This is a genomic window from Psychromarinibacter sediminicola (assembly GCF_029168335.1).
GTDB classification, from domain to species: Bacteria; Pseudomonadota; Alphaproteobacteria; order Rhodobacterales; family Rhodobacteraceae; genus Psychromarinibacter; species Psychromarinibacter sediminicola.
The window spans coordinates 1-54,024 of sequence record NZ_JARGYC010000021.1 but is presented as its reverse complement, the minus strand read 5'-3'; the positions used below and the strand labels follow the sequence as shown (position 1 = coordinate 54,024).

The 54,024-nt window shown below is 70.0% G+C and carries 58 protein-coding genes (1 of these 58 only partly in view); 32 read left to right on the top strand and 26 right to left on the bottom strand.

Annotation, left to right across the window (positions count from 1 at the left end):
• Positions 1–119, bottom strand: the 5' portion of a protein-coding gene (locus P1J78_RS10020; RefSeq protein ID WP_275567208.1) for a hypothetical protein. Its footprint begins 52 nt before the window's first position; 119 of the gene's 171 nt are visible here — the first part of the coding sequence; its start codon is at positions 117–119; its stop codon lies off the left edge, out of view.
• Between the two features lie 130 nt (positions 120–249).
• Between P1J78_RS10020 and P1J78_RS10015 the strand changes: the two genes are divergently transcribed.
• Complete coding sequence (locus P1J78_RS10015; protein WP_275567207.1) at positions 250–1,134, top strand: LysR family transcriptional regulator; 885 nt, start codon at positions 250–252, stop codon at positions 1,132–1,134.
• 48 nt (positions 1,135–1,182) lie between these two features.
• Here the strand turns inward: P1J78_RS10015 and P1J78_RS10010 are convergent, their stop codons facing one another.
• Positions 1,183–3,162, bottom strand: coding sequence for a copper amine oxidase (locus P1J78_RS10010; RefSeq protein WP_275567206.1), 1,980 nt, complete (start codon positions 3,160–3,162; stop codon positions 1,183–1,185).
• A gap of 218 nt (positions 3,163–3,380) precedes the next feature.
• Between P1J78_RS10010 and P1J78_RS10005 the strand changes: the two genes are divergently transcribed.
• From P1J78_RS10005 to P1J78_RS09985, 5 genes are read left to right on the top strand one after another with little or no spacing between them, the layout of a single operon-like run.
• Positions 3,381–4,919, top strand: coding sequence for an RdxA/RdxB/FixG family protein (locus P1J78_RS10005; RefSeq protein ID WP_275567205.1), 1,539 nt, complete (start codon positions 3,381–3,383; stop codon positions 4,917–4,919).
• Positions 4,916–5,392 carry a FixH family protein gene (locus P1J78_RS10000; protein ID WP_275567204.1) on the top strand — a complete coding sequence of 159 codons (477 nt, stop codon included), beginning with the start codon at positions 4,916–4,918 and terminating at the stop codon, positions 5,390–5,392. The genes P1J78_RS10005 and P1J78_RS10000 overlap by 4 nt, the downstream gene beginning before the upstream one ends.
• Positions 5,389–7,575 carry a heavy metal translocating P-type ATPase gene (locus P1J78_RS09995; protein WP_275567203.1) on the top strand — a complete coding sequence of 729 codons (2,187 nt, stop codon included), beginning with the start codon at positions 5,389–5,391 and terminating at the stop codon, positions 7,573–7,575. The genes P1J78_RS10000 and P1J78_RS09995 overlap by 4 nt, the downstream gene beginning before the upstream one ends.
• Positions 7,575–7,736: a cbb3-type cytochrome oxidase assembly protein CcoS gene (gene ccoS / locus P1J78_RS09990; RefSeq protein ID WP_275567202.1), complete on the top strand. Its 162-nt coding sequence runs from the start codon at positions 7,575–7,577 to the stop codon at positions 7,734–7,736. Before P1J78_RS09995 ends, ccoS begins: the two co-directional genes overlap by 1 nt.
• 32 nt (positions 7,737–7,768) lie before the next feature.
• Entirely contained in the window at positions 7,769–8,437 is a 669-nt protein-coding gene (locus P1J78_RS09985; protein WP_275567201.1) for a DNA-3-methyladenine glycosylase I, read from the top strand.
• 75 nt (positions 8,438–8,512) lie between these two features.
• On the opposite strand, the gene pyrC is transcribed toward P1J78_RS09985, so the two are convergent.
• The 6 genes from pyrC to P1J78_RS09955 form a co-directional block, all read right to left on the bottom strand.
• Positions 8,513–9,793 carry a dihydroorotase gene (gene pyrC, locus P1J78_RS09980; RefSeq protein ID WP_275567200.1) on the bottom strand — a complete coding sequence of 427 codons (1,281 nt, stop codon included), beginning with the start codon at positions 9,791–9,793 and terminating at the stop codon, positions 8,513–8,515.
• Between the two features lie 9 nt (positions 9,794–9,802).
• On the bottom strand, positions 9,803–10,393 hold the full coding sequence (locus P1J78_RS09975) for an aspartate carbamoyltransferase catalytic subunit (protein WP_275567199.1): 591 nt from the start codon (positions 10,391–10,393) through the stop codon (positions 9,803–9,805).
• A gap of 25 nt (positions 10,394–10,418) precedes the next feature.
• Positions 10,419–10,982, bottom strand: a complete 564-nt coding sequence (locus tag P1J78_RS09970; RefSeq protein WP_275567198.1) for a hypothetical protein — start codon at positions 10,980–10,982, stop codon at positions 10,419–10,421.
• Positions 10,979–11,434, bottom strand: coding sequence for a hypothetical protein (locus P1J78_RS09965; protein WP_275567197.1), 456 nt, complete (start codon positions 11,432–11,434; stop codon positions 10,979–10,981). The genes P1J78_RS09970 and P1J78_RS09965 overlap by 4 nt, the downstream gene beginning before the upstream one ends.
• Positions 11,427–12,383 (bottom strand): aspartate carbamoyltransferase catalytic subunit, encoded by a 957-nt coding sequence (locus tag P1J78_RS09960; protein WP_275567196.1) that lies wholly within the window; start codon positions 12,381–12,383, stop codon positions 11,427–11,429. Before P1J78_RS09960 ends, P1J78_RS09965 begins: the two co-directional genes overlap by 8 nt.
• A gap of 68 nt (positions 12,384–12,451) precedes the next feature.
• Positions 12,452–12,811 (bottom strand): VOC family protein, encoded by a 360-nt coding sequence (locus tag P1J78_RS09955; protein ID WP_275567195.1) that lies wholly within the window; start codon positions 12,809–12,811, stop codon positions 12,452–12,454.
• Between the two features lie 121 nt (positions 12,812–12,932).
• Here P1J78_RS09955 and P1J78_RS09950 point away from each other — a divergent pair, with 121 nt between their 5' ends.
• The 8 genes from P1J78_RS09950 to P1J78_RS09915 all read left to right on the top strand — a co-directional run bounded on the left by P1J78_RS09950 (position 12,933) and on the right by P1J78_RS09915 (position 21,235).
• Complete coding sequence (locus P1J78_RS09950; protein WP_374213232.1) at positions 12,933–13,739, top strand: uracil-DNA glycosylase; 807 nt, start codon at positions 12,933–12,935, stop codon at positions 13,737–13,739.
• Positions 13,740–13,787: 48 nt separating this feature from the next.
• Positions 13,788–14,387 carry a metallophosphoesterase family protein gene (locus P1J78_RS09945; protein WP_275567193.1) on the top strand — a complete coding sequence of 200 codons (600 nt, stop codon included), beginning with the start codon at positions 13,788–13,790 and terminating at the stop codon, positions 14,385–14,387.
• Positions 14,384–14,998, top strand: coding sequence for a LysE family translocator (locus P1J78_RS09940; RefSeq protein ID WP_275567192.1), 615 nt, complete (start codon positions 14,384–14,386; stop codon positions 14,996–14,998). The genes P1J78_RS09945 and P1J78_RS09940 overlap by 4 nt, the downstream gene beginning before the upstream one ends.
• Entirely contained in the window at positions 14,995–15,534 is a 540-nt protein-coding gene (moaB, locus tag P1J78_RS09935; RefSeq protein ID WP_275567191.1) for a molybdenum cofactor biosynthesis protein B, read from the top strand. The genes P1J78_RS09940 and moaB overlap by 4 nt, the downstream gene beginning before the upstream one ends.
• A 221-nt stretch (positions 15,535–15,755) precedes the next feature.
• A complete protein-coding gene (locus tag P1J78_RS09930; protein WP_309568124.1) occupies positions 15,756–17,186 on the top strand; it encodes an efflux RND transporter periplasmic adaptor subunit in 1,431 nt (476 codons plus the stop codon).
• Between the two features lie 23 nt (positions 17,187–17,209).
• Positions 17,210–20,632, top strand: a complete 3,423-nt coding sequence (locus P1J78_RS09925) for an efflux RND transporter permease subunit (RefSeq protein WP_275567189.1) — start codon at positions 17,210–17,212, stop codon at positions 20,630–20,632.
• Positions 20,633–20,697: 65 nt separating this feature from the next.
• Positions 20,698–20,946 (top strand): type II toxin-antitoxin system ParD family antitoxin, encoded by a 249-nt coding sequence (locus P1J78_RS09920; RefSeq protein ID WP_275567188.1) that lies wholly within the window; start codon positions 20,698–20,700, stop codon positions 20,944–20,946.
• Positions 20,939–21,235: a type II toxin-antitoxin system RelE/ParE family toxin gene (locus tag P1J78_RS09915; protein WP_275567187.1), complete on the top strand. Its 297-nt coding sequence runs from the start codon at positions 20,939–20,941 to the stop codon at positions 21,233–21,235. The genes P1J78_RS09920 and P1J78_RS09915 overlap by 8 nt, the downstream gene beginning before the upstream one ends.
• Before the next feature lie 5 nt (positions 21,236–21,240).
• Here P1J78_RS09915 and P1J78_RS09910 read toward each other — a convergent pair whose 3' ends face one another.
• Positions 21,241–22,050, bottom strand: coding sequence for a protein-disulfide reductase DsbD domain-containing protein (locus P1J78_RS09910; RefSeq protein WP_275567186.1), 810 nt, complete (start codon positions 22,048–22,050; stop codon positions 21,241–21,243).
• A 115-nt stretch (positions 22,051–22,165) separates the two neighbouring features.
• Here P1J78_RS09910 and P1J78_RS09905 point away from each other — a divergent pair, with 115 nt between their 5' ends.
• Positions 22,166–22,741: a YqgE/AlgH family protein gene (locus P1J78_RS09905; protein ID WP_275567185.1), complete on the top strand. Its 576-nt coding sequence runs from the start codon at positions 22,166–22,168 to the stop codon at positions 22,739–22,741.
• Between the two features lie 149 nt (positions 22,742–22,890).
• A complete protein-coding gene (locus tag P1J78_RS09900) occupies positions 22,891–23,184 on the top strand; it encodes a DUF1330 domain-containing protein (RefSeq protein WP_275567184.1) in 294 nt (97 codons plus the stop codon).
• Between the two features lie 111 nt (positions 23,185–23,295).
• On the opposite strand, the gene P1J78_RS09895 is transcribed toward P1J78_RS09900, so the two are convergent.
• Positions 23,296–24,231: an L-threonylcarbamoyladenylate synthase gene (locus P1J78_RS09895; protein WP_275567183.1), complete on the bottom strand. Its 936-nt coding sequence runs from the start codon at positions 24,229–24,231 to the stop codon at positions 23,296–23,298.
• 103 nt (positions 24,232–24,334) lie between these two features.
• On the opposite strand from P1J78_RS09895, the gene P1J78_RS09890 reads away from it, so the two are divergent.
• The 5 genes from P1J78_RS09890 to P1J78_RS09870 all read left to right on the top strand — a co-directional run bounded on the left by P1J78_RS09890 (position 24,335) and on the right by P1J78_RS09870 (position 28,418).
• A complete protein-coding gene (locus P1J78_RS09890; RefSeq protein WP_275567182.1) occupies positions 24,335–26,050 on the top strand; it encodes an acyl-CoA dehydrogenase in 1,716 nt (571 codons plus the stop codon).
• On the top strand, positions 26,050–27,090 hold the full coding sequence (locus P1J78_RS09885) for an MBL fold metallo-hydrolase (protein ID WP_275567181.1): 1,041 nt from the start codon (positions 26,050–26,052) through the stop codon (positions 27,088–27,090). The genes P1J78_RS09890 and P1J78_RS09885 overlap by 1 nt, the downstream gene beginning before the upstream one ends.
• Positions 27,091–27,095: 5 nt before the next feature.
• A complete protein-coding gene (locus P1J78_RS09880) occupies positions 27,096–27,569 on the top strand; it encodes a DUF6173 family protein (RefSeq protein WP_275567180.1) in 474 nt (157 codons plus the stop codon).
• Between the two features lie 94 nt (positions 27,570–27,663).
• Positions 27,664–27,798: an aa3-type cytochrome c oxidase subunit IV gene (locus P1J78_RS09875; RefSeq protein ID WP_275567179.1), complete on the top strand. Its 135-nt coding sequence runs from the start codon at positions 27,664–27,666 to the stop codon at positions 27,796–27,798.
• 23 nt (positions 27,799–27,821) lie between these two features.
• Positions 27,822–28,418 (top strand): hypothetical protein, encoded by a 597-nt coding sequence (locus tag P1J78_RS09870; protein ID WP_275567178.1) that lies wholly within the window; start codon positions 27,822–27,824, stop codon positions 28,416–28,418.
• A 133-nt stretch (positions 28,419–28,551) separates the two neighbouring features.
• Here the strand turns inward: P1J78_RS09870 and P1J78_RS09865 are convergent, their stop codons facing one another.
• From P1J78_RS09865 to greA, 4 genes are read right to left on the bottom strand one after another with little or no spacing between them, the layout of a single operon-like run.
• On the bottom strand, positions 28,552–28,881 hold the full coding sequence (locus tag P1J78_RS09865; protein WP_275567177.1) for a branched-chain amino acid transport AzlD family protein: 330 nt from the start codon (positions 28,879–28,881) through the stop codon (positions 28,552–28,554).
• Positions 28,878–29,582 (bottom strand): AzlC family ABC transporter permease, encoded by a 705-nt coding sequence (locus P1J78_RS09860; protein ID WP_275567176.1) that lies wholly within the window; start codon positions 29,580–29,582, stop codon positions 28,878–28,880. Before P1J78_RS09860 ends, P1J78_RS09865 begins: the two co-directional genes overlap by 4 nt.
• A gap of 4 nt (positions 29,583–29,586) precedes the next feature.
• Positions 29,587–30,603, bottom strand: coding sequence for a hypothetical protein (locus P1J78_RS09855; RefSeq protein WP_374213231.1), 1,017 nt, complete (start codon positions 30,601–30,603; stop codon positions 29,587–29,589).
• Between the two features lie 22 nt (positions 30,604–30,625).
• A complete protein-coding gene (gene greA / locus P1J78_RS09850) occupies positions 30,626–31,096 on the bottom strand; it encodes a transcription elongation factor GreA (protein ID WP_275567175.1) in 471 nt (156 codons plus the stop codon).
• Positions 31,097–31,349: 253 nt separating this feature from the next.
• Between greA and P1J78_RS09845 the strand changes: the two genes are divergently transcribed.
• The 3 genes from P1J78_RS09845 (at position 31,350) to P1J78_RS09835 (ending at position 35,651) form a co-directional block, all read left to right on the top strand.
• On the top strand, positions 31,350–32,996 hold the full coding sequence (locus P1J78_RS09845; RefSeq protein WP_275567174.1) for an electron transfer flavoprotein-ubiquinone oxidoreductase: 1,647 nt from the start codon (positions 31,350–31,352) through the stop codon (positions 32,994–32,996).
• Positions 32,997–33,115: 119 nt separating this feature from the next.
• Positions 33,116–34,825: a tetratricopeptide repeat protein gene (locus P1J78_RS09840; protein WP_275567173.1), complete on the top strand. Its 1,710-nt coding sequence runs from the start codon at positions 33,116–33,118 to the stop codon at positions 34,823–34,825.
• Positions 34,818–35,651: a 4-(cytidine 5'-diphospho)-2-C-methyl-D-erythritol kinase gene (locus P1J78_RS09835; protein WP_275567172.1), complete on the top strand. Its 834-nt coding sequence runs from the start codon at positions 34,818–34,820 to the stop codon at positions 35,649–35,651. Before P1J78_RS09840 ends, P1J78_RS09835 begins: the two co-directional genes overlap by 8 nt.
• A 113-nt stretch (positions 35,652–35,764) precedes the next feature.
• On the opposite strand, the gene P1J78_RS09830 is transcribed toward P1J78_RS09835, so the two are convergent.
• Complete coding sequence (locus P1J78_RS09830) at positions 35,765–36,760, bottom strand: polyprenyl synthetase family protein (protein ID WP_275567220.1); 996 nt, start codon at positions 36,758–36,760, stop codon at positions 35,765–35,767.
• A gap of 61 nt (positions 36,761–36,821) precedes the next feature.
• Here P1J78_RS09830 and P1J78_RS09825 point away from each other — a divergent pair, with 61 nt between their 5' ends.
• From P1J78_RS09825 to P1J78_RS09815, 3 genes are all read left to right on the top strand, one after another.
• Positions 36,822–37,037 (top strand): putative signal transducing protein, encoded by a 216-nt coding sequence (locus P1J78_RS09825; protein ID WP_275567171.1) that lies wholly within the window; start codon positions 36,822–36,824, stop codon positions 37,035–37,037.
• Positions 37,030–37,815: a tRNA1(Val) (adenine(37)-N6)-methyltransferase gene (locus tag P1J78_RS09820; RefSeq protein ID WP_275567170.1), complete on the top strand. Its 786-nt coding sequence runs from the start codon at positions 37,030–37,032 to the stop codon at positions 37,813–37,815. Before P1J78_RS09825 ends, P1J78_RS09820 begins: the two co-directional genes overlap by 8 nt.
• Before the next feature lie 85 nt (positions 37,816–37,900).
• Positions 37,901–38,065, top strand: coding sequence for a YdcH family protein (locus tag P1J78_RS09815; protein ID WP_275567169.1), 165 nt, complete (start codon positions 37,901–37,903; stop codon positions 38,063–38,065).
• Between the two features lie 107 nt (positions 38,066–38,172).
• On the opposite strand, the gene phbB is transcribed toward P1J78_RS09815, so the two are convergent.
• The 4 genes from phbB to P1J78_RS09795 all read right to left on the bottom strand — a co-directional run bounded on the left by phbB (position 38,173) and on the right by P1J78_RS09795 (position 41,994).
• Positions 38,173–38,895 carry an acetoacetyl-CoA reductase gene (gene phbB / locus P1J78_RS09810; protein ID WP_275567168.1) on the bottom strand — a complete coding sequence of 241 codons (723 nt, stop codon included), beginning with the start codon at positions 38,893–38,895 and terminating at the stop codon, positions 38,173–38,175.
• A gap of 58 nt (positions 38,896–38,953) precedes the next feature.
• Positions 38,954–39,784, bottom strand: a complete 831-nt coding sequence (locus P1J78_RS09805; RefSeq protein WP_275567167.1) for a patatin-like phospholipase family protein — start codon at positions 39,782–39,784, stop codon at positions 38,954–38,956.
• 40 nt (positions 39,785–39,824) lie between these two features.
• Positions 39,825–41,000, bottom strand: coding sequence for an acetyl-CoA C-acetyltransferase (locus tag P1J78_RS09800; RefSeq protein ID WP_275567166.1), 1,176 nt, complete (start codon positions 40,998–41,000; stop codon positions 39,825–39,827).
• Positions 41,001–41,154: 154 nt separating this feature from the next.
• Positions 41,155–41,994: an EAL domain-containing protein gene (locus P1J78_RS09795; protein ID WP_275567165.1), complete on the bottom strand. Its 840-nt coding sequence runs from the start codon at positions 41,992–41,994 to the stop codon at positions 41,155–41,157.
• Positions 41,995–42,119: 125 nt separating this feature from the next.
• On the opposite strand from P1J78_RS09795, the gene P1J78_RS09790 reads away from it, so the two are divergent.
• Positions 42,120–42,692: a DNA-3-methyladenine glycosylase I gene (locus tag P1J78_RS09790; RefSeq protein WP_275567164.1), complete on the top strand. Its 573-nt coding sequence runs from the start codon at positions 42,120–42,122 to the stop codon at positions 42,690–42,692.
• A gap of 4 nt (positions 42,693–42,696) precedes the next feature.
• Here P1J78_RS09790 and P1J78_RS09785 read toward each other — a convergent pair whose 3' ends face one another.
• Positions 42,697–43,260, bottom strand: coding sequence for a TlpA family protein disulfide reductase (locus P1J78_RS09785; RefSeq protein WP_275567163.1), 564 nt, complete (start codon positions 43,258–43,260; stop codon positions 42,697–42,699).
• A gap of 27 nt (positions 43,261–43,287) precedes the next feature.
• Between P1J78_RS09785 and argH the strand changes: the two genes are divergently transcribed.
• From argH to P1J78_RS09770, 3 genes are read left to right on the top strand one after another with little or no spacing between them, the layout of a single operon-like run.
• Complete coding sequence (gene argH / locus P1J78_RS09780; protein ID WP_275567162.1) at positions 43,288–44,691, top strand: argininosuccinate lyase; 1,404 nt, start codon at positions 43,288–43,290, stop codon at positions 44,689–44,691.
• On the top strand, positions 44,688–44,825 hold the full coding sequence (locus P1J78_RS09775) for a hypothetical protein (RefSeq protein ID WP_275567161.1): 138 nt from the start codon (positions 44,688–44,690) through the stop codon (positions 44,823–44,825). The genes argH and P1J78_RS09775 overlap by 4 nt, the downstream gene beginning before the upstream one ends.
• A gap of 4 nt (positions 44,826–44,829) precedes the next feature.
• A complete protein-coding gene (locus tag P1J78_RS09770) occupies positions 44,830–45,156 on the top strand; it encodes a DUF2834 domain-containing protein (RefSeq protein WP_275567160.1) in 327 nt (108 codons plus the stop codon).
• Here the strand turns inward: P1J78_RS09770 and P1J78_RS09765 are convergent.
• The 5 genes from P1J78_RS09765 to P1J78_RS09745 all read right to left on the bottom strand — a co-directional run bounded on the left by P1J78_RS09765 (position 45,147) and on the right by P1J78_RS09745 (position 50,993).
• Positions 45,147–45,881 carry a glutamine amidotransferase gene (locus tag P1J78_RS09765; protein ID WP_275567159.1) on the bottom strand — a complete coding sequence of 245 codons (735 nt, stop codon included), beginning with the start codon at positions 45,879–45,881 and terminating at the stop codon, positions 45,147–45,149. The genes P1J78_RS09770 and P1J78_RS09765 overlap by 10 nt on opposite strands.
• A gap of 328 nt (positions 45,882–46,209) precedes the next feature.
• Entirely contained in the window at positions 46,210–48,294 is a 2,085-nt protein-coding gene (locus P1J78_RS09760) for a methyl-accepting chemotaxis protein (RefSeq protein WP_275567158.1), read from the bottom strand.
• Positions 48,295–48,460: 166 nt separating this feature from the next.
• Positions 48,461–49,228: a LamB/YcsF family protein gene (locus P1J78_RS09755; protein WP_275567157.1), complete on the bottom strand. Its 768-nt coding sequence runs from the start codon at positions 49,226–49,228 to the stop codon at positions 48,461–48,463.
• Positions 49,225–50,238: a 5-oxoprolinase subunit C family protein gene (locus P1J78_RS09750; protein ID WP_275567156.1), complete on the bottom strand. Its 1,014-nt coding sequence runs from the start codon at positions 50,236–50,238 to the stop codon at positions 49,225–49,227. The genes P1J78_RS09755 and P1J78_RS09750 overlap by 4 nt, the downstream gene beginning before the upstream one ends.
• Positions 50,238–50,993 (bottom strand): 5-oxoprolinase subunit B family protein, encoded by a 756-nt coding sequence (locus P1J78_RS09745; protein ID WP_275567155.1) that lies wholly within the window; start codon positions 50,991–50,993, stop codon positions 50,238–50,240. The genes P1J78_RS09750 and P1J78_RS09745 overlap by 1 nt, the downstream gene beginning before the upstream one ends.
• A gap of 479 nt (positions 50,994–51,472) precedes the next feature.
• On the opposite strand from P1J78_RS09745, the gene mtnA reads away from it, so the two are divergent.
• Complete coding sequence (mtnA, locus tag P1J78_RS09740) at positions 51,473–52,549, top strand: S-methyl-5-thioribose-1-phosphate isomerase (protein ID WP_275567154.1); 1,077 nt, start codon at positions 51,473–51,475, stop codon at positions 52,547–52,549.
• 112 nt (positions 52,550–52,661) lie between these two features.
• On the opposite strand, the gene P1J78_RS09735 is transcribed toward mtnA, so the two are convergent.
• Positions 52,662–53,873: an alpha/beta hydrolase gene (locus P1J78_RS09735; protein ID WP_275567153.1), complete on the bottom strand. Its 1,212-nt coding sequence runs from the start codon at positions 53,871–53,873 to the stop codon at positions 52,662–52,664.
• Between the last annotated feature and the right edge of the window lie 151 nt (positions 53,874–54,024).

Sequence of the window (54,024 nt, the reverse complement as noted above, 5' to 3'; positions counted from 1 at the left end):
CGGCGGCCCGGCCGGGCCTTGGGCGCCGCGACGAGGCGGGGCGCGGGCGGCTCTGCGCGATGCGGGTTGCGGCGCCGTTCCTCCCAGGTCGGGCGGGGCGAGGTCCGGGTGGCGGTCATGAAAGTTTCTGCGAAGGGGTTGATCATCGGTCCAGCTCCTGTTCGGCGTTGCGGATGCCTGTAATGTTGCGTTTCCGACCGAAAATTGCGAATCAGGAATAATTCCGACGTGTAAGCCAGGGTTACGGATATGTTCGGCGACCTGCCCCCGCTCAGCCAGCTGCGCGCCTTCGCCGCGCTGGCGGATACCGGTTCGATGTCCGGCGCCGGCGCGCAGCTGAATGTCAGCCACGCGGCGGTCAGCCAGCAGGTGCGCGCGCTGGAGGACCGGCTGGGCCTGAAGCTGGTCACCCGCGAGGGCCGCAGCGTCGTGCTGACGCCGGAGGGCCAGCGGCTGGGCGCCACGTTGTGCGACTCGTTCGGCGCCATGGCGCGCGAGATCGAGGTGCTCACCGGCGCCGACGCCGACCGGCCGCTGCAAGTCACCTGCACGCCCAGCTTCGCCGACCGCTGGCTGATGCCGCGGCTGGCCGGCTTTTCCGAGGCGCATCCCGACATCCACCTGATGCTGAACCCCACGGCGCAGCTGGCCGACCCCGCCCCCGGCGGCATCGACCTGGCGATCCGCTTCGGGGCGGGCAAGTGGCCCGGGCTGGAGGCCGAGCTGCTGCTGGAGACGCGCTTTGCCATCGTGGCCGCCCGCGATCTGCTGGGCGACCGGACGATCACCGAGCCCGGCGAGCTCTTGGACTTTCCGTGGCTGCAGGAGGTGGGCACCAACGAGGCCAAGGAGTGGCTGGCCGAGAACGGCGTGACCGAGGCGCGGGTGCGGCGGATGACGGACCTGCCCGGCAACCTCTTGCAGGACGCGGTGCGCCGGGGGCAGGGCGTGGGCGCGACGGCCCGCGCCTTCATCGAGCCAGAGATCGCCCGCGGCGAGATGGTGGTGCTGTTCGAGGACGAGCGGCGGGGCGAGGGGTACTGGCTGGTCACCCGCCCGGGGCCGCAGCGGCCCTCGCTGAAGGCGTTCTGCCGCTGGCTGCGGCGCCAGGTCAAGCGCGACGGCGCGGCGTGAAGAGAAGGCGGCGCCCGCCCCGCGCGAAAGGGGCGGGCGCCTGTCGCGTTACTCGGCGGAGAGCGGAATGGTGATCGCCGGGTTGTGGTCGAAGAAGTTGAACGGCGCCAGCGTGATCCCCTTCCACATCAGCGGCATCACCGGCCAGTCCTCCATCCGCGGGATGTGGTGGAAGCCCATCGTGTACCAGGTCACGATGTCGGTATCCGCGATCGGCCGGTCCTGCTGCATCCAGGTGGCCAGCGTGTCCGAGCCGTCGCTCTGGAAGGCGTATTCGCCGCCGGCATAGCGCTGGTCCCGGTCATAGGGCGTCACGTACATCGTGTACTCGATATAGGGGTTGCGCATCGCCGGCGGGTCCATGGTGACGTCGAGCGGCGAATAGGCGACCGAGTTGCCCGGCTGGATCATGTAGGACGGGTGATGCCCGAGGCCCGAGGTCACGCCCATATTGCCCACGTGGTACATCGCCGGGGTGTCCGGGTTGACCTTGTAGCGCGCCTCGCCCTCGGTCTGCGGCATCTCCTGTTCGGTGACCCACATGGTGCGGCGCGGCACGTCCTCGGGCGCGGTGGCCGGGACGATGCCGGTGCGCATGAAGCTGTTGGACCGCCCGTCGATGTCGAAGTCGAGCCGGAAGTTGAAGAAGTGGTCGTGGTTCGGCGCCACGAGGTTCGGCGCGATGAGCGTGCCGTGCTGCGTGTCCTCGACGGCCGTGTCGTCGGCCATGCTGGTCGCGGCGACGCCCTTCAACGCGTCGAGCCCCGTGGAGCCGACCATCACGTTCATCCGCCCCGACTGATCGAAGCGGTAGTCGATCAGGTAGTCGTAATTGCCGACCTCGGAGGCGGAGCGCACGATCAGCTCGGTCGCCGGGCGGCCTTCGGCGGGGGTGAAGGTGTCGGGCCCCTGGGCGAAGATCTCGAAGTGGCGCCAGGCCGGGTCGCCGATCTGCCGCTCGAAGATGCAGACGGCGCCGGGGATCTCCAGCGGCGTGCCGTCGTCGGCATGGACGAGCGCCGGCAGGTAGGTGGCGTAGGTCGGGCAATCGACGCCCGGGCGCAGCGGCGACAGGAAGATGCCGAAGCCGTATTCGCCGGAATCCATGTAGGTGCGCCAGTACCAGCCCTCGGAGGGGTCCATGTAGGGCACGAAGACCTCGGACAGATGCGCCTGGTACAGCACCTCGCGCCCGTCGGCGCGGATGTCGGACAGCACGACGCCGGGGCGCTTGTCGATGCGCCAGCGGAACGACCACATGTCCCAGGTGACCAGGCTGCCGTAGACGCTCACGTTACGTTCGGCGGGCGGTTCCAGCCCGGCGCGCTCGGTTTCCTCGCGCAGCTCCATGTCCGGCCGCGCCGCGATCTCCTCGGTGGTGTAGCCCCAGCTGTCCTCGGGGACCGGGACGACGCCGGTGTCGATGACCTCGACCACCTCCTCGCCGCGCAAATCGACGGTGGCGTAGAGCCCCTCGATCGGCTTGGCGTACCAGTTCGAGCCTTCCGGCAGGACGTAGCAGGGCACCTTCATCAGCCGCCGCCCGGCCTCGTCCGGGTCGCCGAAGGCGCCGGCGGTCAGCGGCAGGCAGAACACGTCGTCGGGGGTGAAGCCGCGCTCCTCCAGCCCGGCGACGAAATCGGGATGGCTGAGCGCCAGCTCCATCGCCTGCACGAATTCCTCGACCAGGATCATCGGCTCGCCCTCGGCCGGTTCCCAGCTGACGACGGTGCGTTCGGTGAGGTCGACGATGCCCTTGAACGTGCCCTCGGCGGTGTTGACGTTGACGATGGCCTGGCGCTGCTCGGGGTCGCCTTCCTGCCAGTTCAGCACGAAGTCCTTGGGCGGCTCGTAGAGCTCGATCAGCGGCCAGCGGCTGTCCTCGGTGGTGTGCCCGGCCTCGGCGAGAATCTCGCCGACCGCCGTGATCTCCTCGGGCGTCAGGCCGTCGAGCGGATGCGCCGCCGCGGCGGTGGCGAGCGCGGCCGCCGCAACGCCGGACAGAATGGCGAGGGGGGTGCGTGGCATGGTCGTCTCCCTGTGTTTTCGGTTGATTCGACAACAGTGTAGCAGAGAACCGGCGCGCGCCGGCGCCGCGGCAGGGCGGGCCGCCTGCAACCCTGCGTCAAACCCGTCGCCCTGCGTCAAAAAGGTGCGCCGGACTTACTTGATACAGGTCAAGGACGTGAACAATTGCGACTGCGAGAAGCATTCCCAACCGCGCATATCTCCGCAAGGTCCGATCCATGAGCTCCACCGAACCCGAAGCCCTTTACGCCGCGCGCGAACCCGTGTTCCCGCGACGGGTGAAGGGCAATTTCCGCACCTTCAAATGGGTGGTGATGATCCTGACGCTGGGCGTCTACTACCTGACGCCCTGGATTCGCTGGGACCGGGGGCCGGAACTGCCGGACCAGGCGGTGCTGGTGGATCTGGCGAACCGGCGGTTCTTCTTCTTCTGGATCGAGATCTGGCCGCACGAGTTCTACTTCGTCGCCGGTCTGCTGATCATGGCCGGCCTCGGGCTGTTCCTGTTCACCAGCGCGCTGGGCCGCGTCTGGTGCGGCTATACCTGCCCGCAGACGGTCTGGACCGACCTGTTCGTGCTGACCGAGCGCTGGATCGAGGGCGACCGCAACGCCCGCGTCAAGCTGTGGAAGCAGAAGATGGACGCGCGCAAGCTGCGGCTCAGGGCGACGAAATACGTGGTCTGGGCGCTTATCGGGCTGGCGACCGGCGGGGCGTGGGTGTTCTATTTCACCGACGCGCCGACGCTGGCGGTGGATCTGGTGACCGGCGATGCGCATCCGATCGCCTATACCACCATGCTGATCCTGACCGCGACGACGGTCCTGTTCGGCGGTTTCGCGCGCGAGCAGGTGTGCATCTACATGTGCCCCTGGCCGCGCATCCAGGCGGCGATGATGGACGAGGACACCCTGACCATCGCCTATCGCGAATGGCGGGGCGAGCCGCGCGGCAAGGGCAAGCGCCGCCGCGCCATCGCCGAGGCGGCCGAGGCCGAGAGCCGCGCCGCCGGCGCCAAGCACGGCGGGGTGTCGCCGAAGGTGCCGATGCCGGGGATGCCCTCGGGCGTCGGCGGACCGATCCCCGAGAAGGACGGCTACGGCGACTGCATCGACTGCAACGCCTGCGTGAACGTCTGCCCGATGGGCATCGACATCCGCGACGGCCAGCAGATGGCCTGCATCACCTGCGGGCTGTGCATCGACGCCTGCGACGAGGTGATGGACAAGATCGGCAAGCCGCGCGGGCTGATCGACTACATGGCGCTGACCGACGAGACGCGCGAGCGCCAGGGCCTGCCCGCGAAGCCGGTGATGAAGCACATCCTGCGGCCGCGCACGGTGCTCTACACGACGCTGTGGGCGCTGATCGGCATCGGGCTGATCGTCGCGCTCTTCATCCGCAGCGACATCGATGTTACCGTCGCGCCCGAACGCAACCCGACCTACGTGACCTTGTCCGACGGCTCGATCCGCAACGCCTATGACGTGCGCCTGCTGAACAAGCACGGCGAAGAGCGGCCGTTCCGCATCTCGGTCAAGGGCGACCCGGCGCTGCGGATCCAGATCGAGGGCACGCCCTACGAGACGGTGACCGTGCCCGCCGACGAGACCGGGCAGCACCGGGTCTACGTCGTGGCCGCGCCCGGGTCCGATCCGGCGACGAGCGACCGCACCGAGATTCGTTTCTGGGTCGAGGACCTGGTGAACGGCGACCGGGTCTATACCGACAGCACCTTCAACGGACGAGAGCAATGAGCGGAAAACCCCTGACCGGCCGCAAGGTCTTTGCCATCTTCGCCGCCGGTTTCGGCGTGATCATCGCGGTGAACGTCGTCCTGGCGGTCCAGGCGGTCGGCACCTTTCCCGGGCTGGAAGTGAAGAACTCCTATGTCGCCAGCCAGACCTTCGACGACGACCGCGCCGCGCAGGAGGCGCTGGGCTGGGATGTCAGCGCCGAGGTGACGGGCGGGGCGCTGCGCGTGGCGATCACCGGCCCCGACGGGCGGCCGGTGGCGCCGGAGGATCTGTCGGTGCGGCTGGGCCGGACCACGATGCAGGAGCATGACATGACGCCTGAGCTGATCTTCGACGGCACCGCCCATGTCGCGCCGGTCGATGCCGGTCCGGGCAAGTGGGAGCTGCGGGTGAACGCGGTCGCCGCCGACGGCACCGAATTCAAGCAGCGGCTGATCGTCCATGTCGACGACCCGGTGGGCGACCCGGCGTGAGCACCAGCGCCCCGACCTCGGCCTGCCCGGCCTGTTCGGCCGCCCCTGCGGCGGGGGCCGTGGCCGGCAAGGACGGCGCGCCGAACGGGGGCGAGCAATTGTTGCTGTCGCTGCCCGCGATCCACTGCGCCGCGTGCATCGCGGGGGTGGAGCGCAGCCTCTCCGCCATGCCGGGCGTGCGCCGGGCGCGGGTGAACCTGACGCTGAAGCGCGCGACGGTGGACGCCGATCCGGGGGTCGCGGCCGGCACCCTGGCTGAGGAGCTGACCCGCCAGGGCTGGGAGGCGCACGAGCTGGACGCCGCCACGCTGGCGGGCACGCAGGTGGACCGCACCGGGCGCGACCTGCTGATGCGGCTGGGTGTCGCGGGCTTCGCGATGATGAACGTGATGCTCCTGTCCGTGGCGGTCTGGTCCGGCGCGGCGGACGCCACGCGGGACCTGTTCCACTGGATCAGCGCGACCATCGCGATCCCGGTGATTGCCTTCTCGGCGCAGCCGTTCTTCCGCAACGCCTGGGGCGCGCTCAAGGCCGCGCGGCTGAACATGGACGTGCCGATCTCGCTGGCGATCCTGCTGGCCGCCGGGATGTCGGTCTACGAGACGGCGCAGTCGGGCGCGCACGCCTATTTCGACGCGGCGCTGTCGCTGACCTTCTTCCTGCTGGCGGGGCGGTTTCTGGACTATCGCACCCGCTCGGCCGCGCGGTCGGCGGCGCAGGAGTTGTCCGCGCTGGAGGTGCCGCGGGCGCTGCGCGTGTCGGGCGCGGCCGAGGCGATGGTGCCGGTGGCCGAACTCGCCGTGGGCGACGTGGTGCGGGTGCTGCCCGGCGCGCGGGTGCCTGTGGACGGGGTGATCGAGACGGGCGAGACCGAGATCGACCGGTCGCTGCTGACGGGCGAGAGCCTGCCGGTGGGCGCGGCGCCGGGGGCCGAGGTTAATGCGGGTGAGGTGAACCTGACCGGCGCGCTGACCGTGCGGGTGACGGCGGCGGGCGAGGACTCGACGCTGCACCGGCTGGCCGACCTGGTGGCCGTGGCCGAGACCACGCGCAACCGCTACACGTCGCTGGCCGACCGGGCGGCGCGGATCTATGCCCCGGCGGTGCATCTGCTGGCGTTGTTCGCCTTCCTCGGCTGGATGTGGATCTCGGGCGGCGACGTGCGGCTGGCGCTGAACATCGCGGTCGCGACGCTGATCATCACCTGCCCCTGCGCGCTGGGGCTCGCCGTTCCGGCGGTGACCACGGCCGCCTCGGGGCGGCTGTTCAAGCGCGGGTTGCTGATCAAGAGCGCCACGGCGCTGGAGCGGCTGGCCGAGGTCGACACGGTGGTGTTCGACAAGACCGGCACGCTGACCACCGGCACGCCCGAGGTGGAGAACCTGGGCGATTTCGCCCGGCGCGACCTGGAGGTGGCGGCGGCGCTGGCCGAGGGCTCGGCCCATCCGCTGGCGCAGGCGCTGGCCGCGGCGGCGAAGGACGGCGGGGTGAAGCCCGCGAGCGTGAGCGAGCTGCGCGAGGTGCCGGGACACGGCGTGCAGGCGACATGGCAGGGACAGCTGGTCCGGCTGGGCCGGGCGAGCTGGGTCGGCGCCGAGGCCGCGGAGCAGACGGCGACCTACCTGCAGATCGGCGGCCGGGTGCTGACCTTCCGCTTCACCGACAGCTTGCGCGACGGCGCGGCGGAGGCGGTATCGGCGCTGCAGGCGCAGGGTTACGACGTGCGGCTGTTGTCGGGCGACGCGCCGGCGGCGGTGGTGGAGCTGGCCGCGCGGGCCGGGATCGGCACCTGGGAGGCCGGGGTTCTGCCGCAGGACAAGGCGGCGCGGATCGAGGCGTTGATGGCTGAGGGGCGCCGGGTGCTGATGGTCGGCGACGGGCTGAACGACACGGCGGCGCTGGCGGCGGCGCATGCGTCGATCTCGCCGGCCTCGGCGCTGGAGGCGACGCGGGTGGTGTCGGACATCGTGCTGCTGGGCGGGTCGCTGGCGCCGCTGGGCGACACGCTGGCCACGGCGCGGCGCGCGACGCGGCGGATCAAGGAGAACTTCGGTATCGCGGCGGCCTATAACGCGGTGGCGATCCCGGTGGCGCTGATGGGTTTCGCGACGCCGCTGGCGGCGGCGTTGGCGATGTCGGGCTCGTCGATCTGCGTCTCGCTGAACGCGATGCGGCTGCGCTGATGGACGTGCTGGTCTACCTGATCCCGATTTCGCTGATCCTCGGGGGGCTGGGGCTGGCTGCCTTCGTCTGGACGCTGAAGACCCGGCAGTACGACGACCCCGAGGGCGACAGCCGGCGGATCCTGTCCGACGAGTACGACGACAAGCCCAAGAGCGATTGACGCAGCGTCGCGGCCGGTATCTGATCCGCGCCATGCGGAACTTCGAGGACATCTATGCGATCGCCGCCGACCGGAAGGGCGGGCCGGAGGCGCTGGAGGCGCTTCTGGAGCGGCCGGTACCGGCGGAGGAGCTGGCCCGGGTGCCGGACGACCGCTGGCTGGCACGGTTCGCCGAGATGATCTTCAAGTCCGGCTTCAACTGGAAGGTCATCGACGCGAAATGGGACGGGTTCGAGGCCGCGTTCCACGGCTTCGACGTGGGCCGCTGCGCCATGATGGACGGCGACTGGCTGGACGACTTGCTGCAGGATACGCGGATCGTGCGGCACGGGGCGAAGATCCAGTCGGTGCGGGACAATGCGGTCCTGCTGCAGGACCTGGCGGCGGAGCACGGTTCGGCGGCGGCCTGTTTCGCGCATTGGCCGTCGGAGGACTATGTCGGACTGCTGGAGCTTTTGAAGACCAGGGGCAACCGGCTGGGCGGGAATACCGGGGCCTACGCGCTGCGCTTCATGGGGCGCGACGGGTTCATCCCGTCGCGGGACGTGGTGGCGCGGCTGGTGGCCGAGGGCGTGGTGGACAAGGCGCCGACCTCGAAGGGCGCGATGGGCAAGGTGCAAGCGGCGTTCGATACCTGGCGCGCGGAGTCGGGGCGGTCGCTGACGGAGATCAGCCGCGTGCTGGCGATGAGCGTGGGGTAAGGCGTCGGAATATTTGAAATATTCCGATCCGGATCGTTGGTAACGATCCGGGCCGTTCTCTTTCAAGGAGAACGGTCAGGCGGCGAACACCTCGCGCCCGCCGACCCAGGTCTTCAACACCTTGCCCTCCATCCGCGCCCCGTCGAACGGCGTGTTCTTTGACTTCGACTCCAGCTTGAACCGGTCCAGCACGAACGGGGCGTCGGGATCGAACAGCACGAGGTCCGCCGGGGCGCTCTCGGACAGGCGCCCGGCCGGCAGGCCCAGCCGCTGCGCCGGGGTCAACGCCATCGCCCGGAACAGCTGCGGCAGCGTGAGCTGCCCGGCGTGGTACAGCCGCAGCGCGGCGGGCAGCAGGGTCTGCAGCGCGACCGCGCCGGAGGCCGCCTCCTCGAAGGGCAGGCGCTTGGATTCCTCGTCCTGCGGCGTGTGCATCGAGGAGATCACGTCGATCAGCCCCGCGCCCACCGCCTCGATCATCGCCAGCCGGTCATCCTCGTCCCGGAGCGGCGGCTTGATCTTGAAGAAGGTGCGGTAGTCGCCCACGTCCAGCGCGTTCAGCGTCAGGTGATGCACGTTGACGCCCGCGGTCACGTCCAGCCCCGCCGCCTTGGCCCGCTCCAGCGCGGGCAGGGCCGCGGCGGTGGACAGGTTGTCGGCGTGGTAGCGGGCGCGCGTCATCTCCACCAGCGCGAGGTCGCGCTCCAGCCCCATCCGCTCGGCCATCGGCGAGACGGCGGGAATGCCGCGCAGCGAGGCGAACTTGCCCGAGGTCGCGGCCGCGCCCCCGGTCAGCCCCGGCTCCTGCGGATGCGCGATCACCAGCGCGCCGAGCGCCCGGGCATAGGTCAGGCAGCGCGAGAACACCTTGGTGTCGGTCACGACCGCGTCGGCGTCGGTGAAGGCCACGGCGCCCGCGTCCTGCAGAAACCCGATCTCGACCATCTCGCGCCCCTGCCGGCCCTTGGTCAGCGCGGCCATCGGGTGGATGCGCACCGGCGCCGCCTCGGCCGCGCGGCGCGAGACGAATTCCAGCTGCTCGGGCGAGTCGATGGCCGGCAGCGTGTCGGGGCGGGTGATCATCGTGGTCACGCCGCCCGCCGCGGCCGCCCGGCCGGCGGAGCGGAAGCTTTCCTTGTGGCGTTCGCCGGGTTCGCAGATCTTCACGCCGAGATCGACGATCCCGGGGGCGAGGCATTTGCCGCGGCAGTCGACGACCGCGGCGCCCGTATCTGCCGGCGGCGGCCCCGCGAAAACCCGCGCGATGAGCCCGCCGGAGATCAGCAGCGCGCCGTCGGTTTCCGTTCCGGCCTCGGGGTCGATCAGCCGGGCGTTGGTGAGGAGCGTGTCGCTCATGTCTTTCCTTCAGGCCTTGCGGGACTGCACCTGCCGGATCAGCCGATAGACCTCGGCCCCGTCCGGGATGCGCTCGAAGCCGATGGGCACGCGGCGCGAGCCGTTCTTGGTGCGCTTGTACTCGTGGGCGAAATAGATGTTGCTGCGCTCGCCCGCCTCGTAGTCGATCGTGGTGTCCGGGCCGATCTCGTAGCTCTTCAGCTTGCGGCCCTGCAGGGGCAGGTCGGTGGCGATGAAGGCGCGGCGATCGGTCAGCGTGTACCAGGTGTGCCGGCGCGTCCAGGCGGACCAGACCGGCGGGCCGATGGCGAGGCCGACGCCGACGGCGAAGTGGATCAGCCCGAACATCCAGAACCCGCCCGGCGCCTGCGAGGCCATGACCATCCAGAAGACGGCGAAGCCCGCGAAGACCACGCCGAACAGCGAGGTGAGGATATGCGACGCCTTCCAGACCACCGAGGTGCCGGGGCGCCCCTGCCACAGGATGCGCTCGCCCGCGTCCAGGATGCCCTCCCAGCCGGCGGGGACCGGGTCGGCCGCGGTCTTGTCGACCGGGGCGTCGCGGGCGGGGACCGGGGCGTCGTCGGACAGGTCGCTCATGTCTTCGGGTCCGTGCGCATGGGTGTCAGGGTCCGCGCCCGCCGAACAGATAGGCGAGCCCGAGGGCGAGGACGGCGGCAGCCAGCAGGACGATCAGGGCCAGCGTCCGGGGCAGGCGGGGCGGCGGGGATTGCAAAGGCGCGGCCGGCTCGGCCTCGGCCCCGGCATCCGCCTTCGGCATCGGGCCGGGCGTCGCCGGCTGGGCGAGGCGATAGACGCCCAGCAGGTGCAGCGGCGTCTCGGGGGTCAGCCGGGTCTTGACCCCGCCGAAGGCGCGCGAATGCAGGATCACGATGTAACCGGTCTCGGCCTCCAGCTTCTCGCGGTCGACCTCCACGTCCACCTCGTCGATCCCCAGCCCCTCGGTCAGGTAGCCGGGCAGGCCCACGCCGGTCAGGTCGGAGGCGGGGAAGATCTCGACATGATCGCGCTCCAGGTGGTCGATCCCCAGAAGCTGCGCCAGCGGCGAGGGCGCGCCGTTGGACTGCGGCGATTCGGCCAGCGCCTCCGCCTCGGTGGCGGACAGATCCAGCGCGAAGACACGGACCACCTCGCGCTCGCCGGCGGGGATCTGCAGCGGGTCGATCATTCGGCCTGTCCTCCGGCGCGGGCGACGGCGGCGCGCAGGCGACGCAGCGTCTCGTCGCGGTCGCCCTGGTACTTCAGGAGGTGCTTGTCGCCGGCGGCGGTGACCACCTGCACGGTACTTGCCAGGGTCCGGAGCTTCACGATCTCGGCCAGCCGCACGACGCGCCCGCCGGGGCCCAGCAGGCGGCGGTCGGTCAGGTCCCAGCGCGCGGCGAGCTCCTCGGACGCCATGTACCAGCCGCGCAGCCCGATCGCCGCCAGACCGCCCACGGCGCCGGTCCAGACATGCGGGTTGCCCATCAGCCAGAGCACCAGCATCCCGCCCGCCATGGCGATGGCCGCCATCCAGGCATTGTCGCGCAGATAGGCCGCGCGGTCGGCGTGGAACCTGTGCAGCACCTCCTCGTCCTCGCGCAGCGGGGCCGCGGGGGTGCTGTTGCCGCCGTCAGGCATCGGCCCTCTCCCGTTCCCGCGCCGCGCGCAGGTTGCGCGCCAGAAGATCCATCGCCGCCATGCGCACGGCCACGCCCATCTCGACCTGGTCCTGGATGACCGAGCGGTTGATGTCGTCGGCGATGGTTCCGTCGATCTCCACGCCGCGGTTCATCGGGCCGGGATGCATCACGATGGCGTCCGGTTTGGCGAAGGCCAGCTTCTCGGCGTCCAGCCCGTAGCGGTGGTAGTACTCGCGCTCCGAGGGAATGAACCCGCCGTCCATCCGCTCGCGCTGCAGCCGCAGCATCATCACCACGTCGGCGTCGCGCAGGCCCTCTTCCATGTCGTCGAACACTTCGACGCCGAATTCCTCGATCTTCGAGGGCATCAGCGTGGGCGGCCCGATCAGCCGCACGCGGTTCTCCATCTTGCCCAGAAGCAGGATGTTCGAGCGCGCGACGCGGGAATGCGCGATGTCGCCGCAGATCGCCACGCTCAGCCGGTGCAGCCGGCCCTTGGCGTAGCGGATCGTCAGCGCATCCAGGAGCGCCTGCGTCGGATGTTCGTGCCGCCCGTCGCCGGCGTTCAGCACGGCGGCGTTCACCTTCTCGGCCAGGAGGTTCACCGCGCCGGAATGCGGGTGGCGGACCACCAGAAGGTCGGGATGCATGGCATTCAGGGTCAGCGCCGTGTCGATCAGCGTCTCGCCCTTTTTGATCGACGAGGCCTGCATCGCCATGTTCATCACGTCGGCACCCAGCCGCATCCCCGCGATCTCGAACGACGCCTGGGTGCGGGTCGACGCCTCGAAGAACATGTTGATCTGGGTGAGTCCCGCCAGCACGTCGGAATGCTTGGACGCGGCGCGGTTCAGGTCGACATAGGTTTCCGACAGGTCCAAGAGCGTGCGGATTTCCTCGGGGTGCAGGCCCTCGATCCCGAGGAGGTGTTTCTGGTGAAAGGTCATGCGGCGCCCCGGCGATGCTCTGGCGCCTTATAGAAAGCCGGGGCCGCCGCGGCAAGGCGCGGGGCCGGTCAGGCGAACGGCTCGAACAGCTCGATCGGGTTGCCCGAGGGATCTTCGACCACCACTTGCCGGCCGCCCTTGCCTTCGGTGACGTCGCCGCGGAACTGCGCCCCGAACTGGTGCAGCCGCTTCACGACGCCGTCGAGGTCGTCGGTCTGCAGCAGGAACCGGTTCCAGCCGCCCGGCTCGGGCGTGCCGCCGGCATTGCCGCCGCCGCCGGCGCCCGGTTCGCTCAGCACGAGCGTCAGGTCGCCCCGGGTCAGTTTCGCGAATCCGGGCGATGTCGTGTCCTGGTCGAACTCGAGATAGCTCCTGTAGAACTCGGCCGCGGTCTCTGCGTCCCGGACGATGTAGCGGATCGCGATCATCCTTGGGGTCCTTTCCTGCCGTGATGTGCCGTCGCACAGGTTCAACGTTGCATTGCCGGTCCCTGTTCCCCCGCGGGCCGTTTCCGCCCCCGCCGATCCGCGTTAGCATGGCGCCATGCAGGTGGAATCGCTCGATCATAACGCGCTGCGGGCGCTTCTGGAATGGCAGGTCGAACTGGGCGTGACCGAGGCCATCTGCGAGACGCCGCAGAACCGCTACGAGGCGGCGAAGGCAGCGCCCGAGCCGGCCCCCGCGCCGCCGCCCCCCGAACCGGCGGCCGGGCCCGCACCGGCGCCCCCTCAGGTCACGGCCGAGGACCCGGTGGCGGCGGCCCGCGCCGCGGCGGCGGGGGCGGAGACGCTGGAGGCGCTGCGCGACGCGATCGCGGCCTACGACTTCTGCGAGCTGAAGCGGGGCGCGCGGAACACCGTCTTCTCCGACGGCAACCCGGTGGCCCGGGTGATGATCATCGGCGAGGCGCCGGGACGCGACGAGGACATCCAGGGTAAACCCTTTGTCGGCCGGGCCGGGCGGCTCCTGGACCGGATGCTCGACGCCATCGGCCTGGGCCGCGACCACCCGGATGCCGAGCGGACGGTCTATATCACCAACATCCTGCCCTGGCGCCCGCCGCAGAACCGCGCGCCCACGGCCGAGGAGATCGGCATGCTGATGCCCTTCGTCGCGCGTCACGTGGAACTGGCCGCGCCGGAGGTTCTGGTCCTGATGGGCAATATCTCGTGCCAGGGGCTTCTGGGCCGCAAGGGGATCACCCGGCTGCGCGGCCACTGGACCGAGGTGCTGGGCCGCCCGGCGCTGCCGATGTTCCACCCGGCCTACCTGCTGCGCAGTCCGCATGCCAAGCGCGAGGCGTGGCACGACCTGTTGATGCTGCAGGCGAAACTCCGGGGGCCGCGCGATGTGTGATCGCCGGAATCTGAGAATTTTTTCCAAGATGAAGCCGGGGGGCGGGGCATGAGGATTCTGGCGTTTTCCGATCTGCACCACGCGCGGGGCCGCGCCGAGGCGATCGTGGCGGCCAGCGCCGAGGCGGAGCTGGTGATCGGGGCGGGCGATTTCTGCAACATGCGGCAGGCGCTGCCCGAGGCGATGAACCTGCTGACCGGGATCGTCGCGCCGATGGTCGCGGTGCCGGGCAATGCCGAGAGCGCCGACGAACTGCGCGAGGCGGCCCATGCCGGGACGCAGGTGCTGCACGGCGAGGGCTGCGATATCGCCGGGCTGCGGATCTTCGGGCTCGGCTATGGCGTGCCGGTGACGCCGTTCGGGGCGTGGTCCTGCGATCTGCCGGAGGAAGAGGCGGCCGCGATGCTGGCGGGTTGCGCCGGGGCCGACATCCTGGTGACGCATTCGCCGCCGAAGGGCGTGGCCGACGTGACCTCGGGCGGGCAGTCCGTGGGCTCGGTCGCGATCCGCGAGGCGGTCGAGCGGATCCGGCCGAAGCTGGCGCTCTGCGGCCACATCCACGACAGCTGGGGGCAGGAGGGGACCATCGGGACGACGCGGGTGGTGAACCTCGGCCCGCGTCCGGTGTGGTTCGAGGTCGCGGCGTGATCGATCCGCTGGTCCTTCTGGCCTTCGTCCCGGCGGCGCTGGCGCTGAACCTGACGCCGGGGGCGGACATGATGGTCTGCATCGGGCAGGGGCTGCGCCGCGGGCCGGCGGCGGCCTGGGCGGCGAGCGGCGGCGTGGCGCTGGGCGTGCTGACGCACGGGCTTCTGGCCGGGCTGGGGCTGGGGGCGCTGGTGGCGGCGTCGCCCTGGCTGTTCGACGCAATCCGCTGGGCGGGGGTGGCGTATCTTCTGTGGCTGGCGGTGCAGACCCTGCGCGCGGGGCCGGTCCGCGGCGCGGTGCCCGAGCGGTCGGGGCGGGCGTTCCGCGAGGCGCTGGTGGTGAACCTGACGAACCCCAAGGTGATCCTCTTCGTGCTGGCCTTCGTGCCGCAGTTCGTGGACCCCGCGGGCGCGGTGCTGCCGCAGTTCCTGACCTTCGCGGCGGTGCTGGCGCTGGGCGGCTTCGTGGTGAACGGGCTGGCGGGCGTCTTCGCCGGCGGGATCGGGCGGCGGTTGGCGCGCTCGGGCCGCGTCGCGCGCGGTCTCGGATGGGTCAGTGCGGGCATCTTCGCGGCGCTGGCGGTGCGATTGGCAGTGATGGAGCGGGCATGAGTATCGACGAGAGCAAGGAATTCGTCCCGGTGCGGATCGCGGTGATGACGGTGTCGGACACACGGACCGAGGCCGACGACCGGTCGGGCAACGTGCTGGTCGAGCGGATCGAGGCGGCGGGCCATGTCGTCGCCGCGCGCGAGATCGTGCCGGACGAGCGGGCGGAGATCGCGGGACAGCTGCGCAGCTGGTGCCACGATCCCGGCATCGACGCGGTGATCTCCACCGGCGGCACCGGGCTGACCGGCCGCGACGTGACGGTCGAAGCGCATCGCGACGTCTATGAAAAGGAGATCGACGCTTTCGGGACCGTATTCACCATGGTGTCGATGCAGAAGATCGGCACCAGCGCGGTGCAGAGCCGGGCGACCGGCGGGGTGGCGCACGGCACCTATCTCTTCGCGCTGCCCGGCTCGCCCGGGGCCTGCAAGGATGCCTGGGACGAGATCCTGAAGGCGCAGTTCGACTATCGCCACGCGCCCTGCAACTTCGTCGAGATCATGCCGCGGCTGGACGAGCATATGCGGCGGAAGTAGGGGGCGGGCCTGGTGTGGCACCACGGGCAGGGCAAGGTTCGGGGCGGCGCCCGGGTTTCTTAGGACACCGACATTTTTTCGACGGAATACGCGCTTTCGCACGTAACGACGATGTGGCTTGGCGGTTTCGTGCGCCGCGCCTATCTTAAGTGCCTGTTACGTCTGAGGTGATCCTCGCGGTTATGCGTTTTCTTCGTCGCACTCTGGTCGGGCTGTTTCTGATGTCCGTCACGCTCGGCCTGCTCGCCTATGCCGGGCAGACGGTCTATGGCGCGCTGGAATCCGTCTGGAGCCGGGAAGAGCCGTCGCGCCCCGCGCGCGAACGGGTCTTTGCCGTCAACGTCGTCACCTACGCGCCCGAGACGGTGGCGCCGGTGATGACCTCTTTCGGCGAGGTGCGCTCGCGCCGGACGCTGGAGGTGCGGGCGACGGCCTCGGGCACGGTCGAGGAACTGGCCGAGGCGTTCGAGGAGGGCGGCACCGTCGAGGCCGGCGACCTGCTGCTGCGGATCGACCCGACCAATGCCGAGGCCGCGCTGGAAGTGGCGCGCACCGATCTGAACGAGGCGGAGGCCGAGCTGCGCGATGCGCGCCGGGCGCTGGAGATCGCGCGCGACGACCTGGCCTCGGCCGAGGAACAGGCGCAGCTGCGCACCCAGGCGCTGGCCCGCGCCCGGTCGCTGTCGGAGCGCGGGCTGGGCACCGAGTCGTCCGTCGAGGCCGCCGCGCTGGCCGAGGCGGCGGCGAAGCAGGCGGTGCTGTCGCGCCGCCAGTCGCTGGCCGATGCCGAGGCGCGGGTGGACCAGGCGCAGAACGCCGTCGCCCGCCAGAAGATCGCCCTGGCCGAGGCGGAGCGCGCGCTGGAGGATACCGAGCTTCACGCCGAGTTCTCCGGCACCCTGTCCGACGTGACCGTCGTCGAGGGGCGGCTGGTGCAGAACAACGAGCAGATCGCGAACCTGGTGGATCCCGACCTGCTGGAGGTCGCCTTTCGTGTCTCCACCACCGAATACGCCCGGCTTCTGGACGAAGACGGCGACCTGATCGAGGCGCCCGTCGCGGTGTCGCTCGACGTGCTGGGCACCAACCTCGTCACCGAAGGCACGATCAGCCGCGAAAGCGCCGCCGTCGGCAGCGGCCAGACCGGGCGGCAGATCTTCGCGCGGCTCGGCCAGACCCGCGGCTTTCGCCCCGGCGACTTCGTGACCGTGCGGATCGAGGAGCCGCCGCTCGACAACGTCGCGGTGCTGCCGTCCACCGCGCTGGACGCCGCGAACACCGTGCTGGTGGTGGGCGAGGACGACCGGCTGGAGGTGGCGCAGGTCACGCTGCTGCGCCGGCAGGGCGACGACGTGATCGTGCGGGGCGCGGGGCTGCAGGGCCGCGCCGTGGTCTCGGAACGCTCGCCGCTGCTGGGCGAGGGCATCAAGGTGCGGCCCAGCAACCCATCGGCCGCCACTGACGCGACCGACGAGCCGGACGTCTCCGCCATGGTCGAGCTGTCCAGCGAACGGCGCGCGCGGCTGGTGGCCTTCATCGAATCGAACCAGTCGATGCCGGAGGACGCCAAGGAACGGGTGCTGGCGCAGCTGGCCGAACCGATGGTCCCGGCCACCATGGTCGAGCGGATCGAATCGCGGATGGGCGGCTGAGGCGATGCGGCCGGGGGCGTGCCATGGCTGACCGCTTCGCCCGGATGGGCGGTATTCTGTCGTATTTCACCCGCCACGCGACGGCGGCGAACCTGCTGCTGGTGCTGCTGATCGCCGCCGGCATCCTGTCCTTCCCGCGGATGCGGGCGCAGTTCTTCCCGGACATCGTCATCGACGAGATCGACATCTCGGTCAGCTGGGACGGCGCGGGGGCCGAGGACGTGGACCGCGCCATCGTGCAGGTGCTGGAGCCCGTTTTGCTCGGCGTCGAGGGGGTGACGGCGACCGAGGCGGTCAGCCGCGAGGGCAGCGCGCGCTTCGAGCTGGAGTTCGAGCCCGGCTGGGACATGTCGCGCGCCGCCGACGATGTCGAGACGGCGGTGGATTCCGTCACCAACCTGCCCGAGGACGCCGAGGATCCGCGCGTGACACGCGGCGGCTGGTGGGACCGCGTGACCGACGTGGTGATCACCGGGCCTGTGGGCGTGGACCAGCTGGGCCGCTTCGCCGACGAGTTCGTCACCCGGCTGTTCGCCGAGGGCGTCACCCGGACCACGATCCGCGGCGTCGCGGCGCCGGAGACGGTGGTCGAAGTGCCCACGATGTCGCTGATCGAGCATGACATCACCATGCGCGAGATCGCCGACGCCATCGCCGCCGAGGCCGAGGCCGACCCCGCCGGCGACGTGGACGGCGCCAACGCCCGCGTCCGCACCGGCGTCGCCAAGACCGGCGCCGACCAGATCGCGGACATCGTCCTGCGCACCTACGAGGACCGGTCGGAGCTGACCATCGGCGACGTGGCCACCGTGATCGTCGGCGGCATCGACCGCGACCGGGCCTATTACGTGGGCGAGCACCCGGCGATCACCATCCAGGTCGACCGCTCCGACCGCGGCGACGCCATCGCCATCCAGCGGCAGGTGGAGGAGGTCGCCGCCGAGATGGAGCTGACCCTGCCCGAGGGGGTGCATATCGACCTGATCCGCACCCGGGCGGAGGCGATCACCAACCGGCTGAATATCCTTCTGGACAACGGGCTGGTGGGGCTGGGCCTGGTGCTGGTCCTGCTGTTTCTGTTCCTGAACGCGCGCACCGCCTTCTGGGTGGCGGCCGGCATCCCGGTGGCGATGACCACGGCCATCGCGATGATGTACGCCTTCGGGCTGACGCTGAACATGATCTCGCTGTTTGCGCTGATCATCACGCTGGGCATCGTGGTGGACGATGCCATCGTCGTGGGCGAACACGCCGACCACCGCGCCCGCCGCACCGACGAGACCCCGACCGAGGCGGCGGAGAACGCCGCGCGGCGGATGTTCCCGCCGGTCTTCTCCTCGACCGTCACCACCGTCATCGCCTTCTTCGGGCTGGTGGCCATCGGCGGGCGGTTCGGCGACATGATCGCCGACATTCCGTTCACCGTGATCGTCGTGCTGCTGGCCTCGCTGGCCGAGTGTTTCCTGATCCTGCCCAACCACATGGCCCATTCCATCGCGCATTCGTCGAAGGCCCACTGGTACGACCTGCCCAGCCGCGTGGTGAACCGCGGCTTCCGCTGGTTCCGCGAGGTGATCTTCCGCCGCTGGATGCGCTTCGTGGTCTGGGCGCGCTACCCGGTGCTGGCGGCCGCCGTCGTGCTGCTGGCGATGCAGATCGGATCGTTCATCACCGGCGATCTGCAGTGGCGGTTCTTCAACTCGCCGGAACAGGGCTCGGTCTCGGGCAACTTCGCCATGGCGCCCGGCGCCACGCGCGAGGACACGATCGAGATGATGCGCGAGCTGCAGCGCGCCACAGACGCCGTCGCCTCGCGGCTGGAGGAAGAGCACGGCACCAACCCGCTGAGCTATGTCATCGCCGAGATCGGCGGCAATACCGGCCGCGGCCTGTCGGGCACCGACACCAAGGAGGACTACCAGCTCGGCTCCATCGCCATCGAGCTGATCGGCGCCGACGAGCGGCCCTATTCCTCGTTCCAGTTCGTCGCCATGCTGCAGGAGGAGGTGCAGGATCACCCGCTGGCCGAAACCGTCTCGTTCCGCGGCTGGCGCGGCGGGCCGGGCGGCGACGCGCTGGACGTGGAGCTTTACGGCGCCTCGGCGGACGTGCTGAAGGAGGCGGCCGAGACGCTGAAGGCGCAGCTGTCGCAGTTCCCCGAGGTCTCGGCGCTGGAGGATTCGCTTTCCTACGACAAGGAAGAACTGGTGCTGGAGCTGACGCCGCAGGGCCAGGCGCTGGGCTTCACCATCGACGAGCTGGGCCGCGTGCTGCGCAACCGGCTGAACGGGATCGAGGCGGCGACCTATCCCGACGGCCCGCGCACCGCGTCGATCCGCGTGGAACTGCCTGCGGGCGAGCTGACGGCCGACTTCCTCGACCGCACGCGGATGCGCACCGCCGCCGGCGAATACGTGCCCTTGTCCGACATCGTCACGGTCGACCGGCAGGCGGGCTTCTCGACCGTGCGGCGCGAGAACGGCCTGCGGCTGGTCTCCGTCAACGGCGACCTCAGCGAGGACGACCCGGCCCGCGCCACCGAGATCATGACCCAGCTGGAAGAGGCGATCCTGCCGGGGCTGGAGGAGCAATACGGCATCAGCTGGCAGATGTCGGGCCTGTCGGAGCAGGAGAACGAGTTCCTGAACGACGCCCGCGACGGGTTCCTGATGTGCATGCTGGGCATCTACCTGGTGCTGGCCTGGATCTTCGGGTCGTGGACCCGGCCCATCGTGGTGATGTCGATCATCCCCTTCGGCCTGATCGGCGCGTTCTGGGGGCACCTCGTCTGGGACGTACCGCTGTCGATGTTCTCGGTCGTCGGGCTGATCGGCATGACCGGGATCATCATCAACGACTCCATCGTGCTGGTGACGACCGTGGACGACTACGCCGCCGAGCGCGGGCTGTTCCCTGCCATCGTCGACGGCGCCTGCGACCGCCTGCGGGCGGTGATGCTGACGACGGCGACCACCGTTCTTGGCCTCGCGCCGCTGCTCTACGAGGGCTCGCAGGACGCGCAGTTCCTCAAGCCCACCGTCATCACGCTTGTCTACGGGCTGGGCTTCGGCATGGTGCTTGTGCTGATGGTCGTACCTGCGCTGATGGCGATGCAGCAGGACGTGGCCCGCCAGGTCCGGGCGCTGAAACGCGCGCTGCGCGGGCCGCGGCACGGGCGCGGCGTGACGGCGGCAGCGGTGCTGACGGGCGTGGCGGTGGCCGGCCTGTTCGCCGTCACGCTGGGCTGGGTGATCGTGGAGGGGACATTGCCGGGGCCGGTGCAGGCGGCCCTGCCGTGGGAGGAGGCAGACGCGGACACCGGCGCCCCGATGGGCCTTGCGCTCGCGCTGTTTTTGGCCGGGACGGCGGTGCTGGTACTGGCGGTCTATGTCGTGGCCGCGGTCCTGGTCTCGCTGTTCGGGCGGCGCAAACCGGCGGCGGGGTGAAACCCGCCCCGGGGTTGCATGGGTCGTTGGATTTTGGCAATCCTTGCCAAGAACGGAGGTGCGCCATGGCCACTATGAACGTCTCGCTGCCCGACGCGATGAAGGAATGGGTCGAGGCCCAGGCCGAAACCGGCCGCTACGCCAATGCAAGCGACTATGTCCGCGACCTGATCCGCCGCGACCAGGACCGCCGGCAGGCCTTGGCTGAGCTGGAGGCGGAAATCGACAAGGGGCTGGCCAGCGGGCCGGCGGAGCCGTTGGAGCCGATGAGCGAGATCGTCGCGGAAGCGCGGCGTCGCAGCCCGATTGGCTAGGGTCGTTCGCAGGCCGGAAGCCCGCGAAGACCTTGTCTCGATCTATCTCTATATCGAAGCCGACTCGTCGGCCGAGCGCGCGGTGCGCTACCTGGACCGGATCGAGCGGAAGCTGTCGCGCCTCGCGCGTTCACCTCTCATCGGAACCGCCCGTCTGCCGAGCCGCCCCGATCTGCGGATGCTGCCGGCGGAAAGCCACATCATTATCTATCGTCCGATCGAGGACGGGATCGAGCTGATCCGTATCCTCCACGCCCGCCGCGACTGGATGGGGATGCTGTCGGACTGAGCGCCTCAGCCGGTGCAGCCGTGGATGTCCACCGCCTGGCCGTCGCCCAGAACCGTGATCCGCACCTGCGATCGGTCGAGCGAGAACGGCCGGCCCGCCGGCGGCACCATCTCGGTCACCGCGGTCAGCGTGCCGCCGCTGCGGCGGGTGTCGGCCTCGGCGACCCAGATGCGCTGATCGGGATGCTCGAAGACGGCCACCTCCCCCGGGCCCAGGGCCGGCAGGCGCAGCGTGGCCGTGACCCGCAGGCCGTCGTCGATCGGCTCGACCTTGCAGCGCGCGGCGCTCAGCCCCGCCTCGCCCGCGCTGAACGGCCGGTCGGCGAGGGCCGCGCGGATGCGGGCGTCGGACTGGCCCCACGGGCTCAGATCGGCCCGCACGTTCACCGACATCGGCATGCAGATGTCCTGGCAGACGCCAAGCTCCACCGCAGCGCGCAGCTCGATCTCGTCGCCGGCCACGCGCGGTGTCAGCTCGATCGGCAGGATCAACTCGTCCTTGTAGCCCACCGTCCGCAGCCCGTTCTGTTCGAATACATGCGGCACGGGCCAGTGGAAGTCGACCGAGGCCAGGTTGCGCGAGCCCTGCCAGTCGAAGCGCGGCGGAATGCCCGCGTCGCCCGGCGCGCGCCAGTAGGTCTTCCACCCGGGCGCCAGCCGGACACGCAGCGCGGTGATATGCGTGCCGTCGGGCGTGCGCCAGCCGGGCAGGATCGAGACATCGGCCGGGGCGGCGCCGAACGGGTTGCCCCCGGCCGGGGCGGTCTGCGCCAGCCCCAGGGCCAGACATGCGGATATGAAGAGCGTCCTGAGCATCGGCGCCAATCTAAGCATCACTGGCGAATCCGGAAATCACATTCCGGCGATGCCGGCGGCCCTGTGGTAATTCCCCCACTTGCGGCCCGCGCGCGAATCCGCGGATGATGCGGCCATGGTTCCCGACGGCGACTTCACCGATCTGAGCGGCAAGCTGCTGATCGCGATGCCCGGAATGGGCGACCCGCGCTTCGAAAAGAGCGTGGTGTTCATGTGCGCCCATTCCGACGACGGCTCGATGGGGCTGATCGTCAACAAGCCCGCGCCGGGGCTGGAGATGGACGACCTGCTGGAGCAGCTGGAGATTCCGCGCGGCGAGGGCTCGCGCGGGGTGCATGTGCATTTCGGCGGGCCGGTGGAACACGGGCGCGGCTTCGTGCTGCACAGCGGGGACTACGCGACGCAGTCCTCGACGCTACGGGTCGACGACCGGTTCGGCATGACCGCGACGCTGGACATCCTGCAGGACATGGCCTCCGGCAGCGGGCCGGAGCAGCGGATTCTGGCGCTGGGCTATTCGGGCTGGGGGCCGGGGCAGCTGGAGGACGAGATCCACCAGAACGGCTGGCTGACTTGCGATGCCTCGCCCGAGATCGTCTTTGCGCCGGATGACGGCGGCAAATGGGCCGCCGCGCTGGCCTCGCTGGGCATCGACCCACTGCTGCTCTCGGCGGAGGCCGGGCGGGCCTGACCGGCCAACGTCTGGCCGAGATTAATCGCCCCTCGGCGACGGATGCGCGCGGCGCCAGGACGTCGGGCCGCCATGGGGCCAGTGTTGCCGGATGAGACCGGGCGCCATACCCTGCCGACGCGCGCGCGTTCGCGGCGGGGGAGGTGCAGGTGACGGCATTCATCATTGGCCAGATGGCAATTCACAACCGGGACTGGATGGAGGAATACTTCGCCAGCATCCCCGCGTTGGTGACCCGGCACCAGGGAACCTTCAGGGTCCGCGGCGGCGAACCCGCCCGCATGGAGGGAAGTGCCCCGCTCCCGGACGCCGCTTTCGTCATCGAGTTCCCGAACCGCGATCACGCGCTGTCCTTCTGGAATTCCGCCGAATTCCAGTCGCTCGCCGTTCTGCGGCGGTCCGGCTCGACCCTCGAGTCGATCCTCGTGGACGGGCTGGACTGAGGGCGCGCGCTCAGCGCCCCCCGTTGCAATCCTGAAGGCCCCCGCGGGCCAACCCGAGCGGGCACGATCTTCTAGAAGATCGTGCCGGGCAGATTTTTCTAGAAAAATCTGTTACTTGCGGGGCGCCGCCGCGCGCCGCAGCCGGTCGTTGATCGCCTGGCCCAGCCCTTCGTCCGGGATCGGGGCCACCGCGATCCGGCCGCCGGCGGAATCCAGGTCGTGCAGCGCCCGGAACAGGGTCGCCGCCGCCTCCACCATGTCGCCCGAGCGCGACAGGTTCACGTCGCACTCCATGTCGCCGAAGCCCAGCAGCCGCTCGCCCTCGCGCGCCTCGGTCGCGTCCAGCCGGATCGCCGCGTCGGGGGCATAATGCGATCTCTGCTGCCCCGGTGCCGTCACCGCGCCGTCTGCCGCCTCCAGCGGCGCGCCCAGGCAGGCCTGCAGCACGTCGGACGGCAGCCCGCCGGGGCGCAGAAGCCGCGGCGTCGGACCCGTGGCGACGATAGTCGATTCCACCCCCACCGGGCAGGCGCCGCCGTCCAGCACCGCGGCGATGCGGCCGCCCAGCCCCTCCAGCACGTGCTCGGCCGTGGTCGGGCTCACCCGCCCCGAGGGGTTGGCCGAGGGCGCCGCGATCGGCCGGTCGGCGCGCGCCAGAAGCTCGCGCGCCAGCGGGTGATCGGGCACCCGCACCGCCACCGTCTTCTGCCCCGCCACCGCCAGCGGCGCGATCCGCGACGACGACAGCAACGGCAGCACCAGCGTCAGCGCGCCCGGCCAGAACGCGCCCGCCAGCCGGTCGGCGGCCTCGTCGAACGACGCGATCTCGCGCGCCGTGGCCACGTCCGGCACGTGGATGATCAAGGGGTTGAACCGCGGCCGCCGCTTGGCGTCGTAGATCCGCGCCACGCAGATATCCCGCGTCGCGTCCGCGCCCAGCCCATAGACGGTTTCGGTGGGAAAGGCGACGAGCTTGCCGGTCCGTAACAGTTCCGCGGCGCGGTTCAGCCCGGCCGTGTCGGCTTGCAGGTGCTCGGTCTCTGACATAGGCGTGACGCAGCGTCCTTGGTGGTGACGGCCGTTTGGCCCGTGCTAGGCTTTCCGCGATGTAGCGAGCCAGGCGCCCGCTGCCAAGCCGGGAGGGGTGAAGATGGGATATCGCGCGCCAGTGGCGGACTTTCGGTTCCTGTTCGACAACGTCGTGGGCTTCGACGCCGTCGCCGCGACCGACCGTTTCGCCGAGGCGACGCCCGACACCGTCGACGCCATCCTGACAGAGGCCGGCCGCATGTGCGAGGAGGTCCTGGCCCCGCTCCAGCGCGAGGGCGACCTGCACCCCGCCACGCTGGAGAACGGCGTCGTGCGCACCTCGCCCGGCTTCGACAGGGGCTACCGCGCGATCGCAGAGGGCGGCTGGGTCTCGATCAGCGCCGATCCCGACCATGGCGGCATGGGCCTGCCCCTGACCCTGACCACGGCCGTCAACGAGATGCTGGGCTCCGCCTGCCTGGCGCTGCAGCTCAACCCGCTGATGACCCAGGGCCAGATCGAGGCGCTGGAACACCATGCCTCCGACGAGATCAGGGCGCTCTACCTGCCCAAGCTCGTCAGCGGCGAGTGGTGCGGCACGATGAACCTGACCGAACCGCAGGCGGGCTCCGACGTCGGCGCGCTGCGCTCCAAGGCGGAGCCGAACGGCGACGGCAGCTACGCGATCACCGGCCAGAAGATCTATATCTCCTGGGGCGACAACGACTTTGCCGCGAATGTCTGCCACCTGGTCCTCGCCCGCCTGCCCGACGCGCCGCCGGGGACCAAGGGGATCAGCCTGTTCCTCGTGCCGAAGTTCCTCCCCGACGAGACCGGCGAACCGGGACAGCGCAACGACCTGAAGGCGGTCAGCCTGGAACATAAGACCGGCCTGCACGGCTCGCCCACCTGCGTGATGCAGTATGACGGCGCCACCGGCTGGCTGATCGGGCCGGAACAGGGCGGCATGGCGGCGATGTTCACGATGATGAACAACGCCCGCCTCGGCGTCGGCGTGCAGGGCATCTCGGTCGCCGAGGCGGCCACGCAGAAGGCGCTCGCCTACGCGCTGGAGCGCAGGCAGGGCCGCGCGCCTGTGGAGAACGGCACCGGCACGATCTTCGACCATGCCGACGTGCGCCGGATGCTGATGGTGATGAAGGCCGAAACCGCCGCCGCCCGCGCCATCGCGCTGGCCAACGCGGTCGCCATCGACATGGGCAACGCCACGGGCGAGGCCGACTGGAAAGCCCGCGCCGCGCTGCTGACCCCGATCACCAAGGCCTATGGCACCGACACCGGCATCCTCGTCGCCGAAACCGGCGTGCAGGTGCATGGCGGCATGGGCTACATCGAGGAGACGGGCGCCGCCCAATACGCCCGCGACGTGCGCGTCACGGCGATCTACGAGGGCACCAACGGCATCCAGGCGATGGATCTCGTGGGCCGCAAGATGGCCGACGGGGGCGAAGCCGCCCATCGCCTGCTGGACGAGGTGGAGGCCGCCGCCGAGGCCGCGCGCGGCACCCTGCCCGAGCTGGCCCAGGCCGTCTGGGATGCCGCCGAAACCCTGCGCGAGACGACCGAGGCACTGGCGGCGCTGCCGCCCGCCGACCGCTTCGGCGTCGCCGTGCCCTTCCTGCGCGCCTTTGCCCGGGTGCTGGGGGCGCATTACCTGCTGAAGGGCGCCGTGGCCGAGGGCGGCACCGGCGACCGCACCGCGCTGGCGGCGTTCCACATCCGCCGCCTGCTGCCCGACCACCTGTCGCTCTGCGCCCAGGCGCGGCAGGGCAACGACGGGCTCTACGACATGACGCCCGAGGCGCTCGCGGTGTGATGGACGGCGCCGCGCCTCTCCGCTTTCCGTTCGAGGATCCGCCGGCGCCGGGGGAGGCGGTCGCGGTGGCCGAGGGGCTCCTGTGGCTGCGCTTCCCGCTGCCGATGAAGCTGGACCATGTCAACGTCTATGCGCTGGAGGACGCCGACGGCTGGACCGTCGTCGACACCGGATTCTGCAACGACACGACGCAGGAGATGTGGCACGCGGCGATGGCCGGTCCGCTGGGCGGGCGACCCGTCAAGCGCCTGCTGGTGACGCATCACCACCCCGACCATATCGGGCTCGCGGGCTGGTTCCAGACCGAGTTCGGGACCGAGCTGATCACCACCCGCACCGCCTGGCTGACCGCACGGATGCTGGTTCTGGACGAACAGGCGGTGCCGACCTCGGAAACGCTGGCCTACTGGCGCAGCGCCGGGATGGATCCCGAGCTTTACGAACAGCGCCGCGACGCGCGGCCGATGAATTTCTCCGACGTGGTGGCGCCGATGCCGCTGGGCTTCCGCCGGATCAAGGAAGGCGACCTGATCCGGCTGGGCGGCCGCGACTGGGACGTGCGGATGGGCGACGGCCACGCGCCGGAACACGCTACGCTGTGGGCGCGCGACGGCGCGGTGGTGATCGGCGGCGACCAGCTCCTGGCGTCGATCTCGCCCAATCTCGGCGTCTACGCGACCGAGCCCGAGGCCGACCCGGTCGCCGAATGGCTGGACGCCTGCGAGCGCCTGCGCCCCTACGCCACCGACGACCAGCTTGTCCTGCCGGGCCACAAGCTGCCCTTCACCGGCCTGCCCACGCGGATGCGGCAGCTGATCGACAACCACCACGAGGCGCTGGACCGGCTGGAAGAGTTCCTGGCCGAGCCGAAGGTCGCCGCCGACTGCTTCCCGGTGCTGTTCCGCGCACGGATCACCGAGGCGATCTATGGCATGGCGCTGGTCGAGGCGGTGGCACACCTGAACCACCTGCTGAACCTGGGCCGCGTGCGGCGCTGGCGACGCGAGGATGGCGCCTGGCTGTGGCAGCGCATAGGCTGAGCGCCATGGAACACGAGATTCACACCGCCGCGGAGGCGGGCGAGAACCACGCCATGCCCCGCGCCCACGCCGTCCACGCCGACCCCGAGGCCGAGGCCCGCAGCGCCGCGCTGGAGGTGCCCGAGGGCGTCGCGCGCAAGCCGCTGGCCGCGAAAAGCGCGGCGCAATGGGCCTATGAACGGCTGGTGCTCTACATCCGGAACTTCGAGCAGCAGCTCGACAACGAGCACGAGGTCGCGATGGGCTTCACCGGCGCCGACGCCGGGGTGATCCGGATCGAGGGGGTCGGCTATTTCGACCCCGATATCGTGACCTTCTACGGCTCCGACCCGGCGGGCGGGAAGAACCAGCTGATCCAGCATGTCAGCCAGCTGAACGTGCTGCTGCGCGCGGTGCCCAAGCCCCGGGCCGAGGACGCGCCACGGCGCATCGGCTTTCGCCTGACGGCCGATCTGGAAAAGGGCGGCGAGGGCGGCTGACGGTCCCGGCCCGCATGCGGCGTGCGGCCGCGTGACAGGGGGGGCGGAATCGTCTAAGACCCGGTCCGACAGACACCGCAACGGGACTTGCGACATGGCCGAGCACAAGCATGGCGAGATGGACATCACCACCCAGGAGAAGACCTTCGAAGGCTTCGTGAAGACGGTCGCCTGGTCCGCCGTCATCATCATCGTCTTCCTCGTCCTTCTGGCGATGATCAACGGCTAGGGGCCGGGACGGGGGAGCGGGCCATGCGGCGGATACTTTTCCTTCTGATGCTGCCGCTGGCGCTGGCCGCCTGCGGCGCCGAACCGGTCTGGGCGCCCGAGGAAGAGGTCCAGCGCGCCCTCTACCGCCATAACGGTCCGCCGTCGATCACGCTGGTCACGGTGGTGTCGAACAAGAACGGCTCGGGCGGGCATTCGGCGCTGCTGGTCAACGGCTCGCACCGCGCGATCTTCGACCCCGCCGGCACCTTCCAGCATCCCGCGCTGCCGGAGCGGAACGACGTCATCTACGGCATGTCCGAGAAGGCGTACCAGTTCTACAAGGAATACCACGCCCGGGTCACCTGGCATGTCGTCAGCCAGGAGGTGCAGGTGCCGCCCGAGGTGGCCGAGGCGGCGCTGCGGAAGATCCAGGCCTATGGCGCCGTGCCCAAGGCGTATTGCGCTGTGGCGACGACCTCGGTGCTGAGCGAGCTGCCGGGATTCGAGGGCGTGCCGACGGGGTTCAGCCCGATCGCGGTGATGAAGTATTTCGACACGCTGCCGTCGGTGGAAAAGGACGTGTTCCGCGACAACTCGCCGGCGAACAACGACTACATCCGCGCGCCCGCGGTTCTTTGAGGCCTCGGACCGCTTTGCGGTCCGATCCGCCGGGGGCCAGCCCCCGCCGGCATGGTCTCTCGGACCAATGGCGCGAAAATGGCGCCCCCCCCCTTTAGCGTATTTGCAACGAGAAGAAGCTGCGGGGCGGTGCCTATCCCGTCAGGTAGAGCAGGGCGTAGAGCGTGACGGCGCCGGTGGCGAAGGCGGCCAGGAAGCTTTTCGTCAGGTAGCCCGTGGCCAGCGCCGCGACGGCGGCCGAGATGCGGGGCAGGTCGGGCTGGCCGCCCGTCGCCGCGGGCCAGATCACCAGCGGCGCGACGAGGCCGGGCAGCACCGCGACCGGCGTGTAGCGCAGGTGGCGCAGGATCCAGGCGGGCAGCTTGCGGTCGCCGATGATCCCCAGAAACGAGAACCGGATCAGGAAGGTGCCGAGGCCCAGCAGCACGATGATCGTCCAGACGGTAACGGGATCGTCGGTCATTTCCGCGCCTCCAGCCAGAGTTCGACCCGCGCCCCGACCATCATCGCGATCAGCCCCGCCACGATCACGCCGAGGCCCGACGGCATCCAGGCCAGCGCCAGCGCCGCGACGATCGAGGTGAAGGCGGCGGCCAGATGCGCGGGCGTCCGCAGCGACGGCGCGATGATCGACAGGAAGGCGATGGGCACCGCGAAGTCCAGCGCGAACCCCGGCGGGATGCGCGTGCCCACCAGCGCGCCGGCCAGGGTGAACAGATACCACGGCGGGCAGACCGGCGTGGAGGCGCCGAGGAAATAGGCCACCCGCTCGGGCACCGACAGGTCCGGGTGCCGCTCGTATTCGGCATTGGCCAGCGCGAAGGTCTGGTCGACGTTGAAATACGAGATCAGCAACCGCTGCCGCAGCGGCGCGGGCCCAAGATGCGGCACCAGCGCCGCGGAATACATCGCCATCCGCAGGTTCACCGCCAGCGCCGCCGCCAGCACGATCACCGTCGGCGCGTTCTCCTGCATCAGCTGCAGCGCGGTGATCTGCGACGCCCCCGCGATCACCAGCACCGAAAACCCCATCACCTCGGCCACCGACAGCCCCGCCTCGGTCGCCACCACGCCGAACACCATCGCGAAGGGGATCAGCACCACCAGGAACGGTACGCCGGCGCGGAAGCCGCGCCAATAGGCGGATCGGACGCCGTACCGCACGGGATCAGGCGAAGGCGCCGGCGACGCGGCCGAGCAGCATGAAGGCCCGCGCCGTCCGCGTGCCGCCCAGTTCCGCCATCTCGGCGTCGGTGGCGGTGGGCTCGAACCCCATCAGCATGTCGTCGAAGCGGCGCAGGAAGATATGGACCGCCTCGCGGAACTTCGGATCCTGGCGCATCCGCCCGGCCGCCAGCGCCAGCGACGAGCGGTCACGGATGCCGCCCAGCCCGGCCACGGCGCGCCCCCGCTCGCCCTTGGCGAAACGGCGCCAGACCTCGGGGCGGGCGCGGTCGGGCGACAGGTCGTCCATATAGATGCCTTCCTCGGCCAGAAGGCTGAGGACGTCCTGCGCCGCGGTGATCAGCTGGGCCGTCTGCCGGTCGTGCAGCGCCCGGCGCAGGGCGCGGAAGCCCTCCTTGTCCTCGCCGTTCTCCGGGAAGTTCAGCGCGCGCAGGAAGTCCGCCGTCGGCACCGGGTCCGACAGCGCCTCGGCCGGCGTGCCGAGCGCCAGCGTCGCCTGGTCGTCCGAGGGCTCCGCGCCGGGCGCGACCAGTGGCGGCACGGGCACCGGCGGGCGCCCCTCCACCGGCTGGCGGATCGAGGTGAAGGTGGTCAGCGCCGTCTCGGTCTTGCGGGCGGTGCGCGCGATCTCTTCCAGCTTCTGTTCCACCGTCGGCCGCACCGCGCCGCCGGGATAGGCGGTCTGCAGATAGCTCTGCCGGATCGCGTCGATGGCCGCCTGCAGCCGCGCCGATTCCTCGCGCATGATCCGGCCGGACCGCGCCGCCGCGGCGGCGACCCCGAGCATCGCCACCGGCATGAAGACGGCGATCAGCGTGATCACGAAGCCCAGCGTGTCGGCGTTCATCCCGCCCGGCTCGTCCATGAACAGAAAGAACAGCCCCACGCCCGCGACCCACATCACCGACAGCACGACCGCGACGACCTCGGTCGCGCCCGGCGGCGTGCGCCGGGCCTCGCGGTCGGCGCGGGAGGTGGTGTTTTTGCGGAACAGGGCCATGCCGGAAGGGGGCGGAAACCGCCTACTTGTACGCGACGCTCAGGACTTCATAGCTCTTCTCGCCACCGGGCGTGCGCACCTCGACGCTGTCGCCCTCCTCCTTGCCGATCAGGGCGCGGGCCAGCGGCGAGGCGATGTTGAGCTTGCCGTTGGTGATGTCCGCCTCGGGCTCGCCGACGATCTGATAGGTCCGTTCCTCGTCGGTGTCCTCGTCCACCAGCTCCACCGTGGCGCCGAACTTGATCGAGCCCGACATCTTCTCGGGGTCGATCACGTCGGCGCGGCCGATGATCGCCTCCAGCTCCTTGATTCGCGTCTCGATGAAGCCCTGCTTCTCGCGCGCGGCATGGTATTCGGCATTCTCGGACAGGTCGCCATGCTCGCGCGCCTCGGCGATGGCGCGGATCACGGCGGGGCGTTCCACCGACTTCAGCTGCTTCAGTTCGTCGTTCAACGCGGTATGGCCCGCGCGGGTCAGCGGTATCTTGTCCATGGGTCCGACGGGTCTTGGGTTGAGTGTGCCTTGGCCGCCTACCTCATCGCATGTGGCGTGAAAGTCAAGCGTATCGCGCCGCTGCGCGGGCCTCCGCCCGAAGCGCGGGGGGGCGCCGCCGCGGCGGGCGCGCGGGCCGGGCGGACCCGCGGATTTTTCGGGCCGGGCCCGAGGATCCCGTGTCGCGATTGACCCCCGCCGCCGCGCTCTTTACCTCTGGTCCGGACCTGACGGGATGAGAGGAACGCGAGGCATGGCCGACACCCAGCGCGAGTCGATGGAATACGACGTGGTGATCGTGGGCGCGGGCCCCGCCGGCCTGTCCGCCGCGATCCGGCTGAAGCAACTCGACTCCGACCTGGAGGTGGTGGTGCTGGAAAAGGGCTCCGAGGTCGGCGCGCATATCCTGTCGGGGGCGGTGCTGGACCCGTCCGGCCTCGACGCGCTGATGCCGGACTGGAAGGACAGGGGCGCGCCGGTCAAGACCAAGGTGACAAAGGACAACTTCTACCTGCTGGGCGAGGGCGGGCAGGTCCGCGTGCCCAACTGGCCGATGCCGCCGCTGATGAACAACCACGGCAACTACATCGTCTCGATGGGCAATGTCTGCCGCTGGATGGCCGAGCAGGCCGAGGCGCTGGGCGTCGAGATCTTCCCCGGCATGTCCTGTTCGGAACTCGTCTATGACGGCGACCGGGTGAAGGGCGTCGTCGCCGGCGAATTCGGCCGCAACCCCGACGGCACCCCCGGCGACGGCTACGAGCCTGGCATGGAGCTGCACGGCAAGTACGTGCTGATCGCCGAGGGCGTGCGCGGCTCGCTGTCCAAGGAGCTGATCGCGAAATACGAGCTGGCGAAGGACTCCGAGCCGCAGAAATACGGCCTCGGCATCAAGGAGATCTGGGAGGTCGACCCCGACAAGCACCGCGAGGGTACGGTCACCCACACCATGGGCTGGCCGCTGGGCAAGAACGCCGGCGGCGGCTCGTTCATCTACCACGCCGAGAACAACCAGGTGTTTCTCGGCTTCGTGGTTCACCTGAACTATGCCAACCCCTACCTGCGCCCCTACCAGGAATTCCAGCGGATGAAGCACCACCCGCTGGTCGCCGACCTGCTGGCGGGCGGCAAGCGCGTCGCCTACGGCGCCCGCGCCATCACCGAGGGCGGCTATCAGTCGATGCCGAAGCCGGTCTTCCCCGGCGGCGCGCTCCTGGGCTGTTCCGTGGGCCTCGTCAACGTCCCCCGCATCAAGGGCAACCACAACGCCATGCTCTCCGGCAAGGCCGCGGCCGAGGCGGTGCATGCCGCGCTGGGCGCCGGGCGCGAGGGCGACCTGCTCGACGACTACGCGGAAGAGCTGAAGACCGGCCCCGTCGGCCAGGACCTGCGCCGCGTGCGCAACGTCAAACCGATGTGGTCGAGATACGGGCTCTGGGCCTCGCTGGCGATCGGGGGCTTCGACATGTGGACCAACAACCTCCTCGGCGTGTCGCTCTTCGGCACCTTGAAGCACGGCAAGTCCGATGCCGCCGCTACCGGCAAGGCGTCCGATTACGCGCCCATCGACTATCCCAAGCCCGACGGCAAGCTCAGCTTCGACCGCCTGACCAATGTCAGCTACGCGATGACCAACCACGAGGAATCGCAGCCCTGCCACCTGCAGCTGAAGGACCCGGACGTCCCGATCAAGATCAACCTGCCCGAATACGCCGAACCGGCGCAACGCTACTGCCCGGCCGGCGTCTACGAGGTGGTCGAGAAGGACGGCAAGCCGGAATTCGTCATCAACTTCCAGAACTGCGTCCACTGCAAGACCTGCGACATCAAGGATCCCAGCCAGAACATCAACTGGGTCACGCCGCAGGGCGGGGACGGGCCGAACTATCCCAACATGTGACGGCGCTTGCCCGCGGGTCACAGTCGCGTGTTGGCCCGCGCCCCCGGGCGGCCTCGCTCATTGCTTCGGAATCCGTGCGAGTCTAGGGTTTGCCGACCCGAGAGAGAGGCGCAGAAACCGTGGCAATTCGACTGATACCGACCCTCTTCGCCCTGGCCACCGCCGGCCTTGGCCTGACCGCCCCCGCCGTGGCCCAGTCGCAGGGCATCGCCGGCCCCTATCTCGCCGCGCGGCACGCCTCGATCTTCAGCGACTTCCGCGCCGCGGCCGAGTATTACGGCCAGGCCATCGCCCGCGACCCGTCGAACCCGGGCCTGCTGGAAAGCGCGGCGATGTCCTACATGGCGCTGGGCGACGTCGACAAGGCGTCGGCCGTGGCACGGCGCCTGACGTCGCTGGGCGTCACCAGCCAGATCGCGAACATGGCGCTGGTCGCCAACCAGCTGAAGAACGAACAGTTCGAACAGGTGCTGGACGACTTCGAGGCCGGCCTCAGCATCGGCGAGGCGATGGACCCGCTGATCCGCGCCTGGTCGCAGATCGGCGCCGGCCGCATGTCCGCCGCGCTGGAGACCTTCGACGCGCTCGCCGCGGAAGAGGGGATGGAACTGTTCGGCCTCTACCACAAGTCGCTGGCGCTCGCGACGGTGGGCGATTTCGAAAGCGCGGCCGAGATCATGTCGGGCGAGGACAGCGGCCCGCTGCAGCTCACCCGCCGCGGCATCATCGCCTATGCCGAGGTGCTCAGCCAGCTGGAGCGCCAGGCCGACGCCATCGACCTGATCGACAAGGCGTTCGGGCCCGACCTCGACCCGGCGCTCGCCGCCATGCGCGACCGGCTGGAGGCCGGCGAGGTGCTGCCCTTCGACTCCGTCCGCGACGCCAAGGACGGCGCGGCCGAGGTGTTTCTGGTGGTCGCCGGTGCGCTCTCGGGCGAGACCTCGGACAGCTACACGCTGCTCTACAGCCGGGTGGCGGAATACCTGCGCCCCGGCCATGTCGACGCGATCCTGCTGTCGGCGGGGCTCCTGGAAAGCCTCGAACGCTACGAGCTCGCCACCGAGACCTACAGCCGCATCCCGCGCGACCACCCGTCCTTCGCCGCCGCGGAACTGGGCCGCGCCGAGGCGCTGCGCAAGTCCGGCAAGACCGAGGCCGCGATCGAGGTGATGGAACAGCTCACCCGGCTGCAGCCGGAGAACCCGTCGGTCTTCGTCACCCTGGGCGACGCGCTGCGCGGGCTGGAACGCTACGACGAGGCGTCGAAGGCCTATGACGAGGCCATCGCCCTGTTCGACGACCCGCAACAGCCGCAATGGATCCTGTTCTTCGCCCGCGGCATCACCCACGAGCGCGAGGACCGCTGGGAACAGGCCGAGGCCGATTTCCGCAAGGCGCTGGAGCTGAACCCGGGCCAGCCGCAGGTTCTGAACTATCTCGGCTATTCCTTCGTCGAGATGGGCGAGAACTACGACGAGGCGCTCGACATGATCGAAGAGGCCGTCGCCGCGGCGCCGAACTCCGGCTACATCATCGACTCGCTGGGCTGGGTGCAGTTCCAGCTGGGCCGCTACGACGAGGCCGTGACCAACCTGGAACGCGCCGCCGAGCTGATGGCGGTCGACCCGGTGGTCAACGATCACCTCGGCGATGCCTACTGGGCCGTCGGACGCTATAACGAGGCCCGGTTCCAGTGGAAGCGCGCCCTGTCCTTCGACCCCGAGGAGGACGAGGCCGAACGCATCCGCCGCAAGCTGGAAGTCGGGCTCGACGCCGTGCTGGAAGCCGAGGGCGAAGAGCCGATCCGGGTGACCAACACGGATGGCTGAGGCGTTCGCGCCGGCCAAGATCAACCTGACCCTTCACGTCACCGGCCAGCGGCCGGACGGCTATCACCTGCTGGATTCGCTGGTGGTCTTCGCCGGGATCGGGGACCGCATCGCGGTGGCGCCGGCCGACGACCTGACGCTCACCGTCACCGGGCCCATGGCGGCGGGCGTGCCCACCGACGGCAGCAACCTCGTGCTGCGCGCGGCGCGGGCGATGGGCGTGACCGGCGCGGCGATCACCCTGGAGAAACATCTGCCGGCGGCCGCCGGCATCGGCGGCGGCTCCTCCGACGCGGCGGCCACGCTGCGCGCGCTGGCCGGTATGACGGGGCGCGAGGTGCCGCCGGACCGCGGCCTGTCACTCGGCGCCGACGTGCCGGTCTGCCTGGCGGCCCGGTCCTGCCGGATGCGTGGCGTGGGCGAGGGGCTGGAGCCGGTTCCGGACCTCCCGCCGCTCGCGGCCGTGCTGGTCAATCCGGGCTGCGCGGTCTCCACCCCGGCCGTGTTCCGCGCGCTGGCCGCGCGGGACAACCCGCCGATGCCCGATCCGCTGCCCTCCTTCGACAGCCCGCGCACCCTGGCCGGCTGGCTGGCGGATCAGCGCAACGACCTCGAAGCCCCCGCCCTGGCCGCGGCGCCGCCGGTCGCCGAGGCGCTCGCGGCCCTGCGCGCGCAATCGCCCTTGCTGGCCCGCATGTCCGGCTCGGGCGCCACCTGCTTCTCGCTGCACGAGAGTTCCGCCTCCGCCGAAGCCTGCGCCCGCGCCGTCTCGGCCGCCCATCCGGACTGGTGGGTCCGCGCCACCACCTTCGCCCGGACCCCGTAGGGTGGGCAATCTGCCCACGCCGCACCCGGCCCGCGTCCGCGCCCGTCCACGGCTCCTGTTACCGCTATCGGCAAGAATTACAAAGACTTGGATATGCGTCCAACCTCGGACACCTAGCTGATCCGCGCCACAACGTAATCCGCCAGGTCAATCATCAGGCCCCGCAGCTCGCCCTCCGGCAGCGCCCGGATCGCCCCCTTCGCCCGCTCCGCCCAGCCCAGCGCGTCGGCTCGCGTCGCCGCCATCGCCCCGTGCCGGTCCAGCAGTTCCAGCGCATGCGCCAGGTCGCCGTCGCGCTGGTCGCCCTTCTCGATGACCCGCGTCCAGAACGCCCGCTCCTCCGCATCCGCCTGCGCCACCGCCTTGATCACCGGCAGGGTCAACTTCCGCTCCCGGAAATCGTCGCCCACGTTCTTCCCCGTGGCCGTCGCATCGCCCCCGTAATCCAGCAGATCGTCGACGATCTGAAACGCGATCCCCAGCGCATCCCCGTAGGTGAACAGCGCCGCCACCTGCTCCTCCGGCGCCCCGGCGATCACCCCGCCGACCTCGGTCGCCGCCGAGAACAGCGCCGCCGTCTTGCCCCGCACGACCTTCAGATAGACCGCCTCGTCGGTGCCCAGATCCCGCGCCGCGGTCATCTGCAGCACCTCGCCCTCGGCGATCACCGCCGCCGCGTTCGACAGGATCCGCAGAACCCGCATGTTCCCGGTATCGGTCATCAGCTGGAACGACCGGGCGAACAGGTAGTCCCCCACCAGCACGCTCGACTTGTTGTCCCACAGAAGGTTCGCCGTCGGCCGCCCCCGCCGCTGCCGGCTCTCGTCCACCACGTCGTCATGCAACAGCGTCGCGGTGTGGATGAACTCCACCGTCGCGGCCAGATGCACGTGATAGGGACCGCCATAGCCGCACAGCCGGGCCGCGGCCAGCGTCAGCATCGGCCGCAGCCGCTTGCCGCCCGCCTCCACCAGATGCGCCGTCACCTCCGGTATCCGCGGGGCATGCTCCGAGGCCATCCGCTCGCGGATCAGCGCGTTGACCGCGCCCATGTCCTCCGCCAGCATCTCGGCCAGCCGCTCGTGCGGTTTCGTCTGCGCCATGTCCATTGCGCTCACCATCCCGTCAGCCCTCTCGACATTTGGCCCTTCATATCCCTTAAATCGCGGAATGAAAGAGCTATTGCGCAGCAACGACCCGACTGTCATCGCCTACGCCACGGCGCTGCTGGAGGGCGAGGAGATCGACGCCTTCCAGATGGACGTGCATATGAGCGTGCTGGAGGGCTCCATCGGCATCCTGCCCCGCCGCCTGATGGTGCGCGACGAGGATCTGTTCCGCGCCCAGGCCATCCTGAGGGACAACGACATCTCCTTCGATGGCTGACCCGAGCGCGACGACCTGCGACGGGTTCCTGGGCGGGCGGCTGTCGATCCTGCAGCCGCAGCGGGGCTATCGCGCCGGGGTGGACCCGGTGCTCCTGGCCGCCGCGGTGACGGCGCGGCCCGGGCAGAGCGTGCTGGAGCTGGGCTGCGGCGCGGGCGTCGCGGCGCTGTGCCTGCAGGCGCGGGTCGGGGGGCTGGCACTGACCGGCCTGGAATTGCAGCCGGACTACGCCGCGCTCGCCCGCCGGAACGCCGACGCGAACGGGGTGCCCATGCGGGTGGTCGAGGGCGACCTGGCGCGGATGCCGACCGAGCTGCGCGCCGAAAGCTTCGACCATGTGCTGGCGAACCCGCCCTATTACCGGCGCGCCGCCCGCACCGCCGCCGCCCAGACGGGGCGCGAAACGGCGCTGGGCGAGGCCACGCCGCTCGCCGCCTGGATCGACGCCGCGGTCCGGCGGCTGGCGCCGCGCGGGGTGCTGACCGTGATCCAGCGGGCCGACCGGCTGCACGACCTGCTGACCGCCTGCGATAGCCGGCTGGGCGACGTGCAGGTGCAGCCGCTGGCCCCGCGCGACGGCCGCGCGGCGGAGCTTGTGCTGCTGCGCGCGGTGAAGGGCGCGCGGGGGCCGTTCCGCCTTCACGCGCCGCTGATCCTGCATGCCGGCGCGCGGCACGAGCGGGACGCAGAGAGCTACCGGGAAGAGATTCGCGCCGTCCTGAGAGACGGCAAAACCCTGCCGACCGGATGGCAGGAGGAGAAAGCGATGCTTAACTAATCCGTTACGGCGTCGCGTGACACTCGCGTGACAAGACCGGGATTTTGTGCTGCACTGATCCCATCAACACAGAAGGAGGACGGCGATGAGCTTGAGTTCGCACCTTGAGGAGCTCCGCAAGAAGCATGCGTCCCTGTCGGAACGGGTGGAAGCCGCCCAACAGCATCCCGGCAGCGACGATCTGGAAATCACCGAACTCAAGAAACAGAAGCTTCGCCTGAAAGAGGAAATCAGTCGCCTCAGTAGCTAGTCGCACCGGACGGGGCATCCGCCCTGCCGAGTGCGCTCCTCTCCCGGCGCGAATGACGGCGCCGGCCCGAACCGGACCGGCGCGCGCGATGCCTTGCGGCGTCGAGATCAGACGAAGAACTGCGCGCCGTTGGCCGAAATCGTCGAGCCATTGATGAAGCCCGCGTCATCCGACGCGAGGAAGGTCACGCAGCGCGCGATCTCTTCCGGCTCGCCCAGCCGCCCGGCCGGGATCTGCGCGATGATCGACTCGCGCACCTTTTCCGGAACGGCCATCACCATCTCGGTCGCGATATAGCCCGGGCACACGGCATTGGCGGTGATCCCGTTCCGCGCGCCCTCTTGCGCCAGCGACTTGACGATGCCCAGATCGCCGGCCTTGGTCGCGGCATAGTTGGTCTGCGCGAACTGGCCCTTCTGGCCGTTGATCGACGAGATCACGATGATCCGGCCGAACTTGCGCTCGCGCATGCCGGGCCAGACCGGGTGGAGGGTGTTGAACACGCCGGTCAGGTTGGTGTCGATCACCTCTTTCCACTGCTCCGGCGTCATCTTGTGAAACGGCGCGTCACGGGTGATGCCGGCATTCGCCACCACGACCTCGATCGGGCCGAGATCGGCCTCGACCCGCGCGATCCCCTCCTTGGAGTCGTCGTAATCGGCGACGTTCCACTTGTAGGTCTTGATCCCGGTCTCTTCGGTGAACTTGGCGGCCTTCTCGTCATTGCCGGCATAGGTCGCCGCGACGGTATAGCCGTCTGCCTGCAGCGCCTTCGAAATGGCCTCGCCGATGCCGCGGCTGCCGCCGGTGACGAGCGCAACTCTACCCATGATGTCCTCCAATTTGATCACGTTGACTTAAGGTTAAGTCTCTCCGACGCGCGCTAAATCAGCCCCGGCCAACCCGGTCAAGCCATTGCCGCGCGTCCCTTTCTCCCTGCGCCCAAGTGTCACGCAGCTTGGCCGGGTCTGTAAAGTCGATCTTGTCCGCCTCGGTCTCGTCGGCGGGCATGACGTAGCGGCGCCCCGCCACGTCGGGCAGGTTGCGATAGCGCCGGGTCAGCAGGACGAGCGTGTCGCCCCGGTCGGGCTCGGGCATCGGCGCCTGGTCGGCCATGCCGCCGTCGATGACCGGGCGGCCGTCCCACTTCGGCGGTTCGAACACGGGCGGAATGACGGCGGCGGCGCAGACGAGATCGCAAAGCTTGCCCTCCCGCGCCGCCTGATTGGCGTTCACCAGCGTGCGGGTCAGGCCCATCTTCTCGGCCCAGTCGAAATGCGGCGAGTTCACGATCTTCAGCTCCGCCTCGTAGGCCATCGCCATCGCGGTGCCGCTGAGCGTGGGGCTGCCGTGGTCGGGGGGATGCGCGATCTGGATCTGGTATTGCGCGCCCTGCGCCACGCGCCGCGCGGCCTCGGCGTCCAGCACGCTTTCGACCACCTCGCGATAGAGGCTCTGGTGCGGGGTGATTCCGTCGTCGCCTTCGTGGAAGAGGTCGAGGTTGCTGTCCTGGCGTTCGAACACCGCGCACATCGTGTCGAGGAGCCTGCGGGAGCGGCCGGAGAGAAAGGCCGCCCCGGCCAGCGCGCCGCCGCTGACCCCGGTGAGGCGCTTGGGCGCAATCTCCATGTGCCGGGCGACGACCGAGATGAAGCCGCCCTGCCAGAAGCAGCGAAGTCCGCCGCCCGAGAAGACGAGCTGGTCCGGGGGCCGGATCATGCGAGGGGGCAGGCCGCACTGGCGGCCCGCCCATGGCCCGTCAGGGGCGTTCGATGCACATCGCCACGCCCATGCCGCCGCCGATGCACAGCGTGGCCAGGCCCTTCTTGGCGCCGCGGCGCTTCATCTCGAACAGCAGGGTGTTCAGGACGCGCGCGCCGGAGGCGCCGATCGGGTGGCCGATGGCGATGGCGCCGCCGTTCACGTTCACGATCGACGGATCCCAGCCCATGTCCTTGTTCACGGCGCAGGCCTGCGCGGCGAAGGCTTCGTTGGCCTCGACCAGGTCCAGGTCGTCGACCTTCCAGCCGGCCTTTTCCAGCGCCTTGCGGCTGGCGTGGATCGGGCCGACGCCCATGATCGACGGGTCGAGCCCGGCAGTGGCGTAGGAGGCGATGCGCGCCAGCGGCTCGATCCCGCGCTTTTCCGCCTCGTCGGCGGACATCAGCAGGGCGCCCGCGGCGCCGTCGTTGATGCCGCTGGCGTTGGCGGCGGTGACGGAGCCGTCCTTGGCGAAGGCGGGGCGCAGCTTCTGCATCCCCTCGATGGTCGCGCCGTAGCGGATGTACTCGTCCTTCTCGACCACGATGTCGCCCTTGCGGGTCTTGACGGTGAAGGGCACGACCTCGTCGTCGAACTTGCCGGCGGTCTGCGCGGCCTCGGCCTTGTTCTGGCTGGCCAGCGCGAACTCGTCCTGCTGGTCGCGGCTGATCTGCCACTTCTCGGCGACGTTCTCGGCGGTGTTGCCCATGTGATAGCCGTTGAAGGCGTCCCACAGGCCGTCCTTGATCATCGTGTCGATGAACTTCAGGTCGCCCATCTTCTGGCCCTGCCGGATGTTCTGGCAGTGCGGCGCCATCGACATGTTCTCCTGCCCACCGGCGGCGATGATCGAGGCGTCGCCGAGCTGGATGTGCTGGGCGCCGAGCGCGACCGCGCGCAGGCCCGAGCCGCAGACCTGGTTGATGCCCCAGGCCGCCGATTCCTCGGGCAGGCCGGCATTGATATGGGCCTGGCGGGCCGGGTTCTGGCCCTGGCCGGCGGTCAGGACCTGGCCGAGTATGGTCTCGCTGACCTCGCCCTTGTCGATCCCGGCGCGGGAGACGAGGGCTTCGAGCACCGCGGCGCCCAGGTCGTGGGCGGGGGTGTTGGCGAAGGCGCCGTTGAAGCTGCCCACCGCGGTGCGCGCGGCGGAGGCGATTACGACATTGGTCATGGCAGTCCTCTCTCCATCAGACACGCCGGGCGGGCGCTGTGGAGCCGGTCGATCCTCCCCCCGCTCGCCGCCCGGAATTGCCGTTGGTGGTATGCCGGAAAGCCCTGTGATGCAAGCCTATGCTGCATCCGCAGCAAAGCGTCGCGCCCCCGCGTCAACCGGCGCGCAGCGCGGTATCCCCCGTGATCCAGTAGGGCCGGGTCGTGGGCGCGCCGAAGAAGTAGCCCTGCATGCAGTCGATTCCGACCTCGGTCAGGAAATCGGCGTCTTCGGCGGTCTCCACGTATTCGGCGACGGTGAACATCTCGAAGTGCCGGGCGATGGAGATCATCGCCTGCGTCAAAACCTGGTTGTCCGGGTCGGCGTGAATGCTCTGGATGAACTGGCCGTCGATCTTGAGAATGTCGAAATAGAACTGCCGCAGATACCGGAAGGCGGTGTAGCCGGCGCCGAAATCGTCGAGGGCGAAGGCGACGCCGCGGTGCTGCATGTCGGCCATGAACACCTGCACGATGTCGGGCACGACCATGGCGGAGGATTCGGTGATCTCGAGGATCAGCCGCTCCGCGATCGTGGGGTCGTGCGACAGGCCGCGGTTGAGCACGTCCATCCAGCGGGGATAGCCGATGGACCGGGCGGACATGTTGATCGACAGGCGCAGCCCGGGATTGTCCAGCAGCGTCTGCAGCCCCATTTCCAGCGACAGGCAGTCGATCTGTCGGCCGGCCTCGGTGGTTTCGATGGTGTCGATGAAGTCGCGGGCCGGAATCACGCGGCCCGTGCTGTCCATGATGCGGATCAGCCCCTCCCAGAACGCCGGGCGGTCGGGGCGGGCGGCCGGGATGACGGGCTGAAAGGCAAGCATGACATGGCGGCGCGCGACGGCCTCTTTCACCATGGCCATGATGTTGCGGTCCCGCTCGGACACGGCGTAGGACAGGGGACTGTCGGCGCCGGGGGGCGCGACAAAGCCGCCATGATCCGAATCCTGCATGCTGCCCTCCGTCGAAGCAGGGACGAAAATGCGGCAGAACCGTTTACAACCGGTGAACCTTCGCGTTTTGTTCTTGTTCTAGAGGCGTTTGAGGTTAACGTCCAAGGCGTTGAAAGGGCAGGGTTATGGGCCAGAGATGCGACTGGTGCGGCAGCGAGCCGATCTACGTGGCCTACCACGATACCGAATGGGGCGTGCCCGAACGCGACGGCCGCGCGCTGTGGGAAAAGCTGATTCTGGACGGGTTCCAGGCCGGGCTGTCCTGGCTCACGATCCTGAAGAAACGCGAGAATTTTCGCACGGCCTTCGCCGGCTTCGACCCCGAGGTCGTCGCGACCTGGGGCGAGCCGGAGGTCGCCCGGCTGCTCTCCGATCCCGGCATCGTGCGGCACCGCGGCAAGATCGAGGCGACGATCGGCAATGCGCGTGCCTATCTCGACATCGAGGCGCGCGAGGGGTTCTCGGACTTCCTTTGGACCCGCGCCGGCGGCGCGCCGGTGCAGAACCGCTTTGCCACGATGGCCGAGGTGCCCGCGGACACGCCGGTGTCGAAGGCGATCTCGCGCGATCTGAAGGCCGCCGGCTTCCGGTTCTGCGGGCCGACCATCGTCTATGCCTGGATGCAGGCCTGCGGCATGGTGAACGACCACCTCGTCACCTGCCCGCGGCACGACGCGGTGGCGGCGATGGCGTGGTGAGGCGTCAGCTGCCGCCGCCGATCAGCGCCCGAAAGATCGCCTTGGCGCTGTCGCTCGACCAGTCGGCATCGCCCTGGAGCCGTGCGATCTCGCGGCCCTCGGGATCCAGGACGACGCTGATCGGCAAGGCCAGAACGGCCATCTGGCGGGCCAGCTGCTGTTTCGGGTCGCGGTAGAGCGGCAGGTTGTCGACCCCCACCTCGTCGAAGAACCGCCGCATCCCGGCGGGCGGATTGCGCCCGGTGGCGATGGTGACGACCTCGAACGCCTCGCCGCCCAGTTCGGCCTGCAGCGCCGAGAGCGAGGGCATCTCCTCGCGGCAGGGCGCGCACCAGGTGGCCCAGAAATTCACCAGCACGTATTTGCCCGCGAAGGCGTCCAGCCCCATCTCGGCGTCGCCGTCGCCCAGGAAGGTCACCTCCGGCACCGCCTCCGGCTCGGAATGGAAGTTCAGCTTGCGCATGTCGCCCTCGCGCATCGCCTCCAGCGCGGCCGTGTCGGCGGCGGCGGCGACATTTGCGGTAAGGCAAAGGCAGGTGTAGAGGACGGCGAACCGGAACCAGCGCATGTATCTCCCTCCGAAGGGTTTCCCACGATGACCGACAGCCAGTCCAACGCCCAGTCCAACGCCATGTGGGGCGGGCGTTTCGCCGCGGGGCCGGACGCGATCATGGAGGCGATCAACGCCTCGATCGGGTTCGACAAGCGGTTGTACGCCCAGGACATCGAAGGCTCCCGGGCCCATGCCGCGATGCTGGCGGCGCAGGGCATCCTGACTGATAAAGACGCGCACGCGATCCGGGAAGGGCTTCTCACGGTCTTGTCAGAGATCGACTCGGGGGCGTTCGATTTCTCGGCCACGCTGGAGGACATCCACATGAACGTGGAGGCGCGGCTGAAGGCGCTGATCGGCGAGGCGGCGGGGCGGCTGCACACGGCGCGGTCGCGCAACGACCAGGTGGCGACGGATTTCCGGCTGTGGGTCCGCGACCAGTGCGACGCGGCCGATGCGGGGCTCGTCGCGCTCTGCCGCGCGCTTCTCGCGCAGGCGGAGGCCGGCGCGGACTGGGTCATGCCGGGCTTCACCCATCTGCAAACGGCGCAGCCGGTGACCTGGGGGCATCACATGCTGGCCTATGTCGAGATGTTTTCGCGCGACCTCGGGCGGTTTCGCGACGCCCGGGCGCGGATGAACGAGTGCCCGCTGGGTGCGGCGGCGCTGGCGGGCACGTCGTTTCCGATCGACCGGGAGGCGACGGCGCGGGCGCTGGGCTTCGACCGGCCGATGGCGAATTCGCTCGATGCGGTGTCCGACCGCGACTTTGCGCTGGAGTTCCTCTCGGCGGCGTCGATCTGCGCGGTCCACCTGTCGCGGATGGCCGAGGAGCTGGTGATCTGGGCCTCGGCGCAGTTCCGTTTCGTGGCGCTGTCGGACCGGTTCTCGACCGGCTCGTCGATCATGCCGCAGAAGAAGAACCCCGACGCGGCCGAGCTGATCCGCGCCAAGATCGGCCGGATCCTGGGGGCGCAGGTGGCGCTGTTCACGGTGATGAAGGGGCTGCCGCTGGCCTATTCCAAGGACATGCAGGAGGACAAGGAGCAGGTCTTCGACGCGGCCGACCACCTGATGCTGGCGCTGGCGGCGATGGAGGGCATGGTGCGCGACATGACCGCGAACGTGCCCGCGCTGGAGGCGGCGGCGTCGTCGGGCTTCTCCACCGCGACGGATCTGGCCGATTGGCTGGTCAGGGAACTGGACCTGCCGTTCCGCGAGGCGCATCATGTGACCGGGGCGCTGGTGGCGCTCGCCGAGGCGAAGGGCTGCGACCTGCCGGATTTGTCGCTGGAGGAGATGCGCGGCGTGCATGACGGCATTCGCGAGGACGTGTTCGGGGTGCTGGGGGTGCACAACTCGGTGGCGTCGCGGGTGAGCTACGGCGGGACGGCGCCGGAGCGGGTGCGCGAGCAGGTGGTGCGTTGGAAGGAGGCGCTGGGATGAAGTGGCTTTGGATGGTCCTGGTGCTGGGCGTCGCGGCCTGCGGGGTCGACGGGGCACCGGTGCCGCCGGGATCGGACGTGGACCCGGACAATATCACCGACCCCGAGGATTTCGACCCGGGCGTGTTCTTCTAGGCCGATGTCGGGGCTTCGGATGATCTATCTGGCGCTCGCGGTCTGGGGCGCGGTGCATCCGATGGTCTGGTTCGTGACGTTCTGGCGCGAGGAGGGCTGGTCGCTCTCGGCGCTGGTGTCGTCTTGGTACGTGAACGCGGGGAGCACGGGGCTGGTCTTGGACCTGACCATCGCGGCGGTGGCGCTGACGGTCTGGATCGTGGCGGAGACCTGGGTGCGGCGGAACTGGTTGGCGCTGGTCGCGGTGCCGGCGACGTTCTGCATCGGGGTGAGCTGTGGGTTGCCGCTCTACCTGTTCCTGCGGACGCGGCCAGTGGCGATTCAGCCGTAACGGGCCACGAAATTCTTCAGGATCCGCTCCGGGGCATGGACGTCGGCGGCGTCGACCATGGCGTGCAGCGCGTCGGCCGTCTCGGGCGGGAAATAGCCGCGGTGTTTGTAGATGTCGATGCGGAGGTGGAAGACTTGGGGGTCGGCCTCCGGGTGGAACTGGGTGGCGTAGACGTGGCTGCCATGGCGGATCATCTGGAACGGGCAGGCATCGGAGCGCAGCAGGTGGGTGGCGCCGGGCGGCAGGTTTTGGGCGGCCTCCTTGTGGCCGACAAAGGCGTCGAAGCTGTCGGGGCAGCCGGCGAGGAGCGGGTCGCTGCGGCCGGCGTCGGTGAGGTGGCAGGTGGAGGTGCCGACGGGTTCGCCGTAGCGGGCCTTGGAGACCGCGCCGCCGAGGTGATGGGCGAGGATGCCGATGCCGTAGCAGCAGCCGAGGAACGGCAGGTCGCGGGCGGTGATCTCGGGCATCAGGCTCATCACGGCGTCCTCTATCCGCTTCTCGACCGGCGGCTTGGCGGCGTCGGGGTCGGAGACGCAGCCGGGGCCGCCGCCGACGATGGTGCCCGCATAGACGGACAGATCGAGGTCGGGGGGCAGGACCTCCTGGTCGAGACGGATGCGATGGGTGTCGGCCGGGGTGAGGCCGCCCTTGGAGAGGAACGCCTCGTATTCGTTGTCGGCGGCCTCGGTCTCGGGGCGGAGCTGGAGGATCAGGAAGGGCTTCATCGGCGGCATCCGGGCGGGGCGGTTGCCGTGTGATGGCGGAGTTCGGCGGGCGGGTCAATCGGGCTTGTCCGAGGGTGTCCAAGGTTGGACGGTATGTCAACTCTTTGAAATCGTTAATGATAGCGGTAACTGACATTGGGGTGTCCAGGCTGTGCGGCACGTCCTCGTGCTGCACCGCCCCCGGCCTCGTGCCGGCCCCTTCCCCGGTCTTGAGCTGGGTGCCCTTTCCAGGCGACGGGCCCCGGCAAAAGGCCGGGGCGGGTTGTCGCGAAGACCAGCGTCAGCCGTGGGAACGCCGGGCGACGGGGTGGGCCGCGCCGGCCGCGGGTCAGGCGCTGTGCCGTTCCGGCACGGCGGGCCAGTGGCCGGAGTCGTCGTCGGTGTGGCCGGTGAAGGAAAAGGCGCGGGTGCTTTCCGACAGGTTCTCGACCTCGCGGGCCAGCGACTGGGTCGCGGCCGTCGTCTCCTGGAACATCGCCGCGTTCTGCTGGGTGACCTTGTCGAGCTGACCCGTCGCGGCGTTGATGTCTTCCAGCCCGCTGGACTGCTCCTGCGCGGCCTCGGCGAGGCTGGCGACCTTGCCGCGGATCTCCTTCACGAATTCGGCGATCTGTTCCAGGGCGCCGCCGGATTCGTCCACCAGCTTCACGCCGCCGTCGATCTGGCTGGAGGTGGTGCGGATCAGTTCCGCGATCTCCTGTGACGCCTCGGACGACCGCTGGGCCAGCTGACGCACCTCGGACGCGACGACGGCAAAGCCGCGCCCCGTCTCGCCGGCGCGCGCGGCCTCGACCCCGGCGTTCAGCGCCAACAGGTTGGTTTGGAAGGCGAGGCCGTCGATCACGTCGGTGATCTTCGACACCTTTTCCGAGCTTTGCGCGATCTCGTTCATCGCCTGCACCGCCTTGCGCACGGTTTCCAGCCCGGCGGAGGTGCTCTGCTCGGCCGAGTTGGAGGTCTGCGACGCCTCTTCGGCGCTGCGGGCGGCGTTGCGGACCGAGGCGGTCATCTGGTCGAGCGCGGCCGCGGTCTCTTCCAGCGTGGCGGCCTGGCGTTCCGTCCGGGTGCTGAGATCGCTCGCGGCGCCGTCGATCTGGGTCGTGTCGGCGCGAAGCCGGTCGGCGCGTTCCGAGATGCCGGCGATCACGTCGGACAGCGACTCGAGCGCACTGTTGAACTGCTCTTTCAGTTCCTGGAACTCGCGCGGGACGTCCTGCGACACGCGCGTGGATAGATCGTTGGCGGCCAGCCCGGCGACGGCGTCGCGGAAGGCGGAGATCGCCTCTTTGGTCGGGGTGATGTCGGTGGCGAATTTCTCGACCCCGATGACCTGTCCGTCCTCGTCCCGGATCGGGTTGTACGTCGCCTGCAGCCAGATCTCCCGGCCCGACTTGCCGATGCGGCGGAATTCGCCGGACTTGTACACACCGGCGCGCAGATCCTCCCAGAAGCGGCGGTAGTCGTCGGTCCCGGTCTCCTCGGCGGGCATGAAGATGCTGTGGTGGCGGCCCTTGATCTCCTCCAGCGTATAGCCGACGGCGTTCAGGAAATTCGCGTTCGCGGTCCGGATCGTGCCGTCCTGCGCGAACCCGATGATCGCCTGCGATGCGTCCAGCGATTTCAGGCGGGACTCCGCGAGAAGGGCCTCGTGCTTGTCGGCGGTGACGTCGCTTGCCATTTTCACGACGCCGGTGACGCGCCCTTTGGCATCGAGGATCGGGTTGTAGCTGGCCCGCAGCCAGATTTCGCGCCCGTTCTTGCCGATCCGGCGGAATTCGCCCGCCTTGAACTGACCCTCGGCAAGCTCGCGCCAGAAGGAGCCGTAGGCGTCGGACCGCCTCTCTTGCTCGGAGACGAAGATGCGATGGTGCTTGCCGACGATCTCCTCGCGGCCGTAGCCCATCGTCTTCAGAAAGTTCTCGTTCGCCATGCGGATCGTGCCGTCGGGTTCGAACTCGATCCGTGCCTGCGAGCGGTCGAGCGCGTCCAGGCGGCTTTGCGCGCCGTCGTTCTCGGCGCGATGGCCGACATCGCGGGCGAACAGGACGACGCGGCGCAAGGCGCCTGTCTCGTCCATCAGCGGCACGTAGTCGGCGCCGATCCGGACCGATTGCCCGGCACTGTCGTTTCGCAGGAGGGGCTCGGTCGTTTGGGAGCGGCCGGCCTTCAGCGCCTCCCACAGCGCGCGGCGGTCCGCGGTGCCCTTGTCCTTCGTGGCGAGCAGGTCATCATGCGACACGCCGGCGATCTTCGCGGGGTCGCAGCCCGTCAGGGCACAGAACCTGGCGGTGGCCTGCTGGATCCGGCTGTCGGCGCCGATCCAGGCAACCGCGATCTGGTCGCCGACGGCCTCGAACAGGTCGGACGTGAGGTCGGGTCCGGTGCCCCTGGCCTGTTTCAAAAAGGCGCGCATCTGCAATCTCCCTCGGTGGACGCGGACGCGACCATGGGGGGATTCGGGTTAACGGGCGGTGAGCGCCATCGGAGGCGCGCGGGTTTTTCCATTGCATTCGATCTAATTCGCGCCGGCCCCGCGAAAGTGCCGGGGCGAAGGCGGGCGGTCTCGCCCCGCGGGGCGGCTACCGGCGCGCGGCGAAGCGCCGGACCTCGATTCCGGCCGTCTCCAGGCCGCTCCGCACCGCGCGGCTCAGGGCGACGGCGTCGGCGTTGTCACCGTGCATGCAGATCGTGTCGATACGGGTCGGAATGCGCTTGCCGGTGTCGGTGACGATGGCGCCTTCGGAGACCATCTCGGCGATGCGCCTCGCCGCGTGGTCGGGGTCGTGGATGACGGCGTGGGGCTGGCTGCGGTCGACCAGCGTGGCGTCGTCGTTATAGGCGCGGTCGGCGAAGATCTCGGCGGCATAGGCGCAGCCGAGATCGCGGACGGCGCGTTCCTGGGCGGTGGCGGCCATCGCGACGATGACGATGTCGGGGTCCACGTCGAGCGCGGCGGCGTAGCAGGCCATTGCCATCTCGGCGTCCTCGGAGGTCATGTTGCCGAGGGCGCCGTGGAGCTTCAGGTGGCGGACCTGCGCCCCGGCGGCCTTGGCCATCGTCTGGGCGGCGCCGAGCTGATAGCGGGTCCAGTTCGCCAGCGTCTCGTGCGGCACGGTCATCCGGCGGCGGCCGAAGCCCTGCAGGTCGAGAAGGCCGGGATGCGCGCCGATGCCGACGCCGCCGCGAGCGGCGCGGGCCATGGTTTGTGCCATCGTGTCGGGGTCGCCGGCGTGGAAGCCGCAGGCGATGTTGGCCGAGGTCACGATGTCCAGCAGCGCGGCGTCGTTGCCCATCGGCCAGGGGCCGAAGCTTTCGCCCATGTCGGCGTTGAGATCGACGGTGGTCATGGCTCTTCCCTCCCGGTGGTGACGCCCCCGATCAGCTGATAGCCGAGGAGGTCCGGGATGTCGTGCGGATTGCGGACCAGGGGGCGGGTGGATTTCGGCAGTTGCGCCAGTCGATTGGCGTGGTCGCGCAGGGCGGCCAGCGCCTCGTCGCGGGTGACGAAGGCGAAGCGGATGGTGTCGCCGGCGCGGGCCTGGGCGACGCGGGGCAGGTCGGGCGGGATCACGGTGGCGATGCGGGGATAGCCGCCGGTGGTCTGGCATTCCGACAGCAGGACGAAGGGCGCGCCGTCGCCGGTGGCCTGGATGTCGCCGGGCACGATGATCTCGGACAGGATGTGGAGCTGGTCCTGCGCCGCGAAGGGCGCCCCGTCGAAGCGCATCTTGACGCCCATGCGGTTGCCGCGGGGGTCGCGGGTGAACTCGGTGTCCTCGAAGCGTTTGAGGTCGTCCGGGGCGAAGCGGTCGGTCTGCATCGAGGGGATGACCCGCACGGTGCCGCCGGAGAAGCGGTCGGCGATGTCGAGCGTCTGGCCGGTCTCGCCGGCGTGGTCCGGGCCGAGGGGCAGGGTGTCGCCCTCGGCCAGCGCCCGGCCGAGCCCCGCGGCGAGGTGGGCGGAGCGGGCGCCGAGCACGGGCTCGGTGGCTATGCCGCCGCCGAGGTGGAGGTAGCCGTAGGTGCCCTGTCGCGCGCCGCCGATGGCGAGGCGGGCGCCGGCGGGCAGGGTGTGGCTGGCGTTCCAGGTCAGCCTTTCGCCGTTCAGGGTGGCCTGCATGGGCGCGCCGGTCAGCGCGATGCGGATGTCGGTGTCGGCGGAGACAACGCCGCCCATGCCGGCCATCTCGACGGCGGCGGTGTCGGGCGGCTGGCCCAGCAGCGCCGCGCCTTCGGCCAGCGCGAGCGGATCGGCGGCGCCGCCGCGCGAGAGGCCCTGGCCCAGGTGGCCGGGGCGACCGGTGTCCTGCACCGTCAGGCCGGGGCCGGCGCTGTGGATGGTCAGAGTGGCGCTCATCAGGCGGGACCGCCTTCTTCGCGGATCGGCGTGACCGTGGCGCCGCCGTCGTCGCTGTCCTGCAGGGCTTCGATGTCGCGGACGGGGACCGGCGAGAAGGCGATCTCGTCGCCGGGGGTGAGCGGGAAGGGCGTCTCCGCGTCCGGCCGGAACGAGCGGAAGGCGGTCTGGCCGATATGGCGCCAGCCCGTGGGCGTCGGCCGCGCGAAGACGATGAGCTGGCGGATCGCCGCGACGAGCGCGCCTTTGGGGACGTTCGGCGTCAGCTCTTGCAGGCGGGGGATGTTCCAGTGCTCGGGCAGCCGGCCCAGATAGGCCTGGCCCGGGGCGAAACCGATGGTCAGGACGCGGGTGCGGGCGGCGGCGATCTCCTCGCGCGCCTGGTCGGGGGTGAGACCGGCGGCGTCTGCGGCCTCATCGAACTGCGGGCCGGCGTCGCCGCCGAGGGCGACGGGGATGGTCCAGAGGCGGCGGCCCTCGGGCAGGGGCGCGCGGGTCCAGTCGGTCTCGGCCAGCAGGTCCCGCAGGCGGCCGGCCAGCGCGTCGCGGTCCAGCGTCAGCGGGTCGTAGCGCAGGAAGGCCGAGGCCAGCGAGGTCGCGGTTTCCTGCACGCCGTCCCAGCCCTGCGCGTCGACGGCCGCGCGGAAGGCGAGCGCGGCGCGGTTCGCGGGCTCGGACAGGGTGTCGGCGAAGGTGACGAGCAGGCCGGAGAGGCCCACGTCGCGGATCGCGGGAAAGGCGGGCGCGTCGGTCATGGCGGCAGCATCGGGCCGAACGGGCGAGTCGGCAACCCGCCTTGCCCGGTGGGACGGGGGCGGGGCAGGGTGGGTGCCTGTCGTTGTGCGCCGGCGCCCGCGGGGCGATCAGGGTAGGCCAGCGGCCGCAGCTGCCGTCCGGAGGGCGCCGGGCCGGCAGGGCCGCGCCCCAGCCTTGGGTGCCGATCCGCGTGCGACGTCGGGGAGGCGGTCCCGGTGCGCCTGGGATCGGACGGCCACGTCGCCTTGCGGCAGCCGGGCCAGGACGGGGGCGGCGGGGTCGAAGGGCATGGCGGCCGTCCGGTGCAGGCGCGTGGTTGGGCAGAGCCGGTTCGTGCGGGGCGCGGGCAAGCGCTTTGCAAAGCGCTTGCAAGCGGCGTCCAAGCCGCTTGCGTGCGGGCGTCCCGGTTTTTCTTTGACCGCATTGTGGGCGCGGGCGAGACTGCTTACGTGCGGCGCATCTGCGAAAGGGGGATCCGATGAAGGTTGGCGACAGGCATTACCGCTCGATCTGGATGGAGGACGGCGCGGTCCGGATCATCGACCAGCGCTGGCTGCCGCACGAGTTCCGCGTCGTGACGGTCGAGTCGCTGGACGAGTTCGCCGCCGCGATCCGCGAGATGTGGGTGCGCGGGGCGCCGCTGATCGGGGCGACGGCGGCCTACGGTGTGGCCTGCGCGATGGCGCGGGATCCCTCGGACGGAACCCTGACCGAGACCTGCGAGGTGCTGCACGCGACGCGGCCGACGGCCGTCAACCTGCGCTGGGCGCTGGAGGCGATGCGGGCCGCCGTGGCGCCTCTGCCCGCGGGCGACCGCGCGACGGCGGCCTTCGCCAAGGCGGCGGCGATCTGCGACGAGGACGTGGAGATGAACCGGATGATCGGGGTCCACGGGCTGGAGATCGTCCGCGAGATCGCGACGCGGAAGGACGGGCCGGTGCGGGTGCTGACACATTGCAACGCGGGCTGGCTGGCGACGGTGGACTGGGGCACGGCGACCTCGCCGATCTACCAGGCGCACGAGGCCGGTATCCCGGTGCATGTCTTCGTCGACGAGACCCGGCCGCGGAACCAGGGCGCTTTGCTGACCGCCTGGGAGCTGGCGGGGCACGGGGTGAGCCATGACCTGATCGTGGACAATGCCGGCGGGCACCTGATGCAGCGGGGCGAGGTGGATCTGGTGATCACCGGGACCGACCGGACGACGGCGCGGGGCGACGTGTGCAACAAGATCGGCACCTACCTGAAGGCGCTGGCGGCGCATGACAACGGGGTGCCGTTCTACGTGGCGCTGCCCTCGCCGACGATCGACTGGACGATCTCGGACGGCTTCGAGATCCCGATCGAGGAGCGGGGCGGCGACGAGGTCACGCATGTGCAGGGCAAGCTGGCGGACGGCGCGGTGTCGTCGGTGCAGATCTCGCCCGATGCGACGCCGGCGCGGAACCCGGCCTTCGACGTGACGCCCGCGCGGCTGGTGACCGGGCTGATCACCGAGCGCGGCGTGGTGGCGCCGGGGGAGCTGGCCGGGCTGTTTCCCGACCGGGCGGCGTAGGCGCGTCGGCCCGAGGGCCGGCGCTTGGAGAATGGCGGTGCGCCGGCCGAGCGGTGGCGCTTTTCTGCGACAGGCCCCTCGCTTTCCGCAAGAGAGCATGGGCCCCGGCAGATCAGGGCCGCGCGAGGAAGTCGAGGATCGTGGCGATACGCGGCCCGCTTGCGGGATCGGGCGCGAGGCAAAGCGTGTTGCCGCTTTCGACCACGTTGAACGCGGCGCCCGGTATGCAGGCGGCGATGAGGCGGCCCTCAGCCAGCGGATGGAGCGTGTCGTTCCGGGCGTGGCTGACGAGCGTCGCTGCGGTGACGCGCGGCAGGTCGGGCCGGGCATCGAAACGGTCGATCACGGCGCGGCTCTTGAGCGAGTCCTCTGCCCTCGTGGCGCTGCCGATCAGTTCGATCGGGTGGGTCGCATCGTCGTAGGTCAGCCCCGGCGCGGCAATCGACACCCAGGCGCGCATGAAGCCGTTCGCCGGATCGCCCCAGCCGCCGCTTTGCAGGAGCGAGATGAAGGGATCGTCCGGCCGGTTCTTGTTGTCGTCGCCGCGCATCGCCCTGCCGCGGGCGTAGCCTTCGAGGAGGACGAGGCGGGATATCTCGTCCGGCCGGGTGGCCGCCAGCCGGATCGCCACGGCAGCGCTGTTGAGCACGGCGAGAACCGCGTAGGGCGGCACCACCTCGGCCGCCCTGGCCACGCTGCGCAGGTCCGCCAGGTGATGGTCGAGCGTGTCCGCCGTGCCGGCGGGATCGGAGAGACCGGTCCCGCGGATATCGTAGCGGATCAGCCTATGGCGCGACGAAAGCGCGTCGAGGATCGGGCGATAGAGGGGACTCGCCCAGTCGCGTTCCAGATGGGTCACATGGTGCGAGGCCATGACCAGCGGCGGGCCCGTCCCGGAGACGGTATAGGCGATCATCGTACCGTCGGGCGATGTCGTGTAGCGGATCGTCTGCTGCGTGCCCGGCGCCGCGGCGGCCGGAGGGCTGTCGCCGGGCGATGCGGGATCCGCGGCCGCTTCGGTGCGGACCGGCGCGATCAGCTCGATGCCGCGGCGCGGGACGGTGCGGATCACGGCCTGCGCCTTGCCGGTGTCGCCGACGGCCGTGCGGGCGGCGGCGATGCGCGCGCTGATCGTCGCCTCGGAGACGATGCGTCCCTGCCAGACCGCCTCGATCAGGCGGTCGCGGGTCACGAGCTGTCCGGGGGTCTCGGCCAGCAGGCGCAGAAGGTCGAAGACCTGCGGCTCCAGCCGAACGGCTTCGCCGGCGCGCGAAAACGTGTAGCTTCCCGTGTCCAGCAGACAATCCGCGAAGGCATACCGCATCGAAACCGCCCCTTACCCTGCGTCCACACTGCACGACACAGGGTTTTTTTGTGGGACATTTCCACCTGCCTCGCGCGGCGGAACGCCGTGCAGCGCCGCCTCTCGGCGATTGCTCTGCAATCGCCTGTCGGCAGGGCATTTCGTTTCGAAA

Bases quoted from the DNA above. Each gene is read 5' to 3' on its own strand.
- P1J78_RS10015 (WP_275567207.1), top strand. From the start codon at position 250: ATGTTCGGCGACCTGCCCCCGCTCAGCCAGCTGCGCGCCTTCGCCGCG.
- P1J78_RS10010 (WP_275567206.1), bottom strand. From the start codon at position 3,162: ATGCCACGCACCCCCCTCGCCATTCTGTCCGGCGTTGCGGCGGCCGCG.
- P1J78_RS10005 (WP_275567205.1), top strand. From the start codon at position 3,381: ATGAGCTCCACCGAACCCGAAGCCCTTTACGCCGCGCGCGAACCCGTG.
- P1J78_RS10000 (WP_275567204.1), top strand. From the start codon at position 4,916: ATGAGCGGAAAACCCCTGACCGGCCGCAAGGTCTTTGCCATCTTCGCC.
- ccoS (WP_275567202.1), top strand. From the start codon at position 7,575: ATGGACGTGCTGGTCTACCTGATCCCGATTTCGCTGATCCTCGGGGGG.
- P1J78_RS09985 (WP_275567201.1), top strand. From the start codon at position 7,769: ATGCGGAACTTCGAGGACATCTATGCGATCGCCGCCGACCGGAAGGGC.
- pyrC (WP_275567200.1), bottom strand. From the start codon at position 9,793: ATGAGCGACACGCTCCTCACCAACGCCCGGCTGATCGACCCCGAGGCC.
- P1J78_RS09975 (WP_275567199.1), bottom strand. From the start codon at position 10,393: ATGAGCGACCTGTCCGACGACGCCCCGGTCCCCGCCCGCGACGCCCCG.
- P1J78_RS09970 (WP_275567198.1), bottom strand. From the start codon at position 10,982: ATGATCGACCCGCTGCAGATCCCCGCCGGCGAGCGCGAGGTGGTCCGT.
- P1J78_RS09965 (WP_275567197.1), bottom strand. From the start codon at position 11,434: ATGCCTGACGGCGGCAACAGCACCCCCGCGGCCCCGCTGCGCGAGGAC.
- P1J78_RS09960 (WP_275567196.1), bottom strand. From the start codon at position 12,383: ATGACCTTTCACCAGAAACACCTCCTCGGGATCGAGGGCCTGCACCCC.
- P1J78_RS09955 (WP_275567195.1), bottom strand. From the start codon at position 12,811: ATGATCGCGATCCGCTACATCGTCCGGGACGCAGAGACCGCGGCCGAG.
- P1J78_RS09945 (WP_275567193.1), top strand. From the start codon at position 13,788: ATGAGGATTCTGGCGTTTTCCGATCTGCACCACGCGCGGGGCCGCGCC.
- moaB (WP_275567191.1), top strand. From the start codon at position 14,995: ATGAGTATCGACGAGAGCAAGGAATTCGTCCCGGTGCGGATCGCGGTG.
- P1J78_RS09930 (WP_309568124.1), top strand. From the start codon at position 15,756: ATGTCCGTCACGCTCGGCCTGCTCGCCTATGCCGGGCAGACGGTCTAT.
- P1J78_RS09925 (WP_275567189.1), top strand. From the start codon at position 17,210: ATGGCTGACCGCTTCGCCCGGATGGGCGGTATTCTGTCGTATTTCACC.
- P1J78_RS09920 (WP_275567188.1), top strand. From the start codon at position 20,698: ATGGCCACTATGAACGTCTCGCTGCCCGACGCGATGAAGGAATGGGTC.
- P1J78_RS09910 (WP_275567186.1), bottom strand. From the start codon at position 22,050: ATGCTCAGGACGCTCTTCATATCCGCATGTCTGGCCCTGGGGCTGGCG.
- P1J78_RS09905 (WP_275567185.1), top strand. From the start codon at position 22,166: ATGGTTCCCGACGGCGACTTCACCGATCTGAGCGGCAAGCTGCTGATC.
- P1J78_RS09895 (WP_275567183.1), bottom strand. From the start codon at position 24,231: ATGTCAGAGACCGAGCACCTGCAAGCCGACACGGCCGGGCTGAACCGC.
- P1J78_RS09890 (WP_275567182.1), top strand. From the start codon at position 24,335: ATGGGATATCGCGCGCCAGTGGCGGACTTTCGGTTCCTGTTCGACAAC.
- P1J78_RS09885 (WP_275567181.1), top strand. From the start codon at position 26,050: ATGGACGGCGCCGCGCCTCTCCGCTTTCCGTTCGAGGATCCGCCGGCG.
- P1J78_RS09880 (WP_275567180.1), top strand. From the start codon at position 27,096: ATGGAACACGAGATTCACACCGCCGCGGAGGCGGGCGAGAACCACGCC.
- P1J78_RS09875 (WP_275567179.1), top strand. From the start codon at position 27,664: ATGGCCGAGCACAAGCATGGCGAGATGGACATCACCACCCAGGAGAAG.
- P1J78_RS09870 (WP_275567178.1), top strand. From the start codon at position 27,822: ATGCGGCGGATACTTTTCCTTCTGATGCTGCCGCTGGCGCTGGCCGCC.
- P1J78_RS09865 (WP_275567177.1), bottom strand. From the start codon at position 28,881: ATGACCGACGATCCCGTTACCGTCTGGACGATCATCGTGCTGCTGGGC.
- P1J78_RS09855 (WP_374213231.1), bottom strand. From the start codon at position 30,603: ATGGCCCTGTTCCGCAAAAACACCACCTCCCGCGCCGACCGCGAGGCC.
- greA (WP_275567175.1), bottom strand. From the start codon at position 31,096: ATGGACAAGATACCGCTGACCCGCGCGGGCCATACCGCGTTGAACGAC.
- P1J78_RS09845 (WP_275567174.1), top strand. From the start codon at position 31,350: ATGGCCGACACCCAGCGCGAGTCGATGGAATACGACGTGGTGATCGTG.
- P1J78_RS09835 (WP_275567172.1), top strand. From the start codon at position 34,818: ATGGCTGAGGCGTTCGCGCCGGCCAAGATCAACCTGACCCTTCACGTC.
- P1J78_RS09830 (WP_275567220.1), bottom strand. From the start codon at position 36,760: ATGGACATGGCGCAGACGAAACCGCACGAGCGGCTGGCCGAGATGCTG.
- P1J78_RS09825 (WP_275567171.1), top strand. From the start codon at position 36,822: ATGAAAGAGCTATTGCGCAGCAACGACCCGACTGTCATCGCCTACGCC.
- P1J78_RS09820 (WP_275567170.1), top strand. From the start codon at position 37,030: ATGGCTGACCCGAGCGCGACGACCTGCGACGGGTTCCTGGGCGGGCGG.
- P1J78_RS09815 (WP_275567169.1), top strand. From the start codon at position 37,901: ATGAGCTTGAGTTCGCACCTTGAGGAGCTCCGCAAGAAGCATGCGTCC.
- phbB (WP_275567168.1), bottom strand. From the start codon at position 38,895: ATGGGTAGAGTTGCGCTCGTCACCGGCGGCAGCCGCGGCATCGGCGAG.
- P1J78_RS09805 (WP_275567167.1), bottom strand. From the start codon at position 39,784: ATGATCCGGCCCCCGGACCAGCTCGTCTTCTCGGGCGGCGGACTTCGC.
- P1J78_RS09800 (WP_275567166.1), bottom strand. From the start codon at position 41,000: ATGACCAATGTCGTAATCGCCTCCGCCGCGCGCACCGCGGTGGGCAGC.
- P1J78_RS09795 (WP_275567165.1), bottom strand. From the start codon at position 41,994: ATGCAGGATTCGGATCATGGCGGCTTTGTCGCGCCCCCCGGCGCCGAC.
- P1J78_RS09790 (WP_275567164.1), top strand. From the start codon at position 42,120: ATGGGCCAGAGATGCGACTGGTGCGGCAGCGAGCCGATCTACGTGGCC.
- P1J78_RS09785 (WP_275567163.1), bottom strand. From the start codon at position 43,260: ATGCGCTGGTTCCGGTTCGCCGTCCTCTACACCTGCCTTTGCCTTACC.
- argH (WP_275567162.1), top strand. From the start codon at position 43,288: ATGACCGACAGCCAGTCCAACGCCCAGTCCAACGCCATGTGGGGCGGG.
- P1J78_RS09775 (WP_275567161.1), top strand. From the start codon at position 44,688: ATGAAGTGGCTTTGGATGGTCCTGGTGCTGGGCGTCGCGGCCTGCGGG.
- P1J78_RS09770 (WP_275567160.1), top strand. From the start codon at position 44,830: ATGTCGGGGCTTCGGATGATCTATCTGGCGCTCGCGGTCTGGGGCGCG.
- P1J78_RS09765 (WP_275567159.1), bottom strand. From the start codon at position 45,881: ATGAAGCCCTTCCTGATCCTCCAGCTCCGCCCCGAGACCGAGGCCGCC.
- P1J78_RS09760 (WP_275567158.1), bottom strand. From the start codon at position 48,294: ATGCGCGCCTTTTTGAAACAGGCCAGGGGCACCGGACCCGACCTCACG.
- P1J78_RS09755 (WP_275567157.1), bottom strand. From the start codon at position 49,228: ATGACCACCGTCGATCTCAACGCCGACATGGGCGAAAGCTTCGGCCCC.
- P1J78_RS09750 (WP_275567156.1), bottom strand. From the start codon at position 50,238: ATGAGCGCCACTCTGACCATCCACAGCGCCGGCCCCGGCCTGACGGTG.
- P1J78_RS09745 (WP_275567155.1), bottom strand. From the start codon at position 50,993: ATGACCGACGCGCCCGCCTTTCCCGCGATCCGCGACGTGGGCCTCTCC.
- mtnA (WP_275567154.1), top strand. From the start codon at position 51,473: ATGAAGGTTGGCGACAGGCATTACCGCTCGATCTGGATGGAGGACGGC.
- P1J78_RS09735 (WP_275567153.1), bottom strand. From the start codon at position 53,873: ATGCGGTATGCCTTCGCGGATTGTCTGCTGGACACGGGAAGCTACACG.